Origin of the sequence: Caballeronia arvi, assembly GCF_001544695.2 — a bacterium.
Lineage (GTDB): Bacteria > Pseudomonadota > Gammaproteobacteria > Burkholderiales > Burkholderiaceae > Caballeronia > Caballeronia arvi.
Genome location: NZ_FCOM02000010.1, coordinates 114,451 through 172,121 on the forward strand (window position 1 = coordinate 114,451; position 57,671 = coordinate 172,121).

Sequence of the window (57,671 nt, forward strand, 5' to 3'; positions counted from 1 at the left end):
TACGGCTGCCCTTTCGACTGGCACTCGTTGATGTGCTCCGCGAACAGATCGCGCAGGTCCGCGAATACCGGCTGATTCTTCGGCGCGTCGGGAAGGTCTTCGAGTGTGAGGGCGAACGCCGACCAGTCGGCCCAGACCGGCGACACGTGCAGCGCGGCGGGCACGACGGGCACGTATCCCTCGATCGTCGTGTTGAAGTGCGGCGGCTCCAGCGCGCGCAGCAACTCGGATTCGCTCGCGAGCGTGCGGCCGAACTTCGCGCCGTCGCAGATGCGTTCCACGCGTTCGCGCGAAGCGGGCGTGTTGCGCCAGAGCTGGAACGACGCCATCACTTCGACGGCATCGCCCGCGTAGCTGAATGCGACGATCCAGTCGCGGCTTTCGTCGCGCATGAAGGTTTCGCACGGGACATCGCGCAACAGCAGGCTGTCCTGCGTCAGCAGCAACACGAGATCGCCCTCGGCACGCTCGCGCAGCGTGCGCAACAGCACCTGATACTTCAGCAGCATGCGCAGATGCGGCCAGCCTGTCGCGCTGGCATCGACATATTCATGCGCATAAGCATGGCGTGCGCAATAACGGCGATGATTTTCGAACGAGGCGCGAGCGTTGTCGTCCGCGAAAAAACTGATGACGTGGGTGGTCATGGCGATGCTCCGTGATGCCGCGTGCCGCGATTACACGTTCCGGCCGAGGGATTTTGTTCCGGCGTCGCGCGTGCGGGCAAGCATCAAGACAGTTTGTTTCATCGCCTCGCGCGGAAGGCGCGATCGTTTCACTGAGCGACGCGTTTCGCGCGCACGGGCAGCGTCGCGATGAACTGATCGATCGCCGCAAAGAGCGCCGCCTTGCGCACGCCATCCTGCGCCTGAATCGACAAGCCCGCGAACAGCGTCATGCACAGCGCGGCCAGCGCGGGCACGTCGGTGCGGACGTCGAGTTCGCCGTTTTCGACCGCGCGAGTGAGCCGCGCCGCGACGATCGACGCTACCTTGCGCCTGCGCTTCTGCATCTCGGCGCGCAGTTGCGCGTGCTCCGTGCCGACGGACATCGCGCCGAGAAAAATCATGCAGCCGCGCGGATTCGGCCCGCCGGTGAAGAGTTCGACGCTCGCGCGGAACATCGCGCGCAGTCCGTCGCGCACGGATTCGTGCGCCTGCAACTGCCTGAGCGCCGCGCCGCCTTCCGTGTCCGTATAAAGCCCGACCGCCTCGCGATACAAATCTTCCTTGCTGCCGAACGCGGCGTAGAGGCTGGGCGAGTTGATGCCCATCGCATCGACGAGATCGGCGACGGAGCATGTGTCGAAGCCCTTCGCCCAGAACACTTCCATTGCGTTTCGCAACGCCGCCTCGCGATCGAACGCGCGCGGCCGGCCGCGCGTCTTGTGCCGCGTCTCCTGCGTTTCCTGCGTTTCCGACGACATTTCTCGCTCCTCGTGCGCGCCAGCGATTGATGTGCGCGTAGCAATTCAGAATTATGTGTCGATCGTAACAAAATAGCTGGACCTTGTCCCGGCCCGATGCTTAAATATCTGTATCGATCGCTACATAAATGTAGCCAGCCAAAAGGAGATTTGCTCGTGAAGAAAACTTTGTCCGCCGTTGCCGCCGCGCTGTTGCTGGCGAGCCCGCTCGTGTCGTTCGCGCAAACGACCACGGCCGCTTCGCCCGCGACGTATTCCGTGTTCGTCGATCAGCCGACCGGCTTCACGTTCGTGAAGATGCCATCGGGATGGAAGTTCGTCGGCGCGGTATCGAAGGAAGAGGCGCAGCATGTGCCGGCCAGTGTGCTGACATCGGTGCTGCCGGATGAGTCGGCGCGTGCGGTGAATACGGCGTCGGTGAAGTAAGCGATGACGCTTCAGTGCGTCGCGGGCTGCCGGCGGTAAGCGTCCACGAGACCCTGGACCAAGTCCGCCGAAACATAATGCGGCCCATCGAAGAGATAGGTCTTGTAGCCACGATAAGCATCGATCTGCGGCTTCAGTTCATCGACGGTCGCCGGGCGAAAGCCGCCGCCCACTTGCGGCCGGAACGCCTCGGCGATGATCCTCACCCGCGCACGCCCCAGCTTCGCGGCGAGCTGATCCGCATACTCGCGCGCCACACCCGGCTCGCGTGCATACACGCCGCATCCGTCCTGCAGCAACACGCCGACATCGCGCGGCAGCCATTGATCGAGCCAGTCCGCAATCGCCGCGCCGCCGACGTTCGCGCGATCGTACACGCTGATCCATAACGGCCGCGGCAGCGCATCGAGCATCGTGCGCAGTGCGCTCGCGCTCTGCCATGTCGGATCGATTTCGACGGGAAAATAGTAGCCCGTCACATGCACCGGCGGGCGCACCTCCGCGAGCCGCATCGATTCGATGAACAACTGCGCCGCATTCGCGCGCGCCGCCGCTTCGTCGAAACGCCCCGCCAGTCCGACGATCACATTGCGGGCCCACCGCTCCTGCCCGATGCGCTCCCAGTCCGGCATGCGCGGCGCTTCGCGCAGGCCCGCGCCCGGCACGAACGAGATGCCGTCGACCGCCGTCCATTGCACGATCAGTTCGTGCGCGCCGAGCTTGTCCCAGTCGCCGCGCGGATCGGCGTGCGCGTTGTCGGGCTGCCACACGATGCCGTCGACGATACGCATGTGCGACGGCTCCGCCTGCGCAGCGCAAGCAGCGCAAGCAATGGCGATGCAACAGGCCAGCGAAAAAAATAGCGAACGCATCATCAGTACGAGAATACCGCGCCGAAAAACACGCCTCGCGCGCGCTCGTCGCCGGCGACGCGAAAACGGTACTGCACCGACACATCGACGAACGAACGCGGCGCATCGTACGGACCGCCGCGGAACCACCAGCGCGCCGCCACGCCCGCGCCGATACCCACGGGCACGCTATGATCGATCGCCGAATCGTAGTCCATGCCGATGACCGCATGCGGAAACACCGTCAGGCGCGGGCTGATTGCATCGACACGATACGTGCGGCCGAGACGCGCATTCGCCGTGGCGTAGGTCGAATCGTTGACGATGTAATGTCCCGCTTCGCCGTACACCGTGCCCGTCCACCAACTCGGCACATCGAGGCGGCGCGTATCCCCGAAGCCGTTCGAATACGCGGCGCGCGCGAGCCAGTCCGAGCGGGCGTCCGCACCGATCGGCACGATCCGTTCAATCGCAAAGATCGCATTCGTCGAGGCAAACGGCTTCACGCGCGCGCCGATCGCCGCCTGCAACGTCGATACGCCCGACGGCCCGCCGCCCGCCACGCCGAAATTCTCGTAGCCGCGCGCGTAGACCTCGAACATGCGGTCGCCGAGACTGCCGAACGGACGCCAGTACGCCTCCGCGCCCGCCTGCCAGTTGTTCGACGAACCGGGCGTCGGCGCGAACGCGAAACCTTGCTGCGTGCCGTTGCCGCGATAGTTCACCGTCGCGCTGAAACCCCAGTTGCGCGTCGCTTCGGCGTGGGCCGCGCGTGCGTCGTTCAGGGCTTGCGACGTCAGGGTCGCGTCGTCGTGATCGATCGCGCGTTCCAGATAGCGCGCGCCTTCTTCGTTGCGATGCAGACTCAGCGCGGCATAACCGGCGTCGGCTTGCGCGGATGCGGGCAGCGTACCGTTGCGTTCGGCGCGCGCGAAGTAATCGAGCGCGAGCGCGCTGTCGCCCGCGCGCCGGGCGATGAACGCGGCCTGCACGTCGCTCATCGAATCGAGCAGATTGGCGTCGATGAGCGCGCGCGCCTCGTTCGACGCCTCACGCGTGCGGCCCGTCGCCGCGAGCGCATCGATCAGCGCGATGCGCGGCTGCGGATCGTCGGGCACCTCGGCTATTGCGGTGCGCCAGTAGCCGATGGCCGCCATGCGATCGCCGCGCCGCTCGGCAAGACGCGCCTCGCGGGTCGCGCCGAGCGCGGGATCGTGCGCGTAGGCATCGCACGATGCACCGAACTGGTCTTCGCGGCATTCGAAGGTCGGGCGCGCGCCGGGATCGATCGGCGCCGCCTGCGTCGCGCCCATGCGCAACATTTTTTCCGCGCGATGACGGCGCAAGATGATCGCGGCGTCGGCATCGTCGGGGGTCGGCGTATCGACGCGCGGCAGCGCATCGAGCGCGGCTTGCGGCTGACCTTGCGCGAGCCGCACATCCGCGATGATCGTGCGCGCCACGCGCGCGTCGCGGCTCGAATCTCCGATCGACAGCGCGCGAGCGAAATCGGCGTCGGCATTCTCTCCACGCGCCGCGCGTGCATAGCCATGAAGCGCCGATGCGAGCGCATCGTTTCCATCGAGCGAAGTCGCGGCTTCGACGCCCGCCAGATCGCCGCGCGCGAACAGAATCTCGATCAGTTGCATGCGGAAATCGCTTCGTTCGGGCGCATACATGACCGCTTTCTGCGCGAGCCGTTGCGCCGCGTCCAGGTCGCCGCGCTCGCGCGCCGCATACGCCGCTTTCGATTCCGCCGGCGCAAGCCTCTCGCCGATGAAGCGCCTGCGCTCGCGCAAGCCATCGGTGTCGCCGAAGCGCTTCGATGCGTCGATGGCGGCGTCGTATGCGGCGGCATCGTCGCCGGATGCGGCGAGGGTATCGATCAGCAGATAGCGCAAACGCTCGGCCTGTGGCGCGAGACGCACCGCTTCGCGGCTCTCGGCGACCGCCGTCGCGTAATCCTTCTTCCCATACGCGCGATACGCGGCGCTGGCCGCCTTCAGCGCGGGCTCGGGCAAATCGCTCGGCACACCGCCCGCGCCGCCCGATGCGATCAGAACGTCGATCTGCCTGCGCCGTGCGGTAAGCGCGGGCACCGGACCAAGCTGCGCGATGGCATCGGCAAGCGCACGGCTCGCGTCCTTCAGACGCCCCCGCGCCGCGAGCGAATTCGCGAGCAGCAGACGCAGATCGGCGACATCCGGCCGCTGACGGATCGCTTCGCGCGCGAGCGTGATGGCATCGGCATAGCGATGCGCGTCGTAAGCCGCGAACGCCTCGCGCGCGACGCGGTACGCCGGGCCGCTCAACGGCAGCGGCAGGTTTTCATCGGCGTGAACGGCGAGCGTCGCGCACAGGCACAGCGCCGCGATCGCAGCATGACGCGGCGTCATCGAATGCCAGCCCGCGCGAGATAGCGGCGGCGCTGTTCCGCGATCGCGGCGGTCAGCGCATCGGGCGTGATGACCCGCTCCGCCACCATGTAATCGCCGATACGCCCATGCCGCTCCGGCCGATAGTTCCGCAAGGCCGCCTCGAACGCGCCGCGCGTGACGAGGCCCATCTCGATCATGATGTCGCCGAGCAACGGCACGCCGCGCGCGGCGGCGGCATCGTCGAGCGCCGGCGATTCGTCATCCTGCGCGTCGTTCGTGAAGACCGTCATGCCGGCCGCGCGCAGCGTGCGCAGGCCCGCCGCGATCTCGCTCTCGCGCACGATGTGCAGCGCGACCGCGCGGCCCGCCGCCTCGCGCAGTTCGCCGAGCGATGCATCGTCGAGCAGGCTCGCGCAGATGAACACGGCGTTGCCGGTCGCATCGACGCCTTGCGGCAGCGCACGCAGCCGCACCAGCGTGTCGGGCGTCGCGACGCTCGCCGGGTCGAGGCGCGCCGCATCGAAACGTCCGCGCGGCAAGTCGGCCTGGAACGCGATGGCTTCCGCGAGCGTTTCCTCGTCGAGCCAGCCGCGCGTGACGAGCACACGGCCGATCGGCGCTTCGCGCGCGTGCTCCGTCCGGCGCGCTTCTTCGAGCCGCTCGGGATCGATCGCCTGCCACGAGACGAGCAGGTCGCCGAGTTCCTGACGCGTGTCGCGCAGGGCGTCGTTGCTCGGGAAATCGTGCATCGTCTTGTCCCACGCGAGCCGCTGCCCCGTCGTCACATGCACGATGAAAAGCCGCCACGCGCGCGCGACGGCCATGAAATTGATGACGTTGCCGATGACCATGCGCGGCACCGACAGCACGCCGTGCTCCCAGCCATAGAGCCGCGTCGTGAAGATGATGCGCTGCGTGACGCGCAGCACGAGCGCGACCGAGTTGGCGGCAAGCAGCGCCTGCAGCCAGCCGGAATCGATGAATGGCGACGGAAAGAAATCGCTCGCGACACCGAAGTACGAAGCGGTCGCGAACAGCATGAACTGCACCGCGAGCAGATACGCCAGCATGCCTACGAAGGCCGTCACCACGCCCTTGCGGTCGCGCATCAGCAGATAGCGGTTGGCGAGCGAGCCGCTCCAGCCGGTCAGCGCCCAGCCCTGCAAGCCGATGCCGAGCGTCCAGCGCGCGCGCTGCCGGTACGCGGTGCGAAACGTATCGGGGAAAAATTCGCGCACGCAGAGCGGCATCGTCATGCGGATCTCGCGCTCGCGCCCGAGGCCGAACCAGCCCTTGCGGCGCGTCGTGAACTCGACCGGAAAGAGCGGAAAGATCGACTGCATGCCGAGCTTCGTGATGCGCGTGCCGATGTCGTAATCCTCGGTGAGGCTTTCGGTATTGAACGGCTGATGCTCGGTCTCATCCACCAGCGCGAGGATCGCGCGGCGCGAGAAGCACGTGCCCACGCCCGCCGACGGCACCGCGCCCGCGAGACTCTCGCGCACGACGAGATCCTTCCCGTGCCATTCGGCGAACTCGTCCATATACGTGCCCGCGACGAGTTCGAACCAGTGCCGCTCCAGCGACGCCACCGGCAACTGGATCATGTCCTTGCGCGGCAGGAGATAGTTGAAGAACTTGAGCTCGACGGGATGCAGCACGTCTTCGCTGTCGTGCATCACGATGCCCGCGAACTCGATCCCGGCTTCGTATTCGTAATGCAGGATCGCCTGCACGAGCCAGTTGAGGCAATCGGCCTTGCAGGTCGGGCCATCGTGCGGCACTTCCACGCGATGCAGATGCTTGTAGCGATGCCGCATGCGCTCCACTTCGCGAATCGTCGCGGTATCGTTCTGATATGTACCGACGAACACCGTGTACGCGCGATAGTCGAGCACGCGCACGAGATCCTCGATCATCGCGGCGATCACGTCGTCCTCGCGCCAGGCGGGCACCATGATCGCGATGGGCTGCTCGTCGCGTGCGTAAAGCTGCTCGACGGTCAGCGGCGCGTAACGGCGCTCGACCGTCACGCGCCGCCAAAGCTTGCGCGTCCAGTACCAGACGTCGATGAAGAGATCGTCCAGGCTCGACAGCAGGATGATCGCCGCGACCGTCGCGGCCACGTATTCGAGTCCCTGGTAGTACTCCGCGAGCAGAATCCCGCCGTACCACCTGAGCATCTCCGGCATCACCCGCGATCCTCGTCGCCGTCACCGTCGCGTTGTTTGCGATGCTTGCGGCGCGCGTGCCCTGCCAGCGCGATCAACGCCAGCAGCAGCACGACGAGCACCGCCGGAATGCCCCAGCGCGCCCAGTGCCGCGTGACCCAGTCGGTGCTGGTGGCGGACTCGTCGGTCATCTCTTCGGGATCGACCGTGTCGAACTGCCTGAGCACGCCGCTTTCGTTGACCACGGCGATGTTTCCGCGCGAAAGCTGCAGCTTGTCGGTCAGCACGGGCGCCGCGCCCGCCGACCGGTACACGACGCCGCTCTGCCCGCCCGCGCTCGCCACGCTCACGACCGCAACGCGCGACAGGCCCGACATGTCGAGCAGCGTGTCGCCGGAAGGCGCACTCAGCACGAGGCGCTCGGCCGAATACACGGCGGGGTTCTTCTCATCAGCGAGCGCGACGTCGGCGGCGAGGAACGGGCCGTCTGGCTGGACCGCGCCCCGGGCGCCGCTCACCGCCAGTTTCGCCGATACGGGCGCGATGCCCGCCGCACCCGTCAGCACGGCGAGCCGCGGGACGCTGTTCAGCGCGTCGTCGAGATAGGCGTGCGGCACGTAGACCGTCGCCGAGGACGCAAAGCGCGCCGCCATGCCCGCGAACGTGTCGCCGGGCGTCGCTTTGGCGAGGCGCAGATGGCTCGACGGCAACACCGCGACCGGATACGTCTGACGCGCCTGGCAGCCCGAATCGGGCTGGCGACGGAACGTCACGCGCAGATCGTTGGTGCGTGCGAGCGCGTAACGCGGAATCGGCGCGACGAGACGCTGACGCGCGCCATCGACATTGATGAGCTTCGCGCCGATCATCACGTCGTTGAAATAGACCGTGGCGGTCGCGCCGCCGTTGGACAGCGTCGGCGATGCCGCGAGGTCGAGCACCACTTGCTCCGGCAGCCGCCCGTTGCCCGACGCCGCCGCGAGGTCGAAGCGCGCGCCCCACGACGCGGCGGTCTGCACGTCGATGCTGCGCGGATCGCCGCCGAGCTCGGACAGCGCGATGGTGTCGCCGCGCGTCTCCCGCGCCACGTCGATGCGATGCACGACCACGCGATCCGATACGTCGATGGGCCGCCAGCCGTGCGCAAGCGCGCCGATGCCACGCGTGTCGCCGACGACGATCATCGCGCGCCCGCCCGCATGCGCGACGCGCACTTCGCCCGGCGCGAGCGGCGCGGTCAGTTGCGAAGCGGTGCGCTTGCGCCATGTGTCGAACGCAGCGAGCGCATCGGCGGAGGTGTTCGCTACCTGCATGCGCAGCGCATCAAGCGCGCCGTTGATCGATTTGCGCATCGCATCGTCGGCGACGAGCACGTCGGGGCCGAACGCCGCGCGCGCGCCCGACGCGATCAACGCGCCGAGTTCGGCGTTATCGGCGATCACATGCTTGCCGCCCGCCGACAAAGCCGCGAACGCGGGGATGCCGCGCAGCGCCGCGGGGACATCGATGCCCGCGAGATCGACCGTCTCGCCCACGGCCGGAAGCGCCTGCATCACGGGGCGCTTGCCGTCGCGCTGCAGAAGCGCGTCGGTGCGCCAGGCGGTGTCGAATGCGTCCGTCGAAAGCTTGCGGCCCGAGACGGCGAGCACCGGCGCGTACGGCAGCGCGCTCCACGCGGTGCGCAAGTCCCGCACGTCGGCGGGATTGAAGCGGAACGTGAGACGCGTCGTCGGATCGACGCGCAGCACGTTGCCGATCGCGGTTTGATCCGCGCATTCGTTCTGGCTGATCACCGACGCGAATCCGAGCCCCATGCGCACGAAACCCGCCGATCGCGCGGCACCGTCCACGCCGATATTCACCGACACGCCGCCCGCCTCCTGCGTGAACGCGCGCGCGAGCACGGGAGAGCCGTCGAGCGAAAGGAGCATGGTCACGCGGCCGCCGTCGCCGCGCACGTAGCCGCCGTCGAATTGCAGCGTGGCGTCGCTGATCGGCACGCCCGCGGGCACGGGCAGGAAGAATTCGCGGCGCGTGTCGGGCGCGTTGAGCGTCACGCTTTCGAGCAGGCCGAGTTGGCGCAAGGTCACGGTGCGCGTTTCCGGCACGTCGAGGCTGAGCCGCTCGAAAGCGCCCGCGATGCCGGTGTCCGCGATGGAAGCGGCGAGCGCCGCGCGCGGTGCGCCCGCAAGCCCTGCAAGCACGAAGACGCACGTCGCGAATAAAGCCAGCACGGCGCGCAAGCGGCGCCGCAGTAAGTTGTCGTTGACCAAGTTGTGTGACTCGAATTTGCGCAGTGGCCGCCCGTCTGCGTCGCGGTCCGATGCCGCTCCATCAACGTCGATGGCACCGAAGGAAACCGCAGAACGCGCGCGAGCGCCGCGATTGCGTGAAACCTGATTTGCCGGCCGGGTAATCGATCCGATGCTGCTCTGGCACGCTCGCCGCACGAAAGTCGCCGCCCGGCCGAGGCGCGACTCGCGACGTGAAGGTAAGAGGACTAGGCGAGCGCCACGCGCTTCATCTGCGGCACATAGTGCGTGCCGCGCGCGGGCACGGGCCGGAATTCCTCGAAAGGACGGCCCGTCAGTGCGGCGACGATACGCGCCGAAGCGCGCCCGTCGCCGTAGGGATTGACACTGCGCGCGAAGCCGGCGCGCGCGTCTTCGTCGTCGAGAAGCAGGCTCACTGCGCCGGCGATCGCCGCGCTGTTCGTGCCGACGAGCATCGCCGTGCCTGCGTCGACCGCTTCGGGCCGCTCGGTGACGTCGCGCATCACGAGCACCGGCTTGCCGAGCGTCGGCGCTTCTTCCTGCACGCCGCCGGAATCGGTGAGGACGAGCGTGGCGCGCTGCAGGAGCCGCACGAAGCCCATGTAGTCCTGCGGCTCGATCAGATAGACGTTCGGCGCATCGCCGAGCGCGCTGATCACCGTCGCCTGCACGTTGGGATTCAGATGCACCGGATAGACGATCTGCACATCGCGGCGTTTCGCGATGCGCGAGAGCGCGGCGCAGATATCGCGCAATCCTTGCCCGAAACTTTCGCGCCGATGGCCGGTGACGAGCACGAGTTGCTTGTCGGCATCGAGGAACGGAAAGCGCGCATCGAGCTTTCGGCGCAGCGCATCGTTCGAATCGATGCGCGCAGTGGCGAAACGCAGCGCGTCGATCACCGTGTTGCCCGTGACGAACGCGCGTCCGTGCAGCGTTTCCTTCGCGAGATTTTCATTCGAGCGATGTGTCGGCACGAACATCAGATCGCTGACGACATCGACCACGCGCCGGTTCATCTCTTCCGGCCACGGCTGCTGCAGATTGCGCGTGCGCAAGCCCGCTTCGACATGCGCGACCGGCACGCGCCGGTGAAACGCGGCGAGCGCCGCCGCCGTCGCGGTGGTCGTGTCGCCGTGCACGAGCACGCGGTCCGGTTTTTCTTTAGCGATGACTTCGTCGAGCGACGCGATCAGGCGCGAAGCCAGCCCGTTCAGGCTCTGGTTCTCCGACATGAGCGCGAGATCGTAGTGCGGCACGATATCGAAGAGATCGAGCACCTGCTTGAGCATCGAGCGATGCTGGCCGGTCACGCACACGATCGAACGAACGTTCGGCTCGGCCTCCAACGCCTTGATGAGCGGCGCCATCTTGATGGCCTCGGGCCGCGTTCCAAAAATGGAAAGTATCGTTTTTCGCTTCGTGGTCATGGTCCCGACGGCTGCGCAATCTTGTGACAAATTTCGATTGTATTTAGTCGCTTAGGACCACCCTCCAACTAAAATGTAAAAAAGTCTAACGACAGTTTCATTCCGCGAATTGGCGAGTTTTTGTCCATCTTGTTGCGGTGCTTTTTACCTGTTTAGTTAGTTTTGCGAATATCCGGACCGGATCGATGCCTTTCCTCTTATGAAAGATCGATGGCTTCGATGTCGATATCGAGCAGCGCGGAACTCATCGATTTGCCGTGCGCGTCGAGCGCGAGCGAACGCGTGACCCCTCCGCCGAGCGCATGCCCCAGCACGAAGTTGAATGCGTTCAGCAGCGGCAGTTCGTAGCGCACGACGTCGCCTTTCACGACATCGGCGAGATGCGCCTTCACGCGCTCGGGCGTCAGTTGCGCGCGCAGATGCGCGTAATGCTTCGCGTCGAAACAGATCACCGAGACGTTCAGCGTGTTGCCCTTGTCGCCGGTGCGGCCGTGCGCCAGTTCACGCAGTTTCATCGTCGATCTCCACGAATTCGAAAACGGGGTTCACATGCTCGCGCGCGAGCAGCACGGATTGCACGGCGATGACTTCGCGCGTCGTCTTGGTCACGCCGCCGCCGCCCGCCGGGCCGTTGGTATACAGCGTCTCGACTTCGTTACCGACGCGCGCCGCTTCCTTCGCGCTCGCCGTCCGCCCCGCCACGCGCACGCGGACTTCACAGGGATCGTCGTTGCGAGAGGCGAGCGCATCGCCATAAAGGGCGTTCACGCCGATCAGATCGAAGCGCAGTTCGCTCGTATCGACGCCCGTGAGCGCGAGACGTTCGCGCACGATATCGAGCGCGAGCCGCGCGCGGGCCACCGCGCCCGGTCCGCCGTAGGAAATCTGGCCTTCGCCGATATAGCCATCGACATAGGCGACGGAGACTTTCAGCGTACCGGTGCGGACGTTGCCGCGTCCGCCCGACACGCGCACGCGGTCTGGCGCTTCCTGCATCACGCGCACCTGCGTGAAATCCGCGACGACGTCCGGCTGGAAGTAGCGCGCCGGATCGTGAATCTCGTAGAGCAGTTGCTCCTTGCAGGTCGCCTCGGTCACCGCGCCGCCCGCATGCGGCACCTTCGTCACGATGATCGAGCCGTCCGCGCTCACCTCGCCGACCGGAAAGCCGAGCCGCGCGAGATTGCTCACATCCTTGTAGCCGGGATCGGCGAAGTAACCGCCCGTCACCTGTCCCGCGCATTCGAGCAAATGCCCGACGACGGTCGCCTGCCCGAGCGTGTTCCAGTCGTCCATCTTCCAGCCGAATTCGTGGATAAGCGGCGCCGTGAACAACGACGGGTCCGCGACGCGCCCCGTCAGCACGATATCCGCGCCCGCCGCGAGCGCGCCGACGATCGGCGCCGCGCCGAGATACGCATTCGCCGATACGATGCGGTCCGCATACGCGCTCACTTCGTCGCCGGATTCCTCGAAACGCAGTGGCGAACGCAGGACGACGTCGAGCACATCGTCGCCGGTGACCGCGGCGATCTTCAGTCCGTCGAGACCGAGCTCGCGTGCGATCCGCGCCGTCTTACGCGCCGCCGCATGCGGATTGGCCGCGCCCATGTTCGAGATGATTCGCACGCCGTTCTTCGCCGCGACGGGCAAGACCGCGCGCATGCGCGCTTCGAGCAGCGGATCGTAGCCGCCATCCGGATCGTTGCGGCGCGACTGCTGCGCGATGGCGATCGTGCGTTCGGCAAGGCATTCGAACACGAGATAGTCGAGCGCGCCGTGTTCCGCGAGTTCGACGGCCGGCTCGATGCGATCGCCGGAATAGCCCGCGCCCGCGCCGATTCTGATGATGTCTTTCATGCTTTTTCCTTTACAGCGGGAACACGCCCAGCACGACGCACGCAATCGTCATGACGATCGACGCGCCGAACAGCAGCGGGAACGTGAACTTCTGATGATCCGCGAGATCGATGCCGCACAGTCCGACGACGAGAAACGTCGCGGGCGTGAGCGGGCTCACGGGAAAGCCGGTCGTCATCTGTCCGAGCAGCGCGGCCTGGCCGACATGCACCGGCGCCACGCCGAGTTGCGACGCCACTTCGGCGATCACGGGCAGCACGCCGAAGTAGAACGAATCGGGATCGAAGAGCATCGACAGCGGCATCGAAACAAGGCCGAGCACGACCGGAATATGGCCGGCCATCGCAGGCGGCACGAAGCCCACGGCCGCCTGCGCGATCGCCTTCAACATGCCGCTGCCCTGCATGACGCCGGTGAACACGCCCGCCGCGAGCAGAATGCCCGCCATCATCAGCGCGGCGCGCGCGTGGGCATCGATGCGCTTTCTCTGCATGTCGACGTTCGGGTAATTGACCATCAACGCGATGCACAGGCCGACCATGAACATGATCGCGGGCGGAATCTTCTCGCCCATCACGACCATCGTGCCGAGCACGACGATCGTCAGCACGATGTTGAACCAGAAGTTCTTCGGGCGGCGCAGCGCTTCTTCCTCCGGCGTGAGCTTGCGTTCGGGCATCGGAATCGAACCGTTCGCGCTCGAATAGCCGAGACGCTTTTCCTCGCGTCGGCCGAGCCACCACGCCATGCCGAACACGAACGCGAGGCCGATCGCCTGCACTGGAATCAGCGGATTGAAGAGCGATGAAATCGGCAGATGCAGCGACGCCGACGCGCGGATCATCGGCCCTGTCCACGGCAGGAAGTTGATGCCCGCCGCCATCGACACGGCAGCGGCGAGCACGCGCTTGTCCATGTTCAGACGTTCGTAGAGCGGCAGCATCGCGGGAATCGTCACGAGAAAGCACACGGCGCCGGAGCCGTCGAGATGGATCAGCAGCGCGAGCAGCGTCGTGCCCATCACGATGCGCGTCGGTTTCGTGCCGACCGCGCGCAGGATGCGGTCAATGATCGGATCGAGCGTGCCCGCATCCGTGATCGTGCCGAAATAGAGAATCGCGAACACGAACATGCCGACGACGGGCGCAAGACTTTTCAGCCCGTCGATGACGAACTTGCTCGTTTGCAGGCCGAAGCCGCCGATCAGCGACGCCGCGATCGGCACGATGATGAGCGCGACGAGCGGCGACATGCGTTTCGAAAGAATCGCCCCGAGCAGGACGACGATGGTGAAGAGGCCGAGCAACGGCAGCATGAGTCTGTCTCCGAATCTTGTTTTTTGATGGAGTCGAGAGTAAGTTCGAAGCGGCGATAACACAATTGAAATGATTTGATCGCAGCTATCACAATCCATAATGGATCTGAATCTTCGCGATATCCGCGCGCTCGTCGCCGTGGCCGAGGCGGGCAGCTTCACGCGCGCAGCCGAGAGGCTGCATCTGTCGCAGCCCGCACTGACGGTGCAAATTCGACGACTGGAAGAAGCGGTCGGCGCGCGCCTCTTTGATCGCAACAGCCGCAATGTCGCGCTGACGCCGACGGGCCGCGAATTGCTGCCGCTCCTGCGCAAATCGTTGCGCGATATGGAGAACGTGCTGCGCGATGCGCGCGCGCTGGGCGAAGGCGAAAGCGGCACGATCCGCATCGCGTGCCTGCCCACGTTTGCGGCGAGCGTGTTGCCCGAACTCATCATCGGGATGAAGCGTGAAGTGCCGCGCGTCGCATTCCAGATTCGCGACGTCGTGGCGAGCACCGTGAATGCGCTCGTGCGCAACGAGGAAGCGGATATCGGCCTCACGGGCGGCGAGCTTGCCGATCCGGCGCTGGAGGTGCTGCACGCGGGCGTGGACCGGCTCGTCGTGGTGTGCCCGCGCGAACATGCGCTGGCGAAGAAGCGGCGCGTGACGCCGGGCGATCTCGCGCGCTCGCCGCTCGTGCTGACCGCGCCGGGCACGAGCGTGCGCGCGGTCGTCGATGCAGCGCTCGCCGAAACGCGCGACGCGCTCGATATTACGTGCGAGCCGACCTACATGATGACCGCCGTCGCGATGGTGCGCGGCGGCCTGGGCGTGACGATCCTGCCAGAGACCGCGCGTGAAGTGCGCGCCGAGCCGGGGCTCGTGGCGAAGGCGATCGACCATCCGGCGTTCGTGCGGCCGATCGCGATCGTGAAGAAGAAAGGCAGGACGCTGCCCGCGGTGACGGAGCGCTTCGTGGAGTGCATGCGCGCCGCGATGAAAGCGCCCCGCTAAAAGCGCGCTTACTTCGCCATCGACGCCATATCGATCACGAAGCGATACTTCACGTCGCTCTTCAACATGCGCTCGTAGGCCTTGTTGATTTCGTCCGCGCGGATCATTTCGATATCGGACGTGATGCCGTGCTTGCCGCAGAAATCCAGCATTTCCTGCGTCTCCGCGATCCCGCCGATGAGCGATCCCGCGAGCGAGCGGCGCTTGAAGATCATGTTCATCACCGAGGGCGACGGATGCGGATGCTCCGGCGCGCCGACGAGCGTCATCGTGCCGTCACGTTTGAGCAGCGCCATGAACTGATCCAGATCGTGCGATGCGGCCACCGTGTTCAGAATGAAATCGAAACTGTTGGCGTGTGCCGCCATCTGAGCCGCATCCTTCGAGATCACGACTTCATGCGCGCCGAGGCGCTTCGCGTCGTCGATCTTGCCCGGCGACGTCGTGAAGAGCACGACATGCGCGCCCATCGCGGCGGCGATCTTCACGCCCATGTGCCCGAGCCCGCCGAGACCCACGACACCGACCTTGTGCCCTTTCTGCACGTTCCAGTGACGCAGCGGCGAATACGTCGTGATGCCCGCGCACAGCAAAGGCGCGACCGCCGCGAGTTCGAGATTCTCGGGGATGCGCAGTGTGAACGCCTCGTCGACGACGATCGCCGTCGAATAGCCGCCTGCCGTGAAACCGCCCGACTTTTTGTCCGGCGAGTTGTAGGTTTGCGTGAAGCTTTCGGGGCCGTCGCAGAACTGCTCGAGTCCTTCCTTGCAGGCAGCGCAGACGCGGCATGAATCGACCATGCAGCCGACGCCCGCGAGATCGCCCGCCTTGAACTTCGTCACGTCCGTGCCGACTTCGACGACGCGCCCGACGATTTCGTGCCCCGGCACGACCGGATAGTTCGAGGCGCCCCATTCGTTCCGGGCCATATGCAGGTCGGAGTGACACACGCCGCAGAACAGAATGTCGATGCGCACATCGTTCGGACCGACATCGCGGCGCTGGATTTCGAGCGGACCGAGCGGCTTGTCGGCTGCGGACGCTGCATAGGAATACGCTTTCAGCATGGTTTGCTTCCCTCTTTGATTCGAATCGTGTGAACAGGATTAGCGCTTGCTCCAGAAGGAGAAACGCGCTTGATGGGACATGCAAGATGGTTTATTTGTGTGCGACAGCGAACGCTTATTCACTGTCATCAACCAACGCGTTGCGAGTGATTTGCCGATCGCGCCGATACCTCGGCGAGCGGTCACTATGTCGGCAACGTCACTACTGTATGTCTTCGCGGCGATTCTTGCCGAAGCGACAGCGTGTGTAACGCTCTGCCAGAGAATTTGACAATCGTGCGCCCTTCGTCTGGCTCCCCGCTTAAGCGGGATTGTTCGACGGTCGGCGCGCTCTTATGCTTGTCATGCGCGCGGAGACGACGAATCTTTTCGCGCGGCGCCGGGCGGTTCGCGCGCCCGGCGCCTGCTTACGATTCATTCGATTGGCACCTGGAGAAAGTCAGACCATGAAGGCGAAGGCAATCACGGTGAGCATCGACACGCCGGGCGGCGCGGTTTGCGCCCAATTCCATATCGATACGGGCCGACTCAGGATCTTCGAACGCGGCTTGCCGCGCGTCGAACTGTTTCCGCCGCATTCGTGGTTCACGGTGGCGTCGGTAGCGGGCAACAGCCGCTGGGGCACGCGGCCGCGCGAAGCGGATCTGCGTCTCGTGCTGGAAGATTATATTCAGCAACGCTTCGGCATGAACACGTTTCAGCATGAAGCGTTCATTTGATACGGATACCGAATCTTTTATCGGATGATCGATGACCGCGACGGTGGCCGATAACCCGGCACCTGATGCAACGCGCAGTCACACGCGGCCGAAAGCGCCGCCAGCCGCTCGACGCTCTCACGCATCTGGGTTTGTGTTTGCGTCACGGTCTCACGCAGCGCTTCGAGCCGGGGCATGAGCCGGTCCGCGATCACGTCGCACTCTTCCTTGCGCGTCAGTAACGCCTCGGCGTCTTCGCGCGCTTCACGCAGCTCCATCAGCGAAACGGCATTTTGCGCCTGCAGACGCGCATAGCTTTCGGCGAGTCCACCAAGGCCCATCGACCGCATGCGCTCGACGAAATCGCGCATCGAGCGCAGCGCGAGTTCGCCTGCGTCGTAAGCCATGAACTGGGCGTCGTCGATCGAAAGCGAGATACGTCCTTCGGGCGTTGCGAATTCGAGTTTGGTCGGCATGAGAAAGGGGCGTGATAGTGAAGTTGCCCGCATTCTAAATACGCGTGTCGCAGACAAGCTTCGGAACACGGCGAAAGCGCTGTCCAACATACGAAATGCAGCATTGCGCACGACATTCACGCAAGCGCCATTCGTTTCGAAACCTGAAACGATGCGCGTCTCTTGCCGTGTCCTGATTCGATGTAGTCAATCGACCATTACATGCGCCGCACTGCGGCATCGCCATTTTCAACTTGAAAAGAAGCATTCCATCTACCAACAATGGAATCGTCTTTCGTGCTGGCCAACCCACAATGCCAACCCGAGATCTGCCGCACCAAATGGATGAAAAAGACGAAATACGCAAATCCGAAGAGTTGCGCAGCTTTTTGTTTCTGACCGTCGTGATGGTTCCTGTGCTCACGGTCATGATCATTGCCGCTTACGGATTCGCGGTCTGGTTTTACCAGATGTTGATTGGCGGCCCGCCACATCATTAACGAGCGTCGCGACTACTTGAACTAAATGGAGCACATGCCCGTCGATACCAACGACCGCCACGACGACAAGACGGACACGTCCTGCGAATTTCACATAGCTGGTGTCGTTGTATACGCCCGTATAGAAGCGCTGCAGCAAGTCATGCTCGCACTCGCCGAATTGCCGGGCGCTCAGGTGCACGGCACGAGCGCCGACGGCAAGATCGTCCTCACGCTCGAAGCGGAACGCTCATCCTACGTTGCCGAGCAATTGCACGCAGTGCAGGCGATACCGGATGTCGTGACTACCGCGCTCGTCTATCAGCATCACGATCACGCCGATTCGCTCAGCGAGGACATCGCCGATGAAACTGACTCGTCGCGCGTTCATTAAGCAGACGGCCGCAACGACAGCGGCCGCATCCGCGGGCATCACGCTGCCCGGCATGGAAGCCATTGCGCAAAGCGAAGACATCGCCTGGTCGAAAGCGCCCTGCCGCTTCTGCGGCACGGGATGCGGCGTGGTCGTCGGCGTGAAGGCCAATCGCGTCGTCGCGACGCAGGCGGACCCGCAGGCGGAAGTCAATCGCGGGCTCAACTGCGTGAAGGGCTATTTCCTCTCGAAGATCATGTATGGCCAGGACCGCCTGACCACGCCGCTCATGCGCATGAAAGGCGGCAAGTTCGACAAGAACGGCGAGTTCGCGCCCGTATCGTGGGATACCGCTTTCAACGTGATGGCCGAGCAGTTCAAGCGCGTGCTGAAGGAGAAAGGGCCGACCGCCATCGGCATGTTCGGCTCGGGGCAATGGACCGTCTGGGAAGGCTATGCCGGCGTCAAGCTGATGAAGGCGGGCTTTCGCAGCAACAATCTCGATCCGAACGCGCGGCACTGCATGGCCTCCGCCGTGACCGGCTTCATGCGCACCTTCGGCATGGACGAGCCGATGGGCTGCTACGACGACATCGAGGAAACCGATGCCTTCGTGCTCTGGGGCTCGAACATGGCGGAGATGCATCCGGTGTTGTGGACACGGGTGACGGGGCGGCGGCTGTCGGACCCGAACGTACGCGTCGTCACGCTGTCGACGTTCGAGCATCGCTCGTTCGATCTCGCCGACGAAACCATCATTTTCACGCCGCAGTCCGATCTCGCGATCATGAATTACATCGCGAACTACATCATCAAGAACGGCAAGGTGAACAAGGATTTCGTCGATAAGCACACCGTCTTCAAGAAGGGCAATACGGATATCGGTTACGGGCTGCGGCCCGATCATCCGCTGCAGAAAGCGGCGAAGAACGCGAACGATCCGAACGGCTCGCAGCCGTGCACCTTCGACGATTACGCGAAGCTGGTCTCGCGCTACGACGCGGCCTATGTCACGAAGCTGTCCGGCGTACCGAAGAACAAGCTCGATCAGCTCGCGGAGCTGTACGCGGACCCGAAGACGAGAGTTGTGTCCTTCTGGACGATGGGCTTTAATCAGCACACGCGCGGCACGTGGGCCAACAACATGGTCTACAACCTGCACCTGCTGACGGGCAAGATCGCGACGCCGGGCAACAGCCCGTTCTCGCTGACCGGACAGCCCTCCGCGTGCGGCACGGCGCGCGAAGTCGGCACGTTCTCGCATCGCCTGCCCGCCGACATGGTCGTGACCAACCCGAAGCATCGCGAGGAAGCGGAGCACATCTGGAAGCTGCCGGAGGGCACGATTCCCGACAAACCGGGCTTTCACGCCGTGCTGCAAAACCGCATGCTGCACGACGGCAAGCTCAACGCTTACTGGGTGATGGTCAACAACAACATGCAGGCCGGCGTGAACATCAACAACGAAGGGCTGCCGGGTTATCGGAAGGACACGAATTTCGTCGTCGTGTCGGATGTGTATCCGACCGTCACGGCGGTGGCCGCCGACATGATCCTGCCGTCGGCGATGTGGGTCGAGAAGGAAGGCGCGTATGGCAACGCCGAGCGCCGCACGCAGTTCTGGCATCAACTCGTCAGCGCGCCCGGCGATGCGCGTTCGGACCTGTGGCAGATCGTCGAGTTTTCGAAGCGTTTCAAGGTCGAGGAAGTGTGGCCCGCCGAGCTCATCGCGAAGAAGCCGGAATACAAGGGCAAGACGCTCTACGACGTGCTGTATCGCAACGGGCAGGTCGACAAATTCCCGGCGTCGCAGGAAGACGCGAAGTATCGCAACGACGAAGCCAAGGCGTTCGGCTTCTATATCCAGAAGGGTCTGTTCGAGGAATACGCGAGCTTCGGCCGCGGACACGGCCACGATCTCGCGCCGTTCGACGACTATCACAAGGCGCGCGGGCTGCGCTGGCCGGTGGTGAACGGCAAGGAGACGCTGCGGCGCTACAAGGAAGGCTCCGATCCTTACGTGAAAGCCGGCACCGGCTGGCAGTTCTACGGCAACCCGGACGGCCGCGCGGTGATCTGGGCGCTGCCTTACGAGCCGCCCGCCGAATCGCCGGACAAGGAATATCCGTTCTGGCTCGCGACCGGACGCGTGCTCGAACACTGGCATTCCGGATCGATGACTCGGCGCGTGCCCGAGCTCTATCGCGCGTTTCCGAATGCGGTGTGCTTCATGCATCCCGACGACGCGAAGGCGCTCGGCATCCGGCGTGGCGTCGAAGTGCGCGTGATCTCGCGGCGCGGCGAAATGCGCACGCGCATCGAGACGCGCGGCCGTGACAAACCGCCGCGCGGGCTCGTGTTCGTACCGTGGTTCGATTCGAGCCAGCTCATCAACAAAGTGACGCTCGACGCCACCGATCCGATCTCGTTCCAGACCGACTTCAAGAAGTGCGCGGTCAAGATCGTCAGGGTCTAGGAGCACGCCATGCGCACGTTCTTCGCCGCCGTCATTGCATCGCTGGTCGCGCTGGCCGCGCTTGCGATTGCGCAGCCCACGGTCCCGCCCATGCAGTTTCATGATTCGCTGCGCGGCACGACGCCGCTCAACGAGGAGCCGAAGGCGCCGCTCATCGCGCCGACCGAAAACAAGGATGTGATTCGCGGCCTCAACTACGCACAGCAGCCGCCGACGATCCCGCACAAGATCGACAACTATCAGCTCGACAAGAACGCGAACCGCTGTCTCGCGTGTCACGCGCGCAGCCGCGCCGAGGAGAGCGGCGCGGTGCCGGTCGCGGTGTCGCATTACATCGATCGCGACGGCCTGGTGTCCGGGCATCTGTCGCCGCGCCGCTATTTCTGCACGCAGTGTCACGTCCCGCAAGCGGATACGAAGCTGCTGATCGGTAATTCGTTCGTCGCCGTCGAAGATATCAAGCAGCCGGCGTCCAAGAACCCACAAAGAAAATAAAGAATCATGCGCGAACTGATCAAGCGCTACTGGATCACCATCCGAAGGCCGAGCCTGTATTACAGCCTCGGCTTTCTGACGCTGGGCGGCTTCGTCGCGGGCGTGATCTTCTGGGGCGCCTTCAACACGGCGATGGAACTCACCAATACCGAAGTCTTCTGCACCGGCTGCCACGAGATGCGCGACAACACGTTTGCCGAACTGAAGAACACGATCCACTTCAGCAATCGCTCGGGCTTCCACGCGAAGTGCTCGGACTGCCACGTCCCGCATCAGTGGACGGACAAGATCGCGCGCAAGATGCAGGCGTCGAAGGAAGTGTGGGCGAAGATCTTCGGCGTCGTGAACACGCGCGAGAAATTTCTCGACAAGCGGCTCGAACTGGCCGAGCACGAATGGGCGCGCTTCAAGGCGAACGATTCACTCGAATGCCGCAACTGCCATTCGTTCGAGTACATGGATTTCACGCGCCAGAGCCCACGCGCGCAGGAAGCGCATCAGCGTTTTGTGGAGACGGGCGAGAAGACGTGCATCGACTGCCACAAGGGTATCGCGCATGAATTGCCGAACATGGTGAAGGCCGAGGAGAAGGAGGGCAGCAAGAGGAAGTAGATCACGTCAGAGGAGACGAACCCGATGCTCAGCGCCCGGCAACTCGACGTCATGCGCGGCAGCCGCACCATCGTGGCCGGCGTGGATCTGTGCGTCGATGGCGGCGCGGCGCTGCTCATCCACGGCGCGAACGGCAGCGGCAAGAGTTCGCTGATCGCCGCGCTCGCGGGCTTGTTACCGCCCGCCGCGGGCAGCGTGTCGTGGCGCGGCGCGAATGTGCGCGACGATCCCGTGCGCTTTCGGCGCGAGCTCGCGTGGCTCGGTCATGCAGATGGCTTCAACGGCGAACTGACGGTCGCGGAGAATCTTCGCTTCGCCGCGTTGCTCGGCGCTGGTGTGGCGCATGTCGATGAGCGCAACGTCCTCGACGGCGCCGGTGTGCTGCCGCTCATGCGAACGCGCCTGAATCGACTGTCGCAAGGGCAGCGAAGGCGTGTAGCGCTCGCGCGCCTCGTGCTCGCGGGCAAACCGCTCTGGCTGCTCGACGAACCCACCGAAGCCATCGACGATGCCGGCGCGCTCTGGTTCGCCGCGTGCATCGACGATCATCTGCGCGCAGGCGGCATGCTCGTCGCGACGACGCATCGGCCGCTCAGCGTCGATGCAAAGCGCACACGGCATCTGCATCTCGAACGGAGCGCGGCATGATCGCGCTTCAGGTGATCCGCCGCGAACTGATCCTCAACTGGCGCTCGCGCACGGTGACGTTGTCCGTGCTGCTGTTTTTCGTGCTCGCGTCGAGCCTGTTTCCGCTCGGCATCGGTCCCGATCCGAAGCTGCTGCACGCGATCGCGCCGGGCGTGCTGTGGGTCACCGCCCTGTTCGCGGCGCTGCTTTCGGCGGGCCAGCTCTTCAGCAACGACTTCGCGAGCGGCGCGCTCGAACAGATGCTGCTTTCGCCGCAGCCGCTCGCGGGCATCGTGCTCGGCAAGATCGCCGCGCACTGGCTGACGACGGGTCTCGCGCTCGTCGTGATCGCGCCGGTCGTGGCGCTGGAATATGGGCTCGATGCGCGCACCATCGTCATGCTGATGGCGTCGCTTCTGATCGGCACGCCGCTGCTGTCGCTGATCGGCTCGATGGGCGCCGCGCTCACGCTCGGCGTGCGCGGCGGCAGCGTCGTGCTCGCGCTGCTGATCCTGCCGCTCTATGTGCCGGTGCTCGTGTTCGGCGTCGGCGCGGCCGATCCCGCCGCGAGCGCCGCATGGTCCAGCGCGAATTTCTCGCTGCTCGCGGCGGCGCTGTGCGTCGCGCTCTGGCTGTGCCCTTGGGCCAGCGCAGCGGCCTTGCGCATCTCGATGGAATAGCGCCTATGAACTGGTTCCGCTACGCCTCGCCGCACCGCTTCGAACGCTTCGCCGCGCGCGCGACGCCGTGGTTCGCGTTCGCGTCGGTGGTGTTCATCGCAGCCGGGCTCGTCGTCGGGCTCGCCGTCGCGCCCGCCGATGCGCTGCAACGCGACATCTACCGCATCATGTTCGTGCACGTGCCCGCCGCGTGGATGTCGATGTTCATCTACCTCGTGATGGCCGCTTACTGCGCGCTGCATCTCGCGACGAACGCCCGCCTCTCCGCGATGATGGCGCGCGCGCTCGCCCCGACCGGCGCACTCTTCACGGGCATCGCGCTCATTTCCGGCGCGCTGTGGGGCAAGCCGACGTGGGGCACGTGGTGGGTGTGGGACGCGCGCCTGACCTCAGAGCTGATCCTGTTCTTCCTGTATGTCGGCTTTCTTGCGCTGCACGCCGCGATCGACGGGACGCGCCGCGCCGATCGTGCGTGTTCGGTGCTCGCGCTGATCGGCGTCGTGAATATCCCGATCATCTATTTTTCCGTGCAGTGGTGGTACACGTTGCATCAGGGGCCGTCGCTGGGTTTCGGCAGCGGCGTGTCGATGACGACGTCGATGGCATGCGGCATCGTCGTGATGACGGCCGGCTTCTGGTCGTACGCGATCGCCATTGCGCTCGCCCGCGTGCGCGTCATCATGCGCGCGGCGCAACGCGTGTCGACGGACGAACGCCCGTCGCGAATCGAGGAACGCACCGCATGAACATCCTGACGATGCTCACCGACAATCCGATTTTGTGTGCCGCGCTTGCGATCACGTTTTCGCTGATGGGCGTGGAAGCGTGGCTCGTGCGCCGCGCACTGCGCGAACCGGAGTTGCGCCGATGAAGGCGCGCCATCGCAGGCTCGGATTCATCGCGCTGGGTGTCGCGAGCGCGGGGCTCGCGTGCGCGTTCGTGCTCAATGCGTTCCGCGCCAACGTGATGTTCTTCGTGAGCCCGAGCCAGATCGCGTCGCACGAAGAGACGCGCACGCAGCGCTTCCGGCTCGGCGGTCTCGTCGAACGCGGCTCGCTCGTGCGGGATGCGGACGGGTGCACCGTCACGTTCGTCGTCACCGATGGACGCGCATCCACTCCCGTTACCTACAGCGGATCGCTGCCCGATCTGTTTCGCGAAGGCAGCGGCGTCGTCGCGCAAGGCGCGCTCGACGGCGACGGACGCTTCCACGCCGACGAAGTCCTCGCGAAGCACGACGAAAAGTACACGCCGCCGCAGCTCGAACGGGCGCTGCGCGAGGTGCGCGCATCGACAGAGACGAGCACAGGAACGCGCCGATGATTCCCGAGCTCGGCCACTTCGCGCTGATTCTCGCGATGCTGCTCGCGCTCGTCGCCGGCGTTGTACCGATGCTCGGCGCGCGTCTTTCCATCGAGCGATGGATGCGCGTCGCCGCGCCCGCCGCGTGCGGGCAGTTCGTCTTCGTCGCGATTGCGTTCGCGTGTCTCGCGGCGTCGTTTCTCGGCGACGATTTCTCCGTCATCTACGTCGTCGGCAATTCGAATTCGGCGCTGCCGTCGATCTATCGCTTCACCGCCGTCTGGGGCGGCCACGAAGGTTCGCTGCTGCTCTGGGGGCTGCTGCTGACCTTGTGGATGATCGCCATCGCCGCATTCGCGCGGCGCCTGCCGCTGCCCTTCGCCGCGCGCGTGCTCGGCGTGATGAGCTGGATCGACGCGGGCTTTCTGCTCTTCATGCTGCTGACATCGAATCCGTTCACGCGCATCATGCCGCCCGCGATGAACGGCCGCGATCTCAATCCGCTGCTGCAAGATCCCGGCATGGTGATTCATCCGCCGCTGCTGTATATGGGCTATGTCGGCTTTTCGGTAGCGTTCGCGTTCGCCATCGCCGCGCTGCTCGAAGGCAAGCTCGATGCCGCGTGGGCGCGCGCATCGCGTGCATGGACGCTCGCCGCTTGGATGTTCCTGACGCTCGGCATCATGCTCGGCAGCGCGTGGGCGTACTACGAGCTCGGCTGGGGTGGATGGTGGTTCTGGGACCCGGTCGAGAACGCGTCGTTCATGCCGTGGCTCGTCGGCACGGCGCTGATCCATTCGCTCGCCGCCACCGCCAAGCGCGGCGCCTTCCGCGCGTGGAGCGCGCTGCTCGCGATCTGCGCGTTTTCGCTTTCGCTGCTCGGCACGTTTCTCGTGCGCTCGGGCGTCGTAACGTCGGTGCATGGATTCGCGTCCGATCCGGCGCGCGGCGTCTTCATTCTCGCGCTGCTCGCGCTGTTCTCGGGCGGCGGGCTCGCGCTCTTCGCGTGGCGCGCGCCGCGTGCGGCATCGGCCGTGGGATTCGAGCCGGTATCGCGCGAGGCGCTGCTCCTGTCGAACAATCTGCTGATGCTCGTCGCCGCGGCGTCGGTGATGCTCGGCACGCTCTACCCGATGGCAGCTCGACGCGCTCAATCTCGACAAGATTTCCGTCGGCGCACCGTACTTCGACAGCGTGTTCGTCCCGCTGATGACGCCCGCCATCTTCCTGATGGGCGTCGGGCCGCTCGCGCGCTGGAAAGCCGCGCGTCTGCCGGACATCGCGGTGCGACTGCGCTGGGCCGCGCTCGTGAGCGTCGGCACGGCGTTCCTGCCCGGCGTGTCGCGCCCGCTCGTGAGTCTCGGCTTTCTGCTCGCCGCGTGGACCTTCACGACGATCGCGACGAGCGTGATCGAGCGCGTCGTCAGAGGCAGGCAGCGCGTGCGGCTCGCGACTATCGGCATGTGGCTCGCGCATGCGGGCATCGGCGTGTTCATCGTCGGCGTGACGATGGTGAAAGGCTTTCCCGTCGAACGCGATGCGCGCCTCGTGCCAGGCGGCAGCGTCGATGCGGGCGGCTATCGCTTTCGTCTCGACGGCGTGCGCGCGATCGACGGCCCGAACTATCGCGCGACACGGGCGACGATCACCGTGACGCGCGACGGCCGGCCGATCTCGACGCTCTATCCCGAAAAACGCGAATTCCTCGTCTCGAACATGCCGACGACGGAAGCCGCCATCGATCGCGGCGTGCTGCGCGATCTCTACGTCGCGCTGGATCAGCCGGCGGGCGGGAACGCGTGGACCGTGCGCATCCAGATCAAGCCGTTCGTGCGCTGGATCTGGGGCGGCTGCATCCTGATGGCGCTGGGCGGCCTGCTCGCCGCGGCGGATCGGCGTTACGCGCGTTTCCGGGCGACGCAGCCGCGGGTGACGACGGTCGTTCAAGAACCCATCGCGGAGACCGGACGATGAAGCGCTTCCTCATTCCGCTCGTCCCGCTCGTCGTCTTCGGGGTGCTGGTCGCGGTGCTCGCGGCGGGATTGCGGCACGATCCGCGCCGATTGCCTTCGGCGCTCATCGGCAAACCCGCGCCCGCGTTCGATCTGCCGCGTCTCGATGCCGCGAACCAGACGATGTCCTCCGACGCGCTGCGCGGCCAGGTGTGGATCCTGAACGTCTGGGCGTCGTGGTGCGAAGCGTGCCGCGACGAGCATCCCGTGCTGATGAACTTCGCGGCGAGCGGCGCGGTGCCCGTGTACGGCCTGAACTACGAGGACGAGCGCGAACCCGCGCTGCAATGGCTGGAGACGGCGGGCAATCCGTACGTCGCATCGTTCGTCGATCGCGACGGGCGCACGGGCATCGACTATGGCGTGTACGGCGTGCCGGAAACCTTCGTGATCGATCGCGCCGGCGTGGTGCGATATCGGCAGGCCGGGCCGCTCACGCGCGCGTCGCTGGAACGCGTGATCCTGCCGCTCGTCGGCAAGCTGCAAAAGGAGACGATGCGTGACTAGCCGCTACGCGTTGATTCTTCTTGCGTGCATGGCTTGTGCCCACGCTCAGGAATCGCCCGAAGACGAACGCGCGCGCCAACTCGCGGAGCGTTTTCGCTGCGTGGTGTGCCAGAACCAGAGTCTCGCCGATTCGAACGCGAATCTCGCCGCCGATCTGCGCACGCGCATTCGCGAGCAGGTCGGGCAAGGCGCGAGCGACGAACAGATTCAGACCTACATGGTGCGCCGCTATGGCGACTTCGTGCTGTATCGGCCGCCGGTGAAGCCGGCGACGTGGGCGTTGTGGTTCGGGCCGTTCGCCGTACTCGCGGCGGGCGCGCTCGCGATGGCGCTGCATATCCGCCGCGCCCGGCAACGACGGAGCATGAACCGATGATCGCGTTCTGGCTGATCATTGCCGCAATGTTGCTCGGCGCGCTCGCGTGCGTCTTGCCGCCGCTTTTGCGCACGTCCGCGCGCGGGCCCGGACAAGCGCACGCGGCGTTGGCCGGACTGATGATCGCGCTGATTCCGGCGTCGGCGCTGACGCTGTACATGCGCATCGGCGATCCGGTCGCGCTCGCGATGCAGACTGCGCCGCTCGCATCGCCGGATCGACATGCCGACGCACCCGCCTCGATGGAAGCCGCGGTCAGCCGCCTCGTCGCCCGGCTGCGCGCCGATCCGGACGACGCACCCGGCTGGGCGATGCTCGCGCGCTCCTATATGGCGCTCCAGCGCCCGAGCGATGCTGCGGAGGCGTACCGCCGCGCTATCGCGCTGAATCCGCGCGATGCCGAACTGCTCGCCGATTACGCCGATGCCCTGGCAAGCGCAAACGGTGGCGATTTCAACGATGCGGCGCTGAAGGTCATCGACTCGGCGCTTGCGATCGACGCGGATCAGCCGAAGGCGCTCGCGCTGGCGGCATCGGCGGCATTCGACCGTCGCGATTACGCGCGCGCCATTCATTTCTGGGAGCGGTTGGGCAAGGCGCCGGATCTCGCGCCGCAGATCGCGCAGCAGGCGCAAAAGAATATCGACGAGACGCGTGCGCTCGCCGCAAAGGGAAGTGATGGTTCGAAGGCGAAGGCGGCTTCGATCGAAGTCCGTGTGCGCCTGAGTCCGGAGCTGGAACAGCGCGTTCGCCCGACGGATACGGTCTTCGTCTACGCGCTCGCGGACGACGGATCGCGCATGCCGCTCGCCGTGCAGCGCCTGAGCGTGAGCCAGTTGCCCGCGACGGTGCGCCTCGACGATTCCATGTCGATGACGCCGAACCGCCGTCTCTCCGATTTTTCCCGCATCAGCGTCGATGCGCGCGTGTCGTCGTCGGGACAGGCACGACCCGCGGCGGGCGATCTGACGGGATCGAGCGGCGCGGTGTCATCGAAAGACGCGGGCGTCATCGACGTGACAATCGCCGATGTCGTCCGCTGATTGCATCGCTCAATGCGACTTGACGGCGCCGGGCTCAACCGACTTCGCATTTTCGGCGATATCGAGATTCCAGTCGCCTTGTTCGTACCAGTCTTCGCCGAGCAGTTCGGCGGGATGCTGCGTGCGACTCGAACCGTTGCCGCAGCGCATGGCGTCCGTCGAGCAGTAGTGGTCGCAGCCCCAGCAATTGCGTTCGGGATGCTTCGGGTTCAGCGGAAAACGCTTGGACATCGTGTGATCCTCCTTCGACTGCGGTGTGCGGGACATCGACATCAAGACTAGAGCGGACGCCCGCTCGCGCCAATAGGAACCCGACTATCGGACGACGCTCCCCGCGAAGCAGGCTGTTTCGGTTTCTTCAACAACCCGACGGCACGGCTTTCGTCGCGCCCGTCAACAGCAACTCGATCAGATCGCGCACGCTGCGGATCGCCGCGCCGAACGGCAGCTTCTCGCGCCCGCGGAAAAACAGACCGTTGCCGACATCGCCGCGCAAAGCCGCGGCCAGCCGCGTGTCGATGCAGAAGTGTCCGAATTTCTCGATGCCATCGCGCAAGCCGCACGCGCTCAGGCATTCGAGCGCCGACGGACACGTCTGCTTGCGCGCGCCGATCTTCGTGCGAATGCGGTCTTCGTTGCGCAGATAGCGCATGAGCCACGGCGTCTTGACAGCGCGCGCGGGCAGGCCCGTCACGCTGATGAATTCGACGATGTCGTCCGGCGTCGCCTCCACGAGCACGCGCTTGAACTCCGGATGCGCGTCGCCCTCTTCGGTGACGGCGAATGGCGTTCCGATTTGCACGCCATTCGCGCCTGCCGCGAGCCATGTGCGCACCGCTTCATGGCTGTTGATGCCGCCCGCGACGATCACCGGCACATCCGAGCGCTTCAGTCCCAGCGATGCAAACGACGCGTCGAGCTCCGTCAGCACGCGCTCGAAGCCGAAGCGCTCGTTGTGCATGTCGGCGACGTCGTTGACGCCGAGATGGCCGCCCGCATGCGCCGGATGCTCGATCACGATGGCGTCGGGCAAGCGGCCCTTCTTCATCCATTTCTTCAGCACGAGCGTGACGCCGCGGCTGTCGGAGAGAATGGGAATCAGCGCGATATCGTGACCTTGTGTGAGGTCGGGCAAGTCGAGCGGCAAGCCCGCGCCCATCACGATGGCATCGGCGCCTTCTTCGCACGCGACGCGCACGTAATCCGCATGCGCGCTCACCGCCTTCATCACGTTGACGGCGATCATGCCGCGCCCTTCCGACAACGTGCGCGCGGCCGCGATTTCACGTGCGAGCGCGATCAGGTTGGCGCGTTCGAGTGTCGGGCGCGTGTGGTCTTCGCGGCACATCGCCAGCAGATCGTCGTGATGATGACGCAAGTCGATGCTCGCAATGGTGCCGACCGCGCCTTCGCGCGCCACGCTGCCCGCAAGCCGATGCGCCGAAATGCCGACGCCCATGCCGCCCTGCACGATCGGCAACAGACTGCGCCCGCGAATCGTGAGCGGCGCGAAGGGATGATCGTGAGGGTTCATGTGCGATTCGGTTTGATGTGAATTCATGGTGGACTGCTTGATGTGATGTGCGCTTCGGTGCTCGATCGTGCTTGAGGCGGGGGCGCTTACGCGGCTTCCGTCGCCTTTGCCGTGTCGTGACCGACCGCATAAATCGCGACCTGCACACGGCTCGTGAGATTGAGCTTGCGCAGGATGTTGCGCACGTGGATCTTTACCGTGCTCTCCGCGAGCGTCAGGGAACGTGCGATTTCCTTGTTGCTCGAACCGTGCGCCAGTTCGCGCATGATGTCGCGCTCGCGCGTCGTGAGTGGATCGGCCGCGGCGGCCGGAGCCGGCACCGACACGGGCTTCGGTGCACGCAAGCTCGTGACGAGCTTCGCGGTCATGTCGTCGGCGATGACCGGATGGCCCGCCGCCGCCTTGCGAATGGCGCTCGCGAGCGTGTCCGCTTCGATGCTCTTCAGCAGATAGCCGCATGCGCCTTCGCGCAGGGCGAAAGTCAGTTCATCGAGATCCTCGGAGACGGTCAGCATGACCACCGCCGTCTGCGGCACGTCCTGCACGAGCAGCTTCAAGGTCTCGATTCCGGAGAGCCCCGGCATGTTGAGATCCAGCAGGATGACGTCCGGGCGAAATTGCTTCGCGCGCTTGAGGCCTTCGAGGCCATCGGCGGCTTCGCCGACGACTTCGAAATCGGGCTGCCGTTGCAAAAGCGCATGCACGCCGGAGCGAAACAGCGCGTGATCGTCGATCAGCAGAATACGAATGGTCATGACACAACTCGAAGCAGCGTGAAACGCGCGCCGCCCATGTTCAGGCAGCCTGACGCGCCAAGGCCGGCAAGACGAGTTCGACACGCGCGCCGCCTCCGGGTGCTCCGGTCAGCAAAAGCGTGGCGCCCAGACGTTGCGCGCGCTCTCGCATGATGTGAAAGCCTACGTGCGTCTCGCCAAGGACGGCCATCTCGTCTGGATCGTAGCCCTGACCATCGTCCTCGACAAGGAGGCTGAAGTCACGACCATTGACGATCGTCACGTAAACGCGCTGCGCTTCGGCGTGCTTCCGAATATTCGAGAGCGCTTCCTGCAGTATGAAAAGCACCTGCAATTGCTGATCCGGCGGCAATGGCAGGCCGCCTTCGTCGCGATAATCGAGTCGGGGCGCGATGCCCGTCTGAACAGTAAAGCGTTCGATGGATTCGTCTACCGCGCGCCTGAGTTCACCGCTGCCGAGCTTCGTGCGGAAATTCATGAGCAGCTCACGCACGTCGTCGTAGCTCTCGGCGACGCCGCCCGCCAGCAAGGGCACGATCTCGCGAACCTCGTCCATGCGGTGCTCGCGCGTGGCGGCATCGAGCAGATGCACCTGCATTTTCAGAAAGTTCAGACTCTGCGCGATGCTGTCATGCAAGCCTTGCGCAACGAGATTGCGCTCCTCCGAGACGGCGAGTTGCCGCGCCAGTGCTGCGAGCCGCCTGCTTTTGAGCGCCGTGCCGAAATGCCCGCCGAGCGTTTCCAACAACTGCGCCTCCGACGCGGGAATGGTGTGCTCCCCCTCGAAGTGCAGCGAGAACGCGCCCAGCTTCTCCCCTTGCGACACGATATCGAACGCCGCCACGCTCGTCAGGCCCACGCGCTGACACGGGCGCTCGTCGCATACGCAGCCATCGGCGGCGAAGCAGCGCTCATCCTGAAGCAGCGCGGCAGGCAATCCTTCCGATCCGATGAGACGCACCTGGCCGTCTTCGGTGATGAGACGAACCGCCGCACCGTCCGCGTCGAACTGACGCGTGAGGCGCGCGAGAAAGCCTCGGCACAGCGCATCGCCGTCATTCGGCTGATTGAGGAAGGCGGCCATTTCATAAAGCGCCGTGAGCTCGCGATTTTGCGCGGCAAGCTCGGCCGTTTTCGCCTCGACGCAGCCTTCGAGATGGTTGTACAGCGTCTGAAGCTCGGCGGCCATCCGGTTGAAGCCCGCGGTCAGATGGCCGAATTCGTCGAGCGTTTCGACCTGCAAACGCGTGTCGAACTGACGCCGCCGGATACGCTTGAGGCCTTCCTGCAAGCGCCGCACCGGCACGACAATCCACAGGAAAAGCAGATACACGATCGCCAGCGTGCCGATGCACGCCATTGCGCCAAGCGCCATCTGCGACGTGCGCAGCCAGGCGGTCTTGCGCGCGTTGTCCTTTTCGATCTGTACGACCAACTCGTCCGCGCCCGCGACGAACGCTGGCAACGCGCGCAAATAGCGCGATACCGCGTCCGGATCGCCGGTTTGCGCATCCGGTTCGAGCCGCGCATGCCACGCATCGGCGACGCTGTCGAACTGGCTGCGCACGTCGGCGTCGTCGGGAAGAAAGAGCGGGCGCGCGGCATCGCCCCGGCGCAAGCGGTCGATTGTCGCATTCATCTGCCCGATGTGCGATTGCAGCGCCGATGCCGGCATGTCCTGCCGCTCGATCAGCGCGAGCGCAACCGTGTTGGCGCGCATGCGCAGGCTGCCCGCGTCGTTGATGGCCGCGCCCGCGCCCTGCAGTTGCCACGACAGCCAGAGTGTCCCGCCGACCATCGCGAGAACGAGAACCAGTGACACGATCGACAGCGTGACGATGCGTGTGGTCAGACGTTCGCGATACGACGGCAAGGACATGTTCGGTGAACGGAATCAGCGGCTGCGGACCAGCTGCCACGCCCGCGTGAGATAGCCGAGCGAAGCGAAACCGCTCCAGACATGCACGAGCCGCGTGAACGGGAAGATCACGAAGAGACTCATGCCCATGAACAAATGTACACGGAAGAGCAGCGGCGCGGCTGCGACATAACTGGCCGCATCGGCGCGGAACGTGACGATATGTTGCGCCCAGGTCATGAGGTTCACCATCATCGAACCATCCATATGACCGGCCGATACGCCGATCGTCGACAAGCCGAGCAGCAGCGTGACCAGGATCCACAGCAGCAGCACGCGGTCGCCGATTTTTGTCACGGCGGAAAGCCGCGCGCTCGTCAGGCGACGATGCAGCAGGATCAGAAGGCCCACGAGACACATCGTGCACATTACGCCGCCCGCAATCATCGCCGCCGCCTGCTTCACGCCGTGATCGATGCCGAGCGCGTCCCACACGGCGACCGGCGTCAGCAAGCCGACGAGATGCCCGAAGAACAGCCCGAGAATCCCGATGTGGAACAGGATGTTGCCGAGCCTGAGATTACCGCGGTCGACGAGCTGCGTGCTGTCCGCTTTCCATGTGTACTGCTCGCGCTCGAAGCGCACGAGGCTGCCGAACAGGAAGATGCTGGCGGCGATGTACGGATAGATACCGAACACGAAAGAGTTGAACATGTTCATCGTGCGTCCTTTGCGATGGCTGCACCCGCGCCGCCCGATGCGCCGCGCGGATGAAAGCGAATGGTCTGCGTGTCCTGCCGCATGTGCGGCGCGAGCAACGGCTCGACGCCGTCCGGCCCCGGTCCGAAGGTTTCGAGCATCTCGTCCATGTCCCTCACGGGCGGCTGCGCGAGCGGGCGCGGCTCGACGGTGGCGAGCTCCCGCAAGACCGCGAAGACGGCAGCATACGGGCTTTCATCGCGCGCGAGACGTTCGCCGATCGCGTCGAGCACATGAATGGCGTCGTCGAGCAAGGCCTGCGCACGGTCACGATCGATCGCGCCGAGCACTTCGAGAAAAAGCGGCACGTAGTCGGGCAGCTCGTTCGACTGGATATCGAACCCGAGACCGCGATATTCGTCGAGCAGATCGACCATCGCCTGACCACGATCGCGGCTTTCGCCGTGAACGTGCTCGAAAAGATGCAGCGAATGCGACGGATTGCGGTCGAACGTCGACACGTACGTCAACTGAGATTCGATCAGCGGACGCTTCAGCGACGCGACGAGCGGCGCGAGACGCTGCTCTGCCTGCGGCCAGTCATGCAGCGCGGTTTCGATCTCCGGCAGCGCGTCCAGCAGCGCAGGCTCGGGATAATCGAGCAGCGCGGAAAGAATGGGATAAAGCGACATCGTTCGTTCCTCGATCAACTTTCCGACAACGCGTTCTTGCGCGACTTCGGCAACGCCGCGTAGCTCACCTCACCGTGCGTCCTCGAACCGAAAAGCGATCCGTCCGACGCGCCAGGCGAGCCGCAATTACCGAACGAGAAGCCGCAACTGCCCTTCTCGTCGAAACTGTCCTGCGCCATTTCCTTGTGCGACGACGGCACGACGAAGCGGTCTTCGTAGTTGGCGATCGCCATCAGTTGATACATTTCTTCCACTTGCGTCGCCGTGAGACCGACGTCATTCAGCACGGCGTCATCGTTCACGCCATTCACGTTCTGCGCGCGCTTGTAGGCACGCATTGCGAGCATGCGATCGAGTGCGGAGACGATCGGCGCTTCGTCGCCCGCCGTCAGCAGATTGGCGAGATAGCGCATGGGAATGCGCAGGCTCTTCACATCCGGGATCACGCCGTTCATGCCCATATGCCCCGCGTCAGCCGCGGACTGGATCGGCGAGAGCGGCGGCACGTACCAGACCATCGGCAACGTGCGGTACTCGGGATGCAGCGGAAACGCGACCTTCCACTCGCACGCCATGCGATAGACAGGCGAGCGCTTAGCCGCATCGAGCCAGCTCTGGGCGATGCCCTGACGCAGCGCTTCGGCCTGAACCTGCGGATCGTGCGGATCTAGGAAGAGATCGAGTTGCGACTGATACAGGTCCGTGGTCTTCTCGACCGACGCTGCTTCGGCAATGCGATCAGCGTCGTACAGCATCACGCCGAGATAGCGGATGCGGCCTACGCATGTTTCCGAGCACACGGTCGGCTCACCCGCTTCGATGCGCGGATAACAGAACACGCACTTCTCGGCCTTGCCGGACTTCCAGTTGAAGTACATCTTCTTGTACGGGCAACCGGACACGCACATGCGCCAGCCGCGGCACTTGTCCTGATCGACGAGCACGATGCCGTCATCTTCTCGCTTGTACACCGAACCCGACGGGCACGACGCCACGCACGCCGGATTCAGGCAGTGCTCGCACAAGCGCGGCAGATACATCATGAAGGTGTTCTCGAAGGTCGAGTACATCTCCTTCTGCACGTTTTCGAAGAGCGCGTCGCGGCTGCGCGATTCGAACTCGCCGCCGAGGTCGTCTTCCCAGTTCGGCCCCCAATGGATCTTGTCCATCTTCTTGCCGGTGATCGCGGACACGGGGCGTGCGGTGGGCGGCGTTTCGGAAAGCGGTGCGTTCTGCAGGCGCGCGTAGTCGTAGGTGAACGGCTCGTAATAGTCATCGATGGCTGGCAGATTCGGGTTCGCGAACAGGTTCGCGAGCACCTTCAGCTTCGGACCCTGACGCGGCTCGATGCGGCCATCATTCTTGCGGACCCATCCGCCGTTCCACTTCTCCTGGTTCTCCCACTGCTTCGGATAGCCGATGCCCGGCTTCGTCTCGACGTTGTTGAACCACGCGTACTCGACGCCATCGCGCGACGTCCACACGTTCTTGCAGGTCACCGAGCAGGTGTGGCAGCCGATGCACTTGTCCAGATTCAGGACCATCGCCACCTGGGCGCGGATCTTCATGATGCTGCTCCTTCCTTGAGCGGGCCTTCGAGCCAGTCCACTTTCTTCATCTTGCGCACGATGACGTATTCATCGCGATTGCTGCCCACGGTGCCGTAGTAGTTGAAGCCGTAGGCCTGTTGCGCGTAGCCGCCGATCATGTGCGTGGGTTTGAGCACCGTGCGCGTGACCGAGTTATGGATACCGCCGCGCATGCCGCTCGTCTCCGCGCCCGGCACGTTGATGATCTTTTCCTGCGCGTGATACATGAGACACATGCCGCGCGGCACGCGCTGACTCACGACGACGCGCGCGGTCAGCGTGCCGTTGACATTGAACACCTCGACCCAGTCGTTGTCCCTGAGGCCGGCCTCCTTCGCTTCCGCTTCCGAGACCCACACGTGCGGGCCGCCGCGTGACAGCGTGAGCATGCGCAGGTTGTCGGTGTACGTGGAATGGATGCCCCACTTCTGGTGCGGCGTGATCCAGTTCAACACCAGCTCGTGCTCGCCGTTGGGCTTCGCGCCGAGCATCGGCGAGACGGTCTTCGTATCTATCGCGGGTTTGTAGACGCACGATCCCTCGCCGAAGTCCAGCATCCAGCGATGATCCTGATAGAACTGCTGCCGCCCGGTGAGCGTGCGCCAGGGAATCAGTTCGTGGACGTTCGTGTAGCCCGCGTTGTAGCTGACTTCTTCCGATTCGAGCCCTGACCACGTGGGCGCGGAAATGATCTTGCGCGGCTGCGCCTGCACGTCGCGGAAGCGGATCTTGTCGTGCTCGCGGCCCAGCGCGAGATGCGAGTGATCGCGCCCGGTGATCTTCGACAGCGCTTCCCAGGCCTTTACAGCGACATGGCCGTTCGTCTCGGGCGCGAAGGTCAGGATCATCTCGGCGGCGTCGATTGCGGTATCGAGACGCGGTCGGCCGTTGCTCTCGCCGGACAGCGACGCGAGTTCGTCCACTTCATGCGCCGTATTCCAGTTGATGCCCTTGCCGCCATTGCCCAGCTTCGCGAGCAACGGACCGACCGACGTGAACTTGTCGTAGATCGCGTTGTAATCGCGCTCGACGAGCGTCATCGACGGTGCGGTCTTGCTGGGAATCAGGTCGCATTCGCCATGACGCCAGTCCTTCGGCTCGAATGCCTGACCGAGTTCGCCCGGCGTGTCGTGCATGAGCGGCGTGCAGACGAGATCCGTGCGCGTGCCCAGATGCTTCCCGCCGATCTCCGCGAATTTCTTCGCGATCGCCTTGTAGATTTCCCAGTCGCTCTTGCTCTCCCACAACGGCTGCACCGCTTCCGACAACGGATGGATGAACGGATGCATGTCCGACGTGTTGAGGTCGTTCTTCTCGTAGAACGTCGCGCTCGGCAGCACGATGTCGCCATAGAGGCACGTCGTGCTCATGCGGAAATCGAGCACGGTCAACAAATCGAGCTTGCCTTCAGCGGCACCGCGCACGTTGACTTCGCCGGGTTTGATCGCGTCTGCTTCGTCGCCGAACAGCGCGTTCTGCGTGCCGAGCAGATACTTCAGGAAGTATTCGTGCCCCTTGCCGGAGCTGCCAAGAATATTCGAGCGCCACACGAACATGTTGCGCGGGAAGTTCGCGGGATCGTCCGGGTCGTCGCACGCGAAGTTCAGCGCGCCCGACTTCAGTTGTTCGACCGTGTATTCAATCGGATCGCGGCCCGCGCGTTTCGCGGCATCGACGACATCGAGCGGATTCGCACCGAGTTGCGGCGCCGACGGCAGCCAGCCCATGCGCTCGGACTTCGCATTCATGTCGAGCATCGAGAGATTCTCGTAGCGCGACTTGTCTGCGGTGGGTCCGAGAATTTCGTCGAGGGCGACCTTCTCGTGACGCCACTGGCTCGTGTGGTTATAGAAGAACGACGTGCCGTTCATCTGACGCGGCGGGCGCGACCAGTCCAGCGCGAACGCGAGCGGCGCCCAGCCGAACTGCGGACGCAGCTTTTCCTGGCCGACATAATGCGCCCAGCCGCCGCCGCTCTTGCCGATACATCCGCACATCATCAACAGATTGATGATGCCGCGATAGATCATGTCGTTGTGGTACCAGTGATTCAACGCCGCGCCGACGATCACCATGCTCTTGCCTTGCGTGCGGTCCGCGTTGTCGGCGAACTCGCGCGCCACCTGGATGACGAGATGGCGCGGCACCGTGGTGTGCTTCTCTTGCCACGCCGGCGTGTAGGGCACGTCGTCATCGTAGGACGATGCGACGTTCGGTCCGCCGAGACCCTGATCGACGCCGTAGTTCGCCATCTGCAAGTCGAAGACGGTGGCGACGCGCGCGCTTGTGCCATCCGCGAGCGTGATGCGTTTGACGGGCACGCGGCGCGCGAGCAGCGCGTCGTGCTCCGCGCCGAAGTACGGGAAGCTCACTTCCGCCACTTCGTCGTGTGCGCCGATCTGCGACAGACGCGGATCGATATCGCGACCCGAGCCGCCGTCCTTCTGTTCGAGATTCCAGCGGCCGACCTTTGCGCCGTCGTCATGATTCGCTTCGCCCCAGCGGAAGCCGATCGTGCCGTTCGGCGCGACGATCTTGCCGCTCGTCTCGTCGATGACGAGCGTCTTCCATTGCGGATTGTTCGCTTCGTCGAGATCGTTCTGCAATTGCGATGCGCGCAGGAAATGATCGGGCACGAGCGTGCCGTCGCCATTCGGGTTCTCGCGCAACACGACGAGCATCGGCATGTCGGTATAGCGCTTCACGTAATCGCGGAAGTATGCGGATTGGCCGCCTGCGTGGAACTCCTTCAGCACGACATGACCCATCGCCATGGCGAGCGCGGCGTCAGTGCCCTGCTTCGGCGCGAGCCAGATGTCGCCGAACTTCACCATCTCGCCGTAATCGGACGAGACCGCGACCGTCTTCGTGCCCTTGTAGCGCACTTCCGTGTAGAAGTGCGCATCCGGCGTGCGCGTTTGCGGCACGTTCGAGCCCCACACCATCAGATACGTGGAGTTGTACCAGTCTGCGGACTCGGGTACGTCCGTCTGCTCGCCCCAGACTTGCGGCGACGCCGGCGGAAGGTCGCAATACCAGTCGTAGAACGACAGGCACGCGCCGCCGATCAGGCTCAGATAGCGCGCACCGGCGGCGTAGGAAACCATCGACATGGCGGGAATCGGCGAGAACCCGATCACGCGGTCGGGTCCGTACTTGCCGACGGTGTACGCATTCGCCGCCGCGATGATCTCGCTTGCCGTGTCCCAGTCCGCGCGCACGAAACCGCCCAGGCCGCGCACGCTCTTGTAGCGCTTCGCCTTGACCGGGTCTTCACAGATCGACGCCCACGCCGCGACCGGGTCGAGCGTCCTGCGCGCCTCGCGCCACATTTCGATGAGACGGCCGCGGATCATCGGATGCTTCACCCGCTGCGCGGAGTACACGTACCAGCTATACGAAGCGCCACGCGGACAGCCGCGCGGCTCGTGATTCGGCAGATCGGGGCGCGTGCGCGGATAATCAGTCTGCTGCGTCTCCCATGTGATCAGTCCGTTCTTGACATAGACTTTCCACGAGCACGAGCCCGTGCAGTTCACGCCATGCGTGGAGCGCACGATCTTGTCGTGCTGCCAACGGCTGCGATAACCGTTTTCCCATTTGCGGTCTTCATTCACGACCGCACCATGTCCGTTCGAGAACGTGGACTTGATGCGCGACATGAACTTCAGCCGATCCAGAAAGTGACTCATCCGTTTCTCCGGGCGAGGCGGCCGTAAGCCGCCCTAAATACGTTGATTCGAGTGTAGGGGCGCGATGCCCGCGCGCCCATTCCCCGAAAGGAGGCCTCGATTCGCGTCATGCGGATTAGTGCGCCTAGTCCTTTCGGCTTAGTTCAGCACGGCATGTCCGCATTGCGGCGCGCATAGCAGAACCACGTGACTGCCGCGCACACGGCATAGAACCCGATGAAGCACCAGAGCGCGGCGTCGGGCGAGCCGGTCATGCTCATCGACGTGCCGAACCCGCGCGGGATGAAGAAGCCGCCATACGCACCGATCGCGCCCGCGAAGCCCAGCACCGCCGCCGATTCCTTGCCCGCATCGTGCAGCGACTGCTTTTTCGCGGCGTCGGGCTTGCCCTCGGCTTCGCGCTGCTTCTGCGTGAGGAAGATCACCGGGATCATGCGGAAGGTCGATCCGTTGCCGATACCCGTCAGCGCGAACAAGGCGATGAACATCGCGAGAAAGCCACCAAAGTTGCCGCCGACGCCGTCGTGCGGCAGACAGGCCATCACGCCGAAGACGGCTGCGATCATCGCGATGAAGGTGATGAGCGTCACGCGCGCGCCACCGAGGCGGTCCGAGATCCAGCCGCCGACCGGACGCGTGAGCGCGCCCGCGAGCGGCCCGAGGAATGCATAGGCGGTCGGATTCACCGACGGAAACTCTGCCTTCGTCAGCAAGGCGAGACCCGCCGAAAAGCCGATGAAGGAGCCAAACGTGCCGATATACAAAAGGCACATCAGCCAGTTGTGCTTTCGCCTGAAGATGACGGCCTGTTCGGCAAACGACGCCTTCGCGTCCGCGATGTCGTTCATGCCGAACCACGCCGCGAGCGCCGAGATCACGATGAACGGCACCCAGATGAAGCCCGCGTTCTGCAGCCAGATGCCGTGTTCGACGCCGTTCGCGGTGTACGACTGCCCGCCGCCTGCGAGCGCGCCGAACACGGCCGCCGAGATCACGAGCGGCGTGACGAACTGCACGACCGACACGCCCAGGTTGCCGATGCCCGCGTTCATGCCGGTCGCGAAGCCCTTCTCTGCTTTCGGGAAGAAGAAGCTGATGTTGGCCATCGACGAGCTGAAGTTCGCGCCGCCGAGACCGCACAGCAACGCGAGCACGAGCAGCGTCGGATAAGTCGTCGACGGGTCGCGCAGCGCGAGCCCCATTCCGATTGCCGGAATCAGAAGGCTCGCGGTGGACAACGCGGTGAAGCGCCGTCCGCCGAAGATCGGCACGAGAAACGAATAGAAGATGCGCAGCGTCGCACCCGACAGCGGAGGCAGCGCGGTGAGCCAGAACAACTGGTCTTTCGTGAAATGGAAGCCGCCCTTGTCGAGACTGACGACGACGACGCTCCACAGCGACCAGACCGTGAAAGCCAGCGCCAGCGCGGGAATCGAGATCCAGAGGTTACGCCGGGCAACCGATTCGCCCGTCGCGCGCCAGAAGGCTGCGTTCTCGGGCTCCCATTTTGTGAGCAGGTAACGTGAAGGTGTCGACATGGTTACTTTTTCGATTGAAATGTGAAGTGCATGCAGATCAGACTGACGGCAGTCGCGCCGAACATCAGCATGAAACAGGTGGTGCGGACGCCCGTGAGATCGACGAGCAGTCCGAACAGGATCGGCAACAGGAAACCGGCGAGGCCGCCCGCGAGACCGACGACGCCCGAGACCGCGCCGATGTTCGACGAGAATTCATCCGAAACGAACTTGAACACCGACGCCTTGCCGACCGCCATCGCGACGCCGACGACGAACATCAGCGCGGTGTAGGCGACCGGTCCCATCGCGATGTGGAACGTGACCGGGCCGTCTTTCGCGTGAACGACGAAATCGGTCACCGGATAGCTCAGCAGGAAGAAGCACGCGAGTGCGACCCACATAACGATCCAGGTCGTGCGATACGCGCCGAAGCGGTCCGACATCCAGCCGCCGAGCGCGCGCAGCACGCCGCCGGGCAGCGAAAAACAGGCGGCGAGAAACGCAGCCTGTTCGATGCCGAAACCGTATTGATTCACGTAGTACTGCGGCATCCACAACGCGAGGCCGACGTAGCCGCCGAACACCACCGAGTAGTACTGCGCGTAACGCAGCACGCGCCGGTCTTTCAGGACGGCCATCTGCGCGCCGAAGCTCTGCGTGCCGGCGCTCAGGTGTGCGGGGTCAGAGGCGGAAAAGACCCAGAAAAGAAGCGCGGTCACGAGCATCGCCACCGAATAGACCTTCGGCACGATCGTCCATGTGCCTGCGGTGAGAATCAGCACCGGCGCGACGAACTTGGTCAGCGCGGCGCCCGAATTGCCCGCGCCGAAGATGCCCATTGCGAAACCCTGGCGCGCCTTCGGAAACCAGCGCGCGACATAGGGCGTGCCCACCGAAAACGACGCGCCCGCGACTCCGACGAACAAGCCGAGCACCAGGAATTGCCACAATTCGGTGGCGTAGCCGATGAACCAGATCGGCACGATGGTGACGGCCATCGTGAAGAAGAAGACGATGCGGCCGCCGAAGCGATCGGTCCAGATCCCGAGCGGCACGCGCGCGAGCGAGCCTGTCAGCACGGGCATCGCGGCGATGAGGCCGAATTCGGTATCGGTGAGATTGAGCTGCTTTTTGAGAGGGATGCCGAGGATGGCGAACATCATCCATACGGCGAAGCAGATCGTGAATGCGAAGGTGCTCGCGCCGAGCACGCGCCAGGCGCGCGCGTCGGTGGAGACCGGAGTACTGATGGGTGTGTTGACGACGCTCATCGTCCTTTCCTTGTCGTTGTAACTTGCTCGACAAGGGTACGGAGCGTCGCGCGAGACGCCTATCCGCCGGGCGGATGCGGCGTCGATATGCCGCTAGTCAATGCGGCGTAGTTCGGAAGGCTTAGCGAGCGCGCGTTCAGGCCTTCGGCGAAGCCAGTGCGATGCAGCTCGCGGCATCGATCGAAAAATGGATGGTCTCCCCGACCGGCGTCTTGTGCGACGGATGCACCCGCGCCAGCACGATTTGTTCGCCGACGCGGATCTGAAAATCGAGCGTTTCACCGAGAAACACCTTCGCCGCAACCGTGCCGGTGTACACGTTCCGCGCACTGATGCCATCGAGCGTTTCGTGCACCATCACGTTTTCGGGGCGCACCGAGATCACGACTTCGTCGCCGGGGCGGCACGACACCGCGTTCGCCACCGCGATCGGACCGATCGACGATTCGATCAGCACGTTGCCATCGTCGCCTTCGCACTCGCGCACGCGGCCGTCGATGAAATTGGTCGTGCCCACGAAGTCCGCGACGAACTTGCAGTTCGGTAAATCGTAGATCGCGCGCGGCGCGGCTTTCTGCACGATCTGGCCGTCCTTCATCACGGCGATTTCGTGCGACAGCGCGAGCGCTTCCTCCTGATCGTGCGTCACATAGATCGTCGTGATGCGCAGCTCGCGCTGCATGCGCTTCAGCTCGAAACGCATCTTGTCGCGCAGCTTGGCATCGAGATTCGAGAGCGGCTCGTCGAGCAGAAGCAGCTTCGGCTCCATCACGAGCGCGCGCGCCAGCGCGAGACGTTGCTGCTGGCCGCCGGACATGCGCGTCGCGTCGCGGTCCGCGACATGATCGAGGCCCACGGCCGTCAGCACGCGCATCACCTTTTCTTCGATCTCGCGCTTCGAATATTTCTTCTCGCCGACTTCGAGCGGAAAGCTCGCGTTGCGAAAGACCGTCATGTGCGGCCAGATCGCGTAAGACTGAAACACCATGCCGAACTTGCGCCGGTTAGGCGGCACGAAGGTCTCGTCGCGCGCGGAAAACACGGTCACGCCGTTCACCGAGATCGAGCCGCCGACCGGGCGTTCGAGCCCCGCGATGGAGCGCAGCGTCGTCGTCTTGCCGCAGCCGCTCGGGCCGAGCAGCGTGAACAGCTTGCCCTCGGGGACATCGAAGGAAACGTCGCGGGCCGCGCGCACGCGCACGTTGTTGCCATCGACATATTCGGTGTTCAGGCCTTGTACGTTCAGCACGTTCGTCTCCGTTTTATTCTGTCGCCAGGCGTCGCTTCAAGCGTGGTTCGCCTTCACGCCGAACTTCCCGCCGATCCATTGCAGCAGCATGACGAGCGCGAGCAGCGCCAGCACGAGCATCACCGACAGCGCCGACAGCTCCACGTATTGCCCGTTCTGCCACAGCTCCCAGATCACGATGGACACCGTCTCCGATCCGGGGCTATACAGCAGGATCGAGCTCGACAGTTCGCGGATCGACACGATCATCACGTAGATCCAGCCCGCGAGCAGACCGGGTTTGAGTAGCGGCAACACGATGCGGAAGAACGTCGCGCTCCAGCTCGCGCAGCTCATCGCGGCGGACTCTTCGAGTTCCTTGTGAATCTGCACCATCGATGTCGTCGTGTAGCGCATGCCGTACGGCATGAACCGCGTGATGTAGGCGATCAGCAGAATCCACAGCGTGCCGTAGATGCCGATATCGACTTTCAGCGACACGATCATGAACGACAGGCCGAGCACGAGCCCTGGAAACACGAGCGGCAGCGACGCGAGGTTGTCGAGCAGCCAGCGGCCCGGTAGCTTTGTCTTGATGACGATCCAGCAGATCACCGCGGACAGCAGCATGACGGCGGTCGCGCAGCCGAACGACAGCATGAGGCTGTTGATCACCGCATGACGCAACGTCGACAGATGCAGGATGTAGCCGTACGCATCGAATGAAAGATGATGCAGCGCGGAGAGCGACGGCGTGCGGTAATACTTCTGCAGCGACGACCAGAGCAGCACGGCGAACGGCAGCGCGACGATCAGCAGAAAGTAGACGACGAACACGCCGACCGTGAGATACCGCCACCTGCCGATATCGACGACGCGCGGACGGAAGCCCTTGCCGCTCATCGTCGAATACTTGCCGCCGCCCGACGACACGCGCGATTGCAGATACAGACCGATGGACGTGATGATGAGCAGCAGCATCGAATACGACGATGCGAGTCCGATCTGGCTCGGATACTGTTCTATCGCTTCATAGATCGACGACGTGAACACCTGCAGCTTCACCGGCAAGCCAATGAGCGCGGGCACTTCGAACGATTCGAGCGCCCGCACGAAGAGAATCAGCAGCGTCGAGACGATGGCCGGAAACGCGAGGCGCAGCGTGATGCGCCACATCGTGCGCGCGACGCCCGCGCCGCTCATCAGCGACGATTCCTCCAGCGACGGGTCCATGCCGCGAAAGGCGGCGGACATGAGGAGGAAGGCCATCGTCGAATAATGCAGGCCGTCGACCCAGATCATGCCGCTCATGCTGTAGATGTCGAAGATCGGCTTCGTCACGCCGAACAGCGAGCCGAACACCACGTTCAGCACGCCGATTTTCGGGCTCGCGAGAAAGATCCACGCGATCGTGAAGAGAATGCTCGGGACGATCAGCGGAACGATCGTGATCGCATAGAAAAACTTGCGGAACGGCGTGTTCGTGCGCTCGATGATCCACGCGAGCACCGTGCCGATGAGAAACGACACGCACGCCGCGCCGAGCGCGAACCTGAGCGAATTGAAGAGCGTGCGCAGCGTTTCGGGGCTGCCATAGGCGAGCCTGTAGTTGCCGAACGTGAAGACAGCGGGGTTATCGGCGACTTGCGGCGTGAAGAAGCTCTGCCAGAAAAGGAACACGAGCGGGATCAGCGCCAGCACGCCCGCGACGATCACCGCGCCGCCGATCACAAACCACTTCGCGTCGAGCCGCGTGGAACGCGATATGGCTGCCTTCATCGCATCGAATGTCAGTTCCAAGCGCGGCTCCTCCTCGAAGTGACCGACTGGGTGTCATCGGATGAAGCGCATCATAAACTTAGGTACCTAAACAAATAAACCTGCGGAAAGTACTGAGGGCGTGCTGGCATGGTGGGCGTTCTGTCGGGCGGAATGAAAAGGCGCGGGGATTCGAATTACACCGCTCGACCGCGCGCTTTCACCACGGTTTATGACACCCGCGATCTCATCCCTTCGTTGTAGACTCCCTACCCTTCCGGACGACGACGAAAAGACGAATCCACCACGCGACACCCTGTCGCATCAGCTTGATCTGAAACAAAATTTCAACCATTCGCGCCATCGCGAAAATTCTTGCATGGCATGATCCTGACGCGGCGCTACGCCGTGTAACGGCGTTCTCCCGGGACGCTCCGATCATAGAAACCAGCGAATGCAATGAATGAGAATACCCAACGTTTAGCAGTGCCATTGTTATCGGGGTTGGCAGCCAGTCTCTGTCTTTCGGGATGCAAGCTGGAAGTGTTGGACTCGAAAGGCGTGATCGGCGCAGCGGAATCCTCGCTGATCGCCACCGCGACCTACGCCATGCTTCTCGTCGTAGTCCCGGTGATCCTGTTGACCCTGTTCGTCGCATGGCGCTATCGGGCGTCCAACAAGAACGCCACCTACGCGCCGAAGTGGGCACACTCCACGGCCATCGAAGTCGTGGTCTGGGCCATCCCCGCGGTCATCATCCTGTACCTCGGCATCCTGACGTGGAAAACCACGCATGAGCTCGATCCGTACAAGCCGCTCGAGTCGAACGTGAAGCCGATCAACGTCGAAGTCGTCGCGCTCGACTGGAAGTGGCTGTTCATCTATCCGGACCTGGGCGTCGCGTCGGTGAACCAGCTCGCGTTCCCGGTCGGCACGCCGGTGAATTTCCGCATCACGTCGGATTCGGTGATGAACTCGTTCTTCATCCCGCAGCTCGGCAGCCAGATCTACGCAATGGCCGGCATGCAGACCCGTCTGCACCTGATGGCCGACCACGCCGGCGACTACGCGGGCATCTCGGCGAACTACAGCGGCGCAGGCTTCTCCGACATGAAGTTCCGCGCTCTCGCCATGTCCGGCGGCGACTTCGACGCGTGGGTCAAGAAGGTCAAGACTGCGCCCGAGGCACTGAGCATGGACGTCTACACGGGCGTCGCCCGTCCGAGCGAGAAGGTTGCAGTGCGCTACTTCTCGACCGTCGATCCGAAGCTCTTCAACAACATCGTCGCGAAATACAACTACGGCCGCTTCGATGTGAATGGCGCAAATTGTGTAACCAAGGGGTAAGCCATGTTCGGCAAACTAACGCTCGAGGCCATCCCGTACCACGAACCCATCATCATGGGGGCGACCGTCCTCATGGCGGTGATCGTGCTCAGTACGGCCGGCCTTCTCACCAAACTCGGCAAATGGGGCTGGCTCTGGCGCGAGTATCTGACTTCGGTCGATCACAAGCGCATCGGCGTCATGTATCTCGTCGTTGCAGGGCTGATGCTCGTGCGCGGCTTCGCCGACGCGGTCATGATGCGTATCCAGCAGGCCATCGCGCTGGATTCGCCCGGCTATCTGCCGCCGCATCACTACGACCAGATCTTCTCGGCGCACGGCACCATCATGATCTTCTTCATGGCCATGGCGCTGTTGGTCGCCTTCTTCAACCTCGTCGTGCCGCTGCAGATCGGCGCGCGTGACGTGGCGTTTCCGTTCATCAACTCGCTGTCGTTCTGGATGACGGCCATCTCCGCCATCCTGATCAACCTGTCGCTTTTCATCGGCGAGTTCTCTAAGACCGGCTGGCTCGCGTATCCGCCGCTTTCGGAGACGCAGTTCAGTCCGGGCGTCGGGGTCGACTACTACATCTGGGCGCTGGAACTGTCCGGCGTCGGCACGCTGCTGACCGGCGTGAACTTCTTCGTGACCATCGTCAAGATGCGCGCGCCCGGCATGACGTGGATGAAGCTGCCGGTCTTCACGTGGACGGCGTTCTGCTCGAACGTGCTGATCATGGCCACGTTCCCGATCCTGACCGTGGCGCTCGCGCTGCTGGCGCTGGACCGCTACATGGGCATGCACTTCTTCACGAACGATGGCGGCGGCAACCCGATGGTCTACCTGAACCTGATCTGGGCCTGGGGTCACCCCGAGGTCTACATCCTGGTTCTGCCTGCGTTCGGCATCTATTCGGAAGTGGTCGCCACATTCTCGAAGAAACCGCTGTTCGGTTATCGCATGATGGTGTACGCAACGTGCTGCATCATGGTGCTGTCGTTCCTCGTGTGGCTGCACCACTTCTTCACGATGGGTTCGGGCGCGAACGTCAATGCCTTCTTCGGCATTATGACGATGATCATCTCCATACCGACCGGCGTGAAGATCTTCAACTGGATCTTCACGATGTACCGCGGCCGCGTGGAGATGACGACGCAAGTCTTGTGGACCATCGGCTTCATCGTCACCTTCACGCTCGGCGGCATGACGGGCGTGATGCTCGCCATCCCGGGCGCGGACTTCGTGCTTCACAACAGCCTGTTCCTGATCGCGCACTTCCATAACGCGATCATCGGCGGCGTGGTGTTCGGCTACTTCGCGGGCGTGTCGTACTGGTGGCCGAAGGTGTTCGGCTTCAAGCTCGACGAAAAGCTCGGCAAGAAAGCATTTTGGTGCTGGTTCGTGGGCTTCTTCGTGGCGTTCGTCCCCATTTACATTCTCGGCTTCATGGGTGCGACGCGCCGCCTGAATCACTACGATGACCCGGCGTGGCAACCGTACTTCATCGTCGCCGCCATCGGCGTGGGCATCATCGCGCTGGGCGTCGTGTTCCAGGTCGCGCAGATCGTCGTGAGCATCATCCGCCGCAATCAGCCTGCGTACCGCGACGTCACGGGCGATCCGTGGGGCGGGCGCACGCTCGAATGGACGATGAGCTCGCCGCCGCCGGTCTATAACTTCGCGAATCTCCCCGCCGTGCGCGAGCTTGACGATTTCGCCGATGCGAAGGAACACGGCCGCATCGATACGCGTCCGTACGGCGACATCCACATGCCGTCGAATACGAGCGCGGGTCTCGTGATCGGTCTGTTCGCCATGGCGTTCGGCTTCGCCGCGATCTGGCACATCTGGTGGCTGGCTGTCGCCGGTCTGGTCGGCATCGCCGCGACGGTCATCGGTTACAGCTTCCGTGACAACGCCGGCTTCATCATCCCGGCCGCGACCGTGAAGTCGACCGAAGAACGCAATCGCCCGCCGAAGATGCCCGCGAAGGCCGGCACGGTGCGCGAACCCGAACTGGAGGCAATGTAATGTCGCAATCGACACTTTCCGCGCAACACGCGCACGGGCACGCGCACGAACATGAGCACCAGTCGCATTCGGTGTTCGGCTTCTGGGCCTACCTGATGACCGACTGCGTGCTGTTCGCGTCGCTCTTCGCGACCTTCGCGATGTTCGCGATGCAGACCGCCGGCGGCCCCACGGGCAAGGATCTGTTCAACCTGAATGACGTCGCGTACGAAACGGCCCTGCTGCTCACGAGCAGCCTCACGTTCGGTCTCGCGATGATCTCGGCGCATCGCAGGAAGTCGGACGCGGTGCTCGCGTGGCTCTTCGTCACGTTCGTGCTGGGCGCTGGCTTCCTGTGGCTCGAAGTGCATGAGTTCGCGCATCTGATCGCCGAAGGCGCGGGTCCGCAGCGCAGCGCATTCTGGTCGGCGTTCTTCACGCTGGTCGGCACGCACGGTCTGCACGTCTCGATCGGCCTGATCTGGCTGGTCGTGCTCGCTGTGCAGATCGTCGGCAATCCGGAAATGAACGAGCGCGAACTGCGTCGCCTCGCGTGCCTGAGCCTCTTCTGGCACTTCCTCGACATCGTCTGGATCTGCGTGTTTTCCTTCGTCTATCTCGGGAGCGTCGTCTGATGGCTCATACGCATATCAACTCGTCGAGCGATTTCCCGCACGTCACGGTACGCGGTTATCTGATCGGCTTCGTCCTCGCCGTGGTGCTGACGGCGGCATCATTCTGGGCCGCGACTTCGGGCGCGTTCAAGGGCGAAAGCGCGATCGTCACGCTTGCGGTTCTCGCGGCGATTCAGGTCATCGTGCATGTGGTGTTCTTCCTGCACGTGAACGCATCGAAGCAGCAGCGTTGGCATGCCATGTCGTTTGCTTACACCATTCTCATGTCGCTGATTCTGATCGTCGGCACGGTTTGGGTGATGCATAACGTGCATATGCTGATGATGGCGCGATAACGCCGTTCGCATTCTTCGAGCGATCGAAAAGCGGGCTCCCTCGGGAGCCCGCTTTTTTTTCGTTCATCGACACGCGCGCGGCCGCTGCACGAATTCATCATCTGCTCAAGAATCTTGACAATTCTTTTGGCGAGGAACACCATCTGTCCATAATTTGATTTCATCATCCACAATATGGACAAGGAGACGCGATGACCGCGCCAAAGCCAACGGCCGACGCGATGACGCCGTATCAACTTCCCTTCCCCAAGGAAGCCCAGAAGGAAATCGTCGTCGGCAGCGCGATTCCCACCGACGAGCGCGAGTGGGTTCCGCAAGCCGAAAACGTGTGGTTCCGTCCGCTGTGCCTGAACGTGTCGACTGGCTACTGGATGAACCTCCTGCGCGTGCGCAAATCCGGCGTGCTGTCGCGCCACCGCCATCCGCAAGCCGTCCACGGCATGGTGCTCAAAGGTCGCTGGCGCTATCTGGAGCACGACTGGGAAGCGACCGAAGGCAGCTACGTGTTCGAGCCGCCCGGCGAAACGCACACGCTCTACGTGCCTGAAGAGGTCGAAGAGATGATCACGTACTTTCAGGTGAACGGCGTGATGTTCTATTGCGATCCGTACGGCAACTACACCGGCTACGAAGACGTGTTCACCAAGGTCGACATGTGCCGCAAGCACTACGAGGCCGTAGGACTCGGCGCCGATTTCGTCGATCAGTTCATCCGCTAAAAGAACCTCAACCCAGCCGAAGCCTCGTAGAAGCGCGTTCGGAGGAGACAAACATGCTGGAAAAATCACCCCGCCTGAAGCGCATTCAGATCGTCGCGATCACGTTTCTCATGCTCGCGGGCATCGTGAACTATCTCGATCGCAGCACGCTGTCGATCGCGAATCATTCCGTCACGCAGGAACTCGGCCTGTCCGCTTCGCAAATGGGCCTCTTGCTTTCCGCCTTTTCGTTCGCCTACGCGTTCTCGCAATTGCCCGTCGGCGCGATGCTCGACCGCTTCGGCGCGCGCGTCATGCTCGGCCTCGGCATGTTCGTGTGGTCGGTCGCGCAGTTGTTCGGCGGGCTCGTCACGAACCTGCATCAGTTTCTCGCGGCGCGCATCGCGCTCGGCATCGGCGAGGCGCCGCAGTTTCCGGCGGGCGCCAAAGTCGTTTCCGAATGGTTCGCGCAACGCGAGCGCGGCAAGCCGACAGGCATCTTCGTCACGTCGTCGACGATCGGCCCCGCACTCGCGCCGCCGATTCTCACCGTGCTGCTGCTGTCCTTCGGCTGGCGCAACATGTTCGTCATCATGGGCGCGCTCGGGATTGCGGTGTCGATCGGCTGGTACATCGTCTATCGCAACCGGCGTGATGTGAAGCTCGAATCGCACGAACTCGCGCATCTGACCGAAGGCGAACCCGCGCAGCGCACGGAACGCAACATGACGTTCGCGGAATGGCGCGGCCTGTTCGGCAAGGCGACCACGTGGGGCATGATTTTCGGCTTCATGGGCGTGATCTACATGGTGTGGCTGTATCTCACCTGGCTGCCCGCGTATCTCGAACACGAGCGTCATCTGACGATCGCGAAAACCGGCTGGGTCGTGACGATTCCGTATCTCGCGGGCACGATCGGCATGCTGTCATCGGGCTTCATCGCCGATGGTCTGATGGCGCGCGGCGTCGCCCCGATCCGCAGCCGCAAGTGGCCGATCTGCTCGGGCCTCATCGGCGGCGCGCTCTTCACCGTGCCGGCCGCGTTCACGCCGAACCTCACGCTCGCGATCGTGTATCTCTCGGCCGCGATGTTCTTCGTCAACATGGCGAGCGGTGCGGCATGGGCGCTCGTGTCGGTTGCCGCGCCGCGCCACATGGTCGCGTCGCTCGGCAGCATTCAGAACTTCGGCGGCTACTTCGGCGGCTCGTTCGCGCCGTTCATCACCGGCCTCGTCGTCGACAAGACACATTCGTTCGTCAACGCGTTCCTGATCAGCGCGGGCGTCGCGTTCGCCGCAGCGCTCGTCTACATGTTCGTCGTGCGCTCGCCGATCGAGGACGCCGCGCAGCAAACCGAGCCCGTTCCCGCGGTTTAACTCACATCGTCATGACTTTTCAAGCTGATCTCTTCAAGGGCAAGACCGTCGTCGTCACGGGCGGCACGCAGGGCATCGGCGCGGGCATCGCGCAGCAGTTCGCGGCGCTCGGCGCGCGCGTGATCGCGGCGGGCCTCGCGCCCACCGACGCGCAACGCGAAGCATTGGGCGACGACATCGAACTCGTTCATCTCGACGTCGCCGATGCGCAAAGCGCTGACGCGCTCATGAAGCGTCTCGACACGCTCGACGTGCTCGTCAACTGCGCGGGCATGATCCGTCGCGGCGACGAGCACGACATCGAAACGTTCGAGCGCGTGATCGCCGTGAATCTCAACGGCACGATGCGCATGTGCGCCGCGGCGCGGCCGCTGCTCGCCGCGACTCAGGGTTCGATCGTCAATACGGCGTCGATGCTGACGTTCTTCGGCGGCGGCCTCGTGCCCGCGTACAGCGCGAGCAAGGGCGGTGTCGCGCAACTGACGAAGTCGCTCGCGATCGCCTACGCCGCCGATGGCATTCGCGTGAACGCGGTCGCGCCCGGCTGGATCGCCACGCCGCTGACGCAGGCGCTGCAGGAGGATGACGGCCGTTCGCAAGCCATCCTCGATCGCACGCCGATGAAGCGCTGGGGCCTGCCGGAAGACGTCGCGCGCGTAACGGCGTTCCTCGCGTCGCCGGCGGCGTCGTTCATGACGGGCACGATCGTTCCTGTCGATGGCGGTTATTTGGTGGCATGATTCGCAGCATCATGCTGACCGACTCTTCCTCTTCCGACGCCGCCAAAGCCACCGGCACCGCCGCCTTCTCGAAGTTCATGGCGGTGCTGCAACTCGTCGCCGATGCGAGCGAGCCGCCGACCATCGCGCGTCTCACGGCGGAGAGCGGCTATCCGCGCCCGACGGTGTATCGCATCGTCGGCGCACTGATCGCGGAAGGGCTGGTCGTCGAGAGCGCGCGCGGCGGCTGTTACGCGCTCGGGCCGCGGCTGATGTCGCTTGCGAGCCGCAGCTGGGAGCGCTCGGACCTGCGCATCGCCGCCACCGACGCGTTGCAGGCGCTGCGCGACGCGACGCAGGAAACCGTGCACCTCGCCGTTCGCAGTGCGTCGGAGATGGTGTACATCGAGAAGCTCGAAAGCCCGCATGCGGTACGCATGGCGTCGCGCATCGGCACGCGCGTCACGCTGTATTCGAGCTCGGTCGGCAAGGCTTATTTGTCGACGCTCGCGCCGGCCGAACGCGATGCGCTCCTGCAAGGCATCGCGTTCGAGCGCTTCACGCCGAACACCGTCGTCGATCGCGCCGCGCTCGACGCCGAACTCGACGTAACGCAGGCGCGCGGCTATTCGGAAGACCGCGAAGAAAACGAGGCGCAGATTTTCTGCTACGGCAGCGCGATCGTCGGCGCGAACGGCGTCACGCTCGGCTGTGTCAGCGTCAGCATTCCGCTCTTCAGGAAAAGCGCGACGCCGCTGGAAACCTACGTCACGCCGCTCAAGGACGCCTGCCGCGCGATTGCGCAGCGCATGAGCCCGGGCACGCGCTAGACGGGCATCGTCACCAGATGTATCGGGCGCCGAGCAATCCCTGATAGCTTCGATACCCGCCGTCGCCCTGCTGATAGCCGAGGTTGCCCCACACGCGCCACTGCCGCCCGAGCTGTCCTTGCGCGCCGACCTTCACTTCCATGCGATTCTTCGGCCCGTCCTGTGACAACACGATCTGGTTGAACGCGATCGAATTGCCGCTCGTGTCGTGCCACCAGTTCAGCTCGACGAAGGGCAGCCAGCCCGGCGCGGCCTCCGATGCGGGCGCGTGAAAGAAACGCACGCCGAGGCGCGTCGTGAGCGCATTGACGGTGTGGCTATGCACCACCGTGCCGCTGCCTTCGACGTGATCGTCGGCACCGTAATTCGTGTAGATGAGTTGCACTTGCGGCTCGATCATCAACGGTCCCATCGATGTCAGCGCGACGGGAATCGCCCATCCGCCCTCCACCGATCCCGCGAACACACGGCTCGCGTAGCTTTCGCCATTCAGGAAAGCGCCTTTGACGCTGTTGTCGAAGTGCGCGTATTGAAACCACGTATCGACATAAGGCCCGTCCGGCCCGTTCGGATTGCGATGCCAGGTCGCATAGGCGCCGGCGCTCGCGCCGTTCACGTTGCCGCGCGACGTGTTGGGATTGTTCTGCGCGCTCGTGTCCGTGGTGGTCGAACCGTAGCCCGCCATCACACCCGCCTGCCAGCGCTGGCCGTTCCTCACGCGATGCAGCAGATCGATGCCGGCCTGCACGATCGCCGTATCGGCCGATTCGCCGATGCGTCCGCCCGCCGCGTTCGCGTCCGTATGGCTGCCCTGCGCGCGCGCCCACGCCGTCGATTCGTTGCCGCTCATTCCGCTCGTCGCGAACGGATCGGGAAAGCCGGCGCGATCGTGCAAGGTCATGACGAACATGCTGCGCGCCGCGCGCCTGATTGCCGAGATAGCCGCCGGGTTCCGGGCGCGGCGTCGGCGGCGATGGCGCATCCGATGACGATCGCAGATACCAGTCGCCATCGCCGGGCGTACTCACGCCGCCCTTGAAGAGCTGATATTCGTATGGACCCGCGACCGCGCGGCGTTCAGCGTGAACGCGCCGTTGCTTTGGCCATCCACCTGCACGATCTGGATGCCGTTGTTCGTCGCCGCACCCGCACCGCCCGCGTTGACGACCTTCACCGACGTCTGCCCCGCCGTGTCGCCGTGCACGACCAGACGATCGGTTGCCGAACCGTCACCGTTCAATACCGTGCTGAGCGTCAGCAGTCCGTTGTTGCCGGTGTAGTTGCCGACGACGGAGAGCGTGCTCGCGGGCGTCGGGCTGCTCATGCGGATTTCGCCGCCATTCACGAGAGCGCCGCCGATCGCGAACTGTCCCGCCGGACCGCCGACGAATCCGGGCGCGGCGTCCGCGACTGCCAGCAAGCCATTGTTGACGACCGTGCCGCCGACCGCGCCGTAGCCACCGAACGTGGCCCCGGGCGCGACGGTGACCTGCGTCGTGTTGGCGAGTTGCGCGCCGTTCGCCAGCACGAGCGAGCCCGCGTTCACCGCGGTGGTCCCGCCATATGTCTGCGTGTTAGGCAGCACGAGGCTGCCGCTGCCTTGTTGCACGAGATTGCCCGTGCCGCTGATCGTCTTGCCATACGTGACGTTGTCGCTGCGATCGAACACGAGCACGCCGTTATCGACGATATCGCCCGCCACACCGCCGCTCGTCGCGCCCGCACCGAGTCGCAGCGTGCCCGCGCCGATCGTGGTCGTGCCGGTGAACGTGTTGTTCCCGGTCAGCGTCAGCGTGCTCGCGCCGGTCTTGATGAGATTGCCGTTGCCGCCGATGACGCCATCGAAGCTGGAGTCGGCCGTGTAGTTGGCCGTCAGCGATGCGCCGTTGAGCGCCACGTTGCCCGCACCCGTGACATTGTTCACATGCTGATCGAAGCCATTCAGGTCGAAGGTGGCGCCAGGGGCGACCATCACGCCCGCGCTGTTCGCGATGACGTCGCTCGCGCCCGCTTGCAGCGTGCCGCCATTGACGAGCGTCGCGCCCGAATACGTATTCGCCTTCGACAGGCGCAGCGTGCCCGCGCCGGCCTTCGTGAGCGTCTTGCCGTCCCAGCGCGTCACGGGATTCGCGGACTGATCGACGAGAACGGCATCCATGTCGAACGAGTCGGCCGCGTCCGTCATGGTGAAGACGCCATTCGCGGTCTGCGGTGTCGTGCCGTGCGACGCGTACCACGTCAAGCCGAGTCCGACCACGTAGTCCTGCGGCGTGTAGACCGAGGTCAGCGTCAGGTAATCGACCGGATCAGCCGATCCGCCGATACGCGTGTTCGCGAACTTCCCCGACAGTCCTGCGGGTGTCGTCGCATGGATTTCGGTAAAGGCGCGCGATGCGAGTTGCGACGCGCTCGCTGCCGCGTCGGCCCGATATCCCGCGACGTTGAATGTCGCATCGGGACCGATCGCCGCCGTGTTCGCGCTGATGACCGGCTCCGCCGTGCCGACGACGCTGTTCAACGTGCCGTTCATCGCGAAGGCGTTGCCAACGGCGAGCTGGCTCTGGCCCGACATCGTCGTCGACGCGGCGGCCGCCGTCGTGTAATCGCCCGCGGTGCTGAACGCGCCCGCTTGCATGAAACGCAGCGCGCCCGCCTCGACCGATACCGAGCCTTGCGTCGACCCGATGCCGCTCAGCGCTGCTGCGCTGCCGCCCGTCTTGCGCAGCGCGCCGGGCCCCGCCAGCGTGTTGGCGAGCGTGCCGTCGGATGCGAAGTCGAGCTGCAAGCTGCCGTTGTTGGTGACCATGCCGGCGCCGAGCGCGTTGCCATGGGTCGCGACAAGCGTGCCGGCATCGATCAACGTGCCGCCCGTATAGAGGTTCGCGCCGGAGAGCGTCAGCGCCCCGCTGCCGGTTTTGGTGAGAGCGCCCGCGCCGGCGATCGTCCCGCTGAAAGCCGTATCGGACGTGTTGCGCGCGGTGAGCGTCGCGTTGCCGAGCACGACCGCGCCCGCGCCACTCAGGTTGTCGAGCCGCTGGGGAAAGCCGTTCATGTCGAGCAGGGCGCCGCTTGCGATGCTCACATTGGCGCTGGCCGCGATCGCGTCAGATAGTCGACCGGTGCGCCGGTTCCGCCGAACTGCACGCTGGTGAAGTTTCCGGTGATGCCGCCCGTCGTGCGGATGATGTTGAACTGCGTGCCCGTCAGCGCGCTTGCGCGGTTTGGCGCCGACGCGCCGAAACCGCTGACGTTGAGCGCGCCGAGCACGTTCGCGGTCGCTGCGGTGATGATCGGCTCGACACCGCCGATCGCCACCGTCAGGGTCGAGCCTTGCGCCTGCGTGAAGGCGGCGCCGACCGCAAGGCTGGCGTTCGCGGCGATCGTCGTGACCGCACCGCTCGCGGTCGTATAGGTTCCCGCGTTGAAAGCGCCCGCCTGATTCAGGCCGAGCGTGCCCGCATTGACGTCGACCGCGCCCTGACTCGAACCGGCGCCCGTCAGAAGCACCGCGCCGCTTCCCGCCTGTTGCAGCGCGCCCGCACCGCTCAGCACGCCGCCGAACGTCGAACTATCGCTGCGATTGAAGCGAACCACGCCATTGTTGACGATGTTGCCCGTCACGCTGCCGCTCGTGCCGCCAGCGCCGACGGCCAGGATTCCGCCCGCATCGACGGCGATGCCGCTGTCGTGGTTGAGCACTTCGCCGCCCAGCGTCAGGCCGCCGATGACATGCAGCGCCTGCACCGATGTACCGCCCATCGCGACCGGCCCGTTCAACGTCCAGTTGCTGCCCGCCGCGGCGGTCAGTCCGGCGAAGCCGTTGCCGTCCGTCGACGTGAAGCCGCCGTTCTCCGTGCCGGCGCCCGTCAACGTGATGGTGTTTCCGGCAGCGCCGCTGTGGATCGCGACGTCATTGCCGCCGTTGAGCCTCGATCCGGCGCCCAGCGTAATGGCATTGTTCGAGCCCGTGAGTTCCACCGCAGGCGCCGACGTGCTTTCGATCAAACCTTGATTGACGAGCGTGCCGTTCTGACTGAACTGGACGCCCGCGCCCTGCGTTCCGCGAATGGTTCCCGTCGCGGAGTTAGCGACGTTGGCGCTCGCGCTGCTGCCGATCTGCACGCCCATACCGCTGCCGGAAATCATGCCGTCGTTGTTGATCGTCGCGGAACCGGCTGCGATCACCACGCCTGCACCCGCCGCGCTCTCGATGGTTCCCGTGCTCCGGTTGTTGATGTTCTGCGCGGACGTGCTGTGGCTCTCCACGCCGGAGCGATAAGCGCTGATCGCGCCGTCGTTGTTGATCGTGGCAGTTCCCTGTTCGATGTCGACTCCCCAACCGTAAGTGGCATCGCCCACGCCGGTCTTGATCGTTGCCCCTGCGTGGTTGTTGATCGTCACGTCGCCGCTCGTGATCACCTGAACGCCACCAGCCGTTCCGCTGAGCGCACCCGCGCTGCCATTGTTCAACGTGCCGAAATTGTCGACGGTTCCTCCACTCGTGCCCTCGAACGAAACGGCCCAACTCACTCGCACGCTGATATCGCCGAGATTCACGAGACTGTTTCCGCTCCCGCCGCCGTTGAAGAACACGCCGCGTGCATTGCCGAGAAGCTGCCCCGTGGCCTGATTGGTGACGCTTCCGTTGACGTCGAGGCGAATGGCGGCGGCCGAGTTGTCCGTGGAGCTGATCACGGTCCCCGCATTCAGAAACGAAACAGGTGCGATGCCTTCTACGGCGATGGCGTCTCCCACGGATGTCGTAACCGTCGTTCCGGCGCCAAGTACATAGGACGTATCGGTGGAAAGCGTCT

49 protein-coding genes and 2 pseudogenes (2 of these 51 only partly in view) are annotated in these 57,671 nt (G+C 64.3%); 25 read left to right on the top strand and 26 right to left on the bottom strand.

The genetic code is table 11. The features are described 5' to 3' along the window. A protein-coding gene (locus AWB74_RS14470) for a glycosyltransferase family protein (RefSeq protein WP_061147431.1) crosses the window boundary here: on the bottom strand, positions 1-647 show its 5' end (the start). Its footprint begins 700 nt before the window's first position; 647 of the gene's 1,347 nt are visible here — the first part of the coding sequence; the start codon lies at positions 645-647; the stop codon falls past the left edge of the window. 128 nt (positions 648-775) lie between these two features. Continuing rightward, positions 776-1,426: a TetR/AcrR family transcriptional regulator gene (locus tag AWB74_RS14475; RefSeq protein ID WP_061147432.1), complete on the bottom strand. Its 651-nt coding sequence runs from the start codon at positions 1,424-1,426 to the stop codon at positions 776-778. A gap of 156 nt (positions 1,427-1,582) precedes the next feature. Between AWB74_RS14475 and AWB74_RS14480 the strand changes: the two genes are divergently transcribed. Further along, positions 1,583-1,852 (top strand): hypothetical protein, encoded by a 270-nt coding sequence (locus AWB74_RS14480; protein ID WP_061147538.1) that lies wholly within the window; start codon positions 1,583-1,585, stop codon positions 1,850-1,852. A gap of 11 nt (positions 1,853-1,863) precedes the next feature. Here AWB74_RS14480 and AWB74_RS14485 read toward each other — a convergent pair whose 3' ends face one another. The 8 genes from AWB74_RS14485 to AWB74_RS14520 form a co-directional block, all read right to left on the bottom strand. Beyond that, positions 1,864-2,727, bottom strand: coding sequence for an alpha-amylase family protein (locus AWB74_RS14485; RefSeq protein WP_061147433.1), 864 nt, complete (start codon positions 2,725-2,727; stop codon positions 1,864-1,866). After that, entirely contained in the window at positions 2,727-5,099 is a 2,373-nt protein-coding gene (locus AWB74_RS14490) for an NfrA family protein (RefSeq protein ID WP_061147434.1), read from the bottom strand. The genes AWB74_RS14485 and AWB74_RS14490 overlap by 1 nt, the downstream gene beginning before the upstream one ends. After that, positions 5,096-7,273 carry a glycosyl transferase family protein gene (locus AWB74_RS14495; protein WP_407642443.1) on the bottom strand — a complete coding sequence of 726 codons (2,178 nt, stop codon included), beginning with the start codon at positions 7,271-7,273 and terminating at the stop codon, positions 5,096-5,098. Before AWB74_RS14495 ends, AWB74_RS14490 begins: the two co-directional genes overlap by 4 nt. Further along, positions 7,273-9,525, bottom strand: coding sequence for a cellulose biosynthesis cyclic di-GMP-binding regulatory protein BcsB (locus tag AWB74_RS14500; RefSeq protein ID WP_061147435.1), 2,253 nt, complete (start codon positions 9,523-9,525; stop codon positions 7,273-7,275). Before AWB74_RS14500 ends, AWB74_RS14495 begins: the two co-directional genes overlap by 1 nt. A gap of 227 nt (positions 9,526-9,752) precedes the next feature. After that, on the bottom strand, positions 9,753-10,955 hold the full coding sequence (gene wecB, locus AWB74_RS14505; RefSeq protein WP_061147436.1) for a non-hydrolyzing UDP-N-acetylglucosamine 2-epimerase: 1,203 nt from the start codon (positions 10,953-10,955) through the stop codon (positions 9,753-9,755). Positions 10,956-11,152: 197 nt separating this feature from the next. Continuing rightward, positions 11,153-11,470, bottom strand: coding sequence for an AtuA-related protein (locus AWB74_RS14510; RefSeq protein WP_061147437.1), 318 nt, complete (start codon positions 11,468-11,470; stop codon positions 11,153-11,155). After that, positions 11,457-12,815 (bottom strand): acyclic terpene utilization AtuA family protein, encoded by a 1,359-nt coding sequence (locus tag AWB74_RS14515; protein WP_061147438.1) that lies wholly within the window; start codon positions 12,813-12,815, stop codon positions 11,457-11,459. The genes AWB74_RS14510 and AWB74_RS14515 overlap by 14 nt, the downstream gene beginning before the upstream one ends. A gap of 10 nt (positions 12,816-12,825) precedes the next feature. Then, positions 12,826-14,130, bottom strand: a complete 1,305-nt coding sequence (locus AWB74_RS14520) for a CitMHS family transporter (protein WP_061147439.1) — start codon at positions 14,128-14,130, stop codon at positions 12,826-12,828. Between the two features lie 100 nt (positions 14,131-14,230). Here AWB74_RS14520 and AWB74_RS14525 point away from each other — a divergent pair, with 100 nt between their 5' ends. Further along, positions 14,231-15,127: a LysR family transcriptional regulator gene (locus tag AWB74_RS14525; RefSeq protein ID WP_061147440.1), complete on the top strand. Its 897-nt coding sequence runs from the start codon at positions 14,231-14,233 to the stop codon at positions 15,125-15,127. An 8-nt stretch (positions 15,128-15,135) separates the two neighbouring features. Here the strand turns inward: AWB74_RS14525 and AWB74_RS14530 are convergent, their stop codons facing one another. Further along, entirely contained in the window at positions 15,136-16,194 is a 1,059-nt protein-coding gene (locus AWB74_RS14530; protein ID WP_061147441.1) for an NAD(P)-dependent alcohol dehydrogenase, read from the bottom strand. A 446-nt stretch (positions 16,195-16,640) separates the two neighbouring features. Between AWB74_RS14530 and AWB74_RS14535 the strand changes: the two genes are divergently transcribed. Further along, positions 16,641-16,913, top strand: coding sequence for a hypothetical protein (locus tag AWB74_RS14535; RefSeq protein WP_061147442.1), 273 nt, complete (start codon positions 16,641-16,643; stop codon positions 16,911-16,913). Between the two features lie 17 nt (positions 16,914-16,930). On the opposite strand, the gene AWB74_RS14540 is transcribed toward AWB74_RS14535, so the two are convergent. Further along, complete coding sequence (locus tag AWB74_RS14540; RefSeq protein WP_061147443.1) at positions 16,931-17,368, bottom strand: hypothetical protein; 438 nt, start codon at positions 17,366-17,368, stop codon at positions 16,931-16,933. Between the two features lie 320 nt (positions 17,369-17,688). On the opposite strand from AWB74_RS14540, the gene napE reads away from it, so the two are divergent. The 14 genes and pseudogenes from napE to AWB74_RS14605 all read left to right on the top strand — a co-directional run bounded on the left by napE (position 17,689) and on the right by AWB74_RS14605 (position 28,329). Further along, entirely contained in the window at positions 17,689-17,847 is a 159-nt protein-coding gene (gene napE / locus AWB74_RS14545; protein ID WP_061147444.1) for a periplasmic nitrate reductase, NapE protein, read from the top strand. Between the two features lie 34 nt (positions 17,848-17,881). Beyond that, positions 17,882-18,220 carry a chaperone NapD gene (locus AWB74_RS14550; protein ID WP_087039018.1) on the top strand — a complete coding sequence of 113 codons (339 nt, stop codon included), beginning with the start codon at positions 17,882-17,884 and terminating at the stop codon, positions 18,218-18,220. Beyond that, a complete protein-coding gene (gene napA / locus AWB74_RS14555; RefSeq protein ID WP_061147446.1) occupies positions 18,192-20,675 on the top strand; it encodes a periplasmic nitrate reductase subunit alpha in 2,484 nt (827 codons plus the stop codon). The genes AWB74_RS14550 and napA overlap by 29 nt, the downstream gene beginning before the upstream one ends. A gap of 9 nt (positions 20,676-20,684) precedes the next feature. Next, a complete protein-coding gene (locus AWB74_RS14560) occupies positions 20,685-21,170 on the top strand; it encodes a nitrate reductase cytochrome c-type subunit (protein WP_061147447.1) in 486 nt (161 codons plus the stop codon). 6 nt (positions 21,171-21,176) lie between these two features. Beyond that, complete coding sequence (locus tag AWB74_RS14565) at positions 21,177-21,782, top strand: NapC/NirT family cytochrome c (protein WP_061147448.1); 606 nt, start codon at positions 21,177-21,179, stop codon at positions 21,780-21,782. Positions 21,783-21,806: 24 nt separating this feature from the next. Next, the gene (ccmA, locus tag AWB74_RS14570) at positions 21,807-22,430 is read left to right on the top strand and encodes a cytochrome c biogenesis heme-transporting ATPase CcmA (RefSeq protein ID WP_061147449.1); all 624 of its coding nucleotides are present in this window, start codon (positions 21,807-21,809) and stop codon (positions 22,428-22,430) included. Further along, a complete protein-coding gene (ccmB, locus tag AWB74_RS14575; protein WP_061147450.1) occupies positions 22,427-23,089 on the top strand; it encodes a heme exporter protein CcmB in 663 nt (220 codons plus the stop codon). Before ccmA ends, ccmB begins: the two co-directional genes overlap by 4 nt. A 5-nt stretch (positions 23,090-23,094) precedes the next feature. Continuing rightward, the gene (gene ccmC, locus AWB74_RS14580) at positions 23,095-23,835 is read left to right on the top strand and encodes a heme ABC transporter permease CcmC (RefSeq protein ID WP_061147451.1); all 741 of its coding nucleotides are present in this window, start codon (positions 23,095-23,097) and stop codon (positions 23,833-23,835) included. Next, on the top strand, positions 23,832-23,960 hold the full coding sequence (locus tag AWB74_RS48200; protein ID WP_268811191.1) for a hypothetical protein: 129 nt from the start codon (positions 23,832-23,834) through the stop codon (positions 23,958-23,960). The genes ccmC and AWB74_RS48200 overlap by 4 nt, the downstream gene beginning before the upstream one ends. Continuing rightward, positions 23,957-24,412 (top strand): cytochrome c maturation protein CcmE, encoded by a 456-nt coding sequence (gene ccmE, locus AWB74_RS14585; RefSeq protein WP_061147452.1) that lies wholly within the window; start codon positions 23,957-23,959, stop codon positions 24,410-24,412. The genes AWB74_RS48200 and ccmE overlap by 4 nt, the downstream gene beginning before the upstream one ends. Further along, positions 24,409-26,365: pseudogene (locus AWB74_RS14590) on the top strand (heme lyase CcmF/NrfE family subunit). Before ccmE ends, AWB74_RS14590 begins: the two are co-directional and overlap by 4 nt. Then, positions 26,362-26,910, top strand: coding sequence for a DsbE family thiol:disulfide interchange protein (locus tag AWB74_RS14595; RefSeq protein ID WP_061147453.1), 549 nt, complete (start codon positions 26,362-26,364; stop codon positions 26,908-26,910). The pseudogene AWB74_RS14590 and the gene AWB74_RS14595 overlap by 4 nt, the downstream one beginning before the upstream one ends. After that, positions 26,903-27,286 (top strand): cytochrome c-type biogenesis protein, encoded by a 384-nt coding sequence (locus AWB74_RS14600; protein ID WP_061147454.1) that lies wholly within the window; start codon positions 26,903-26,905, stop codon positions 27,284-27,286. The genes AWB74_RS14595 and AWB74_RS14600 overlap by 8 nt, the downstream gene beginning before the upstream one ends. After that, a complete protein-coding gene (locus tag AWB74_RS14605; RefSeq protein ID WP_061147455.1) occupies positions 27,283-28,329 on the top strand; it encodes a tetratricopeptide repeat protein in 1,047 nt (348 codons plus the stop codon). Before AWB74_RS14600 ends, AWB74_RS14605 begins: the two co-directional genes overlap by 4 nt. A 9-nt stretch (positions 28,330-28,338) precedes the next feature. Here the strand turns inward: AWB74_RS14605 and AWB74_RS14610 are convergent, their stop codons facing one another. The 12 genes from AWB74_RS14610 to AWB74_RS14665 form a co-directional block, all read right to left on the bottom strand. Beyond that, complete coding sequence (locus AWB74_RS14610) at positions 28,339-28,560, bottom strand: DUF3079 domain-containing protein (RefSeq protein ID WP_061147540.1); 222 nt, start codon at positions 28,558-28,560, stop codon at positions 28,339-28,341. Between the two features lie 127 nt (positions 28,561-28,687). After that, complete coding sequence (locus AWB74_RS14615) at positions 28,688-29,863, bottom strand: NAD(P)H-dependent flavin oxidoreductase (RefSeq protein ID WP_061147541.1); 1,176 nt, start codon at positions 29,861-29,863, stop codon at positions 28,688-28,690. Between the two features lie 86 nt (positions 29,864-29,949). Then, positions 29,950-30,618 (bottom strand): response regulator, encoded by a 669-nt coding sequence (locus AWB74_RS14620; protein WP_061147456.1) that lies wholly within the window; start codon positions 30,616-30,618, stop codon positions 29,950-29,952. Positions 30,619-30,658: 40 nt separating this feature from the next. Next, positions 30,659-32,497, bottom strand: coding sequence for a type IV pili methyl-accepting chemotaxis transducer N-terminal domain-containing protein (locus AWB74_RS14625; protein WP_061147457.1), 1,839 nt, complete (start codon positions 32,495-32,497; stop codon positions 30,659-30,661). 15 nt (positions 32,498-32,512) lie between these two features. Continuing rightward, positions 32,513-33,196, bottom strand: coding sequence for a respiratory nitrate reductase subunit gamma (gene narI, locus AWB74_RS14630; RefSeq protein ID WP_061147458.1), 684 nt, complete (start codon positions 33,194-33,196; stop codon positions 32,513-32,515). Then, positions 33,193-33,867: a nitrate reductase molybdenum cofactor assembly chaperone gene (gene narJ, locus AWB74_RS14635; protein WP_061147459.1), complete on the bottom strand. Its 675-nt coding sequence runs from the start codon at positions 33,865-33,867 to the stop codon at positions 33,193-33,195. Before narJ ends, narI begins: the two co-directional genes overlap by 4 nt. A 14-nt stretch (positions 33,868-33,881) precedes the next feature. After that, on the bottom strand, positions 33,882-35,435 hold the full coding sequence (gene narH, locus AWB74_RS14640; protein ID WP_061147460.1) for a nitrate reductase subunit beta: 1,554 nt from the start codon (positions 35,433-35,435) through the stop codon (positions 33,882-33,884). Next, positions 35,432-39,148: a nitrate reductase subunit alpha gene (locus AWB74_RS14645; RefSeq protein WP_061147461.1), complete on the bottom strand. Its 3,717-nt coding sequence runs from the start codon at positions 39,146-39,148 to the stop codon at positions 35,432-35,434. Before AWB74_RS14645 ends, narH begins: the two co-directional genes overlap by 4 nt. Positions 39,149-39,291: 143 nt before the next feature. Beyond that, positions 39,292-40,686, bottom strand: a complete 1,395-nt coding sequence (locus AWB74_RS14650; RefSeq protein WP_061147462.1) for a NarK family nitrate/nitrite MFS transporter — start codon at positions 40,684-40,686, stop codon at positions 39,292-39,294. 2 nt (positions 40,687-40,688) lie between these two features. Beyond that, a complete protein-coding gene (locus AWB74_RS14655) occupies positions 40,689-41,939 on the bottom strand; it encodes an MFS transporter (RefSeq protein ID WP_061147463.1) in 1,251 nt (416 codons plus the stop codon). Positions 41,940-42,075: 136 nt separating this feature from the next. Next, positions 42,076-43,188, bottom strand: coding sequence for an ABC transporter ATP-binding protein (locus tag AWB74_RS14660; RefSeq protein ID WP_061147464.1), 1,113 nt, complete (start codon positions 43,186-43,188; stop codon positions 42,076-42,078). Positions 43,189-43,224: 36 nt separating this feature from the next. Then, complete coding sequence (locus AWB74_RS14665; RefSeq protein WP_061147465.1) at positions 43,225-44,967, bottom strand: ABC transporter permease; 1,743 nt, start codon at positions 44,965-44,967, stop codon at positions 43,225-43,227. A gap of 417 nt (positions 44,968-45,384) precedes the next feature. Between AWB74_RS14665 and cyoA the strand changes: the two genes are divergently transcribed. The 8 genes from cyoA (at position 45,385) to AWB74_RS14705 (ending at position 52,857) form a co-directional block, all read left to right on the top strand. Then, positions 45,385-46,272: a ubiquinol oxidase subunit II gene (gene cyoA / locus AWB74_RS14670; protein ID WP_061147466.1), complete on the top strand. Its 888-nt coding sequence runs from the start codon at positions 45,385-45,387 to the stop codon at positions 46,270-46,272. Between the two features lie 3 nt (positions 46,273-46,275). After that, positions 46,276-48,285 (top strand): cytochrome o ubiquinol oxidase subunit I, encoded by a 2,010-nt coding sequence (gene cyoB, locus AWB74_RS14675; RefSeq protein ID WP_061147467.1) that lies wholly within the window; start codon positions 46,276-46,278, stop codon positions 48,283-48,285. After that, entirely contained in the window at positions 48,285-48,899 is a 615-nt protein-coding gene (gene cyoC / locus AWB74_RS14680) for a cytochrome o ubiquinol oxidase subunit III (protein WP_061147468.1), read from the top strand. Before cyoB ends, cyoC begins: the two co-directional genes overlap by 1 nt. Beyond that, entirely contained in the window at positions 48,899-49,234 is a 336-nt protein-coding gene (gene cyoD, locus AWB74_RS14685; protein WP_061147469.1) for a cytochrome o ubiquinol oxidase subunit IV, read from the top strand. The genes cyoC and cyoD overlap by 1 nt, the downstream gene beginning before the upstream one ends. Positions 49,235-49,425: 191 nt before the next feature. Beyond that, entirely contained in the window at positions 49,426-49,953 is a 528-nt protein-coding gene (locus AWB74_RS14690) for a 2,4'-dihydroxyacetophenone dioxygenase family protein (protein WP_061147470.1), read from the top strand. 53 nt (positions 49,954-50,006) lie between these two features. Then, complete coding sequence (locus tag AWB74_RS14695; RefSeq protein ID WP_061147471.1) at positions 50,007-51,308, top strand: MFS transporter; 1,302 nt, start codon at positions 50,007-50,009, stop codon at positions 51,306-51,308. Between the two features lie 11 nt (positions 51,309-51,319). Continuing rightward, a complete protein-coding gene (locus AWB74_RS14700; RefSeq protein ID WP_061147472.1) occupies positions 51,320-52,048 on the top strand; it encodes an SDR family NAD(P)-dependent oxidoreductase in 729 nt (242 codons plus the stop codon). After that, positions 52,045-52,857 carry an IclR family transcriptional regulator gene (locus tag AWB74_RS14705; RefSeq protein ID WP_200821972.1) on the top strand — a complete coding sequence of 271 codons (813 nt, stop codon included), beginning with the start codon at positions 52,045-52,047 and terminating at the stop codon, positions 52,855-52,857. Before AWB74_RS14700 ends, AWB74_RS14705 begins: the two co-directional genes overlap by 4 nt. Before the next feature lie 10 nt (positions 52,858-52,867). Here the strand turns inward: AWB74_RS14705 and AWB74_RS14710 are convergent. Further along, positions 52,868-55,909, bottom strand: a pseudogene (locus AWB74_RS14710) (autotransporter outer membrane beta-barrel domain-containing protein). Positions 55,910-55,935: 26 nt separating this feature from the next. Then, on the bottom strand, positions 55,936-57,671 hold the 3' portion of the coding sequence (locus tag AWB74_RS14715) for a beta strand repeat-containing protein (RefSeq protein ID WP_143749228.1). 58 nt of this gene lie beyond the right edge of the window; 1,736 of the gene's 1,794 nt are visible here — the last part of the coding sequence; its start codon lies off the right edge, out of view — the gene reads right to left on this strand; its stop codon occupies positions 55,936-55,938.

Bases quoted from the DNA above. Each gene is read 5' to 3' on its own strand.
- AWB74_RS14595 (WP_061147453.1), top strand. From the start codon at position 26,362: ATGAAGCGCTTCCTCATTCCGCTCGTCCCGCTCGTCGTCTTCGGGGTG.
- AWB74_RS14475 (WP_061147432.1), bottom strand. From the start codon at position 1,426: ATGTCGTCGGAAACGCAGGAAACGCAGGAGACGCGGCACAAGACGCGC.
- AWB74_RS48200 (WP_268811191.1), top strand. From the start codon at position 23,832: ATGAACATCCTGACGATGCTCACCGACAATCCGATTTTGTGTGCCGCG.
- narI (WP_061147458.1), bottom strand. From the start codon at position 33,196: ATGAACATGTTCAACTCTTTCGTGTTCGGTATCTATCCGTACATCGCC.
- napA (WP_061147446.1), top strand. From the start codon at position 18,192: ATGAAACTGACTCGTCGCGCGTTCATTAAGCAGACGGCCGCAACGACA.
- AWB74_RS14490 (WP_061147434.1), bottom strand. From the start codon at position 5,099: ATGACGCCGCGTCATGCTGCGATCGCGGCGCTGTGCCTGTGCGCGACG.
- narH (WP_061147460.1), bottom strand. From the start codon at position 35,435: ATGAAGATCCGCGCCCAGGTGGCGATGGTCCTGAATCTGGACAAGTGC.
- AWB74_RS14620 (WP_061147456.1), bottom strand. From the start codon at position 30,618: ATGACCATTCGTATTCTGCTGATCGACGATCACGCGCTGTTTCGCTCC.
- wecB (WP_061147436.1), bottom strand. From the start codon at position 10,955: ATGACCACGAAGCGAAAAACGATACTTTCCATTTTTGGAACGCGGCCC.
- ccmC (WP_061147451.1), top strand. From the start codon at position 23,095: ATGAACTGGTTCCGCTACGCCTCGCCGCACCGCTTCGAACGCTTCGCC.
- AWB74_RS14525 (WP_061147440.1), top strand. From the start codon at position 14,231: ATGGATCTGAATCTTCGCGATATCCGCGCGCTCGTCGCCGTGGCCGAG.
- napE (WP_061147444.1), top strand. From the start codon at position 17,689: ATGGATGAAAAAGACGAAATACGCAAATCCGAAGAGTTGCGCAGCTTT.
- AWB74_RS14550 (WP_087039018.1), top strand. From the start codon at position 17,882: ATGCCCGTCGATACCAACGACCGCCACGACGACAAGACGGACACGTCC.
- AWB74_RS14565 (WP_061147448.1), top strand. From the start codon at position 21,177: ATGCGCGAACTGATCAAGCGCTACTGGATCACCATCCGAAGGCCGAGC.
- AWB74_RS14690 (WP_061147470.1), top strand. From the start codon at position 49,426: ATGACCGCGCCAAAGCCAACGGCCGACGCGATGACGCCGTATCAACTT.
- AWB74_RS14625 (WP_061147457.1), bottom strand. From the start codon at position 32,497: ATGTCCTTGCCGTCGTATCGCGAACGTCTGACCACACGCATCGTCACG.
- AWB74_RS14705 (WP_200821972.1), top strand. From the start codon at position 52,045: ATGATTCGCAGCATCATGCTGACCGACTCTTCCTCTTCCGACGCCGCC.
- cyoC (WP_061147468.1), top strand. From the start codon at position 48,285: ATGTCGCAATCGACACTTTCCGCGCAACACGCGCACGGGCACGCGCAC.
- narJ (WP_061147459.1), bottom strand. From the start codon at position 33,867: ATGTCGCTTTATCCCATTCTTTCCGCGCTGCTCGATTATCCCGAGCCT.
- AWB74_RS14605 (WP_061147455.1), top strand. From the start codon at position 27,283: ATGATCGCGTTCTGGCTGATCATTGCCGCAATGTTGCTCGGCGCGCTC.
- cyoA (WP_061147466.1), top strand. From the start codon at position 45,385: ATGAATGAGAATACCCAACGTTTAGCAGTGCCATTGTTATCGGGGTTG.
- cyoD (WP_061147469.1), top strand. From the start codon at position 48,899: ATGGCTCATACGCATATCAACTCGTCGAGCGATTTCCCGCACGTCACG.
- ccmA (WP_061147449.1), top strand. From the start codon at position 21,807: ATGCTCAGCGCCCGGCAACTCGACGTCATGCGCGGCAGCCGCACCATC.
- AWB74_RS14655 (WP_061147463.1), bottom strand. From the start codon at position 41,939: ATGAGCGTCGTCAACACACCCATCAGTACTCCGGTCTCCACCGACGCG.
- AWB74_RS14700 (WP_061147472.1), top strand. From the start codon at position 51,320: ATGACTTTTCAAGCTGATCTCTTCAAGGGCAAGACCGTCGTCGTCACG.
- AWB74_RS14650 (WP_061147462.1), bottom strand. From the start codon at position 40,686: ATGTCGACACCTTCACGTTACCTGCTCACAAAATGGGAGCCCGAGAAC.
- AWB74_RS14520 (WP_061147439.1), bottom strand. From the start codon at position 14,130: ATGCTGCCGTTGCTCGGCCTCTTCACCATCGTCGTCCTGCTCGGGGCG.
- ccmE (WP_061147452.1), top strand. From the start codon at position 23,957: ATGAAGGCGCGCCATCGCAGGCTCGGATTCATCGCGCTGGGTGTCGCG.
- AWB74_RS14535 (WP_061147442.1), top strand. From the start codon at position 16,641: ATGAAGGCGAAGGCAATCACGGTGAGCATCGACACGCCGGGCGGCGCG.
- AWB74_RS14485 (WP_061147433.1), bottom strand. From the start codon at position 2,727: ATGATGCGTTCGCTATTTTTTTCGCTGGCCTGTTGCATCGCCATTGCT.
- AWB74_RS14610 (WP_061147540.1), bottom strand. From the start codon at position 28,560: ATGTCCAAGCGTTTTCCGCTGAACCCGAAGCATCCCGAACGCAATTGC.
- AWB74_RS14510 (WP_061147437.1), bottom strand. From the start codon at position 11,470: ATGAAACTGCGTGAACTGGCGCACGGCCGCACCGGCGACAAGGGCAAC.
- AWB74_RS14560 (WP_061147447.1), top strand. From the start codon at position 20,685: ATGCGCACGTTCTTCGCCGCCGTCATTGCATCGCTGGTCGCGCTGGCC.
- cyoB (WP_061147467.1), top strand. From the start codon at position 46,276: ATGTTCGGCAAACTAACGCTCGAGGCCATCCCGTACCACGAACCCATC.
- AWB74_RS14540 (WP_061147443.1), bottom strand. From the start codon at position 17,368: ATGCCGACCAAACTCGAATTCGCAACGCCCGAAGGACGTATCTCGCTT.
- AWB74_RS14530 (WP_061147441.1), bottom strand. From the start codon at position 16,194: ATGCTGAAAGCGTATTCCTATGCAGCGTCCGCAGCCGACAAGCCGCTC.
- AWB74_RS14645 (WP_061147461.1), bottom strand. From the start codon at position 39,148: ATGAGTCACTTTCTGGATCGGCTGAAGTTCATGTCGCGCATCAAGTCC.
- ccmB (WP_061147450.1), top strand. From the start codon at position 22,427: ATGATCGCGCTTCAGGTGATCCGCCGCGAACTGATCCTCAACTGGCGC.
- AWB74_RS14515 (WP_061147438.1), bottom strand. From the start codon at position 12,815: ATGAAAGACATCATCAGAATCGGCGCGGGCGCGGGCTATTCCGGCGAT.
- AWB74_RS14615 (WP_061147541.1), bottom strand. From the start codon at position 29,863: ATGAACCCTCACGATCATCCCTTCGCGCCGCTCACGATTCGCGGGCGC.
- AWB74_RS14695 (WP_061147471.1), top strand. From the start codon at position 50,007: ATGCTGGAAAAATCACCCCGCCTGAAGCGCATTCAGATCGTCGCGATC.
- AWB74_RS14495 (WP_407642443.1), bottom strand. From the start codon at position 7,273: ATGCCGGAGATGCTCAGGTGGTACGGCGGGATTCTGCTCGCGGAGTAC.